44 protein-coding genes, 2 tRNA genes and 1 pseudogene (1 of these 47 running past the window's edge) are annotated in these 57,671 nt (G+C 50.5%); 21 read left to right on the forward strand and 26 right to left on the reverse strand.

Annotated elements, in window-relative coordinates; translation table 11 throughout:
• Positions 1 to 961 (forward strand): FGGY-family carbohydrate kinase (locus tag EA14781_RS02030; RefSeq protein WP_042335326.1); only part of this gene is annotated, 961 nt, incomplete at its 5' end.
• Positions 962 to 1,494: 533 nt separating this feature from the next.
• On the opposite strand, the gene queE is transcribed toward EA14781_RS02030, so the two are convergent.
• Positions 1,495 to 2,166 (reverse strand): 7-carboxy-7-deazaguanine synthase QueE, encoded by a 672-nt coding sequence (gene queE / locus EA14781_RS02035; RefSeq protein ID WP_001199973.1) that lies wholly within the window; start codon positions 2,164 to 2,166, stop codon positions 1,495 to 1,497.
• Between the two features lie 171 nt (positions 2,167 to 2,337).
• On the opposite strand from queE, the gene EA14781_RS02040 reads away from it, so the two are divergent.
• From EA14781_RS02040 to EA14781_RS02055, 4 genes and pseudogenes are all read left to right on the forward strand, one after another.
• On the forward strand, positions 2,338 to 2,934 hold the full coding sequence (locus EA14781_RS02040) for a LemA family protein (protein WP_000472594.1): 597 nt from the start codon (positions 2,338 to 2,340) through the stop codon (positions 2,932 to 2,934).
• Positions 2,935 to 2,947: 13 nt separating this feature from the next.
• Positions 2,948 to 3,598 (forward strand): annotated as a pseudogene (locus EA14781_RS02045) (TPM domain-containing protein); the annotation flags it as partial.
• Between the two features lie 245 nt (positions 3,599 to 3,843).
• A complete protein-coding gene (locus EA14781_RS02050; protein ID WP_001217971.1) occupies positions 3,844 to 4,980 on the forward strand; it encodes a TPM domain-containing protein in 1,137 nt (378 codons plus the stop codon).
• Positions 4,980 to 5,900: a TPM domain-containing protein gene (locus EA14781_RS02055; RefSeq protein WP_123058236.1), complete on the forward strand. Its 921-nt coding sequence runs from the start codon at positions 4,980 to 4,982 to the stop codon at positions 5,898 to 5,900. The genes EA14781_RS02050 and EA14781_RS02055 overlap by 1 nt, the downstream gene beginning before the upstream one ends.
• 59 nt (positions 5,901 to 5,959) lie before the next feature.
• Here the strand turns inward: EA14781_RS02055 and eno are convergent, their stop codons facing one another.
• The 5 genes from eno to rlmD all read right to left on the reverse strand — a co-directional run bounded on the left by eno (position 5,960) and on the right by rlmD (position 13,847).
• Complete coding sequence (gene eno / locus EA14781_RS02060; protein ID WP_000036723.1) at positions 5,960 to 7,258, reverse strand: phosphopyruvate hydratase; 1,299 nt, start codon at positions 7,256 to 7,258, stop codon at positions 5,960 to 5,962.
• A gap of 87 nt (positions 7,259 to 7,345) precedes the next feature.
• Entirely contained in the window at positions 7,346 to 8,983 is a 1,638-nt protein-coding gene (pyrG, locus tag EA14781_RS02065; RefSeq protein ID WP_000210886.1) for a glutamine hydrolyzing CTP synthase, read from the reverse strand.
• 227 nt (positions 8,984 to 9,210) lie between these two features.
• Complete coding sequence (gene mazG, locus EA14781_RS02070; protein ID WP_001071676.1) at positions 9,211 to 10,002, reverse strand: nucleoside triphosphate pyrophosphohydrolase; 792 nt, start codon at positions 10,000 to 10,002, stop codon at positions 9,211 to 9,213.
• Between the two features lie 261 nt (positions 10,003 to 10,263).
• Positions 10,264 to 12,498 (reverse strand): GTP diphosphokinase, encoded by a 2,235-nt coding sequence (gene relA, locus EA14781_RS02075; RefSeq protein WP_000226846.1) that lies wholly within the window; start codon positions 12,496 to 12,498, stop codon positions 10,264 to 10,266.
• A 47-nt stretch (positions 12,499 to 12,545) separates the two neighbouring features.
• Positions 12,546 to 13,847: a 23S rRNA (uracil(1939)-C(5))-methyltransferase RlmD gene (gene rlmD / locus EA14781_RS02080; RefSeq protein ID WP_000046870.1), complete on the reverse strand. Its 1,302-nt coding sequence runs from the start codon at positions 13,845 to 13,847 to the stop codon at positions 12,546 to 12,548.
• A gap of 56 nt (positions 13,848 to 13,903) precedes the next feature.
• On the opposite strand from rlmD, the gene barA reads away from it, so the two are divergent.
• The gene (gene barA / locus EA14781_RS02085) at positions 13,904 to 16,660 is read left to right on the forward strand and encodes a two-component sensor histidine kinase BarA (RefSeq protein ID WP_000186409.1); all 2,757 of its coding nucleotides are present in this window, start codon (positions 13,904 to 13,906) and stop codon (positions 16,658 to 16,660) included.
• A 99-nt stretch (positions 16,661 to 16,759) separates the two neighbouring features.
• Here the strand turns inward: barA and EA14781_RS02090 are convergent, their stop codons facing one another.
• The 4 genes from EA14781_RS02090 to syd form a co-directional block, all read right to left on the reverse strand.
• Positions 16,760 to 17,209: a flavodoxin gene (locus EA14781_RS02090; RefSeq protein ID WP_000807728.1), complete on the reverse strand. Its 450-nt coding sequence runs from the start codon at positions 17,207 to 17,209 to the stop codon at positions 16,760 to 16,762.
• A 17-nt stretch (positions 17,210 to 17,226) separates the two neighbouring features.
• Positions 17,227 to 18,009: a tRNA pseudouridine(65) synthase TruC gene (gene truC, locus EA14781_RS02095; protein ID WP_000889987.1), complete on the reverse strand. Its 783-nt coding sequence runs from the start codon at positions 18,007 to 18,009 to the stop codon at positions 17,227 to 17,229.
• Positions 18,009 to 18,338: a YqcC family protein gene (locus EA14781_RS02100; RefSeq protein ID WP_000206980.1), complete on the reverse strand. Its 330-nt coding sequence runs from the start codon at positions 18,336 to 18,338 to the stop codon at positions 18,009 to 18,011. The genes truC and EA14781_RS02100 overlap by 1 nt, the downstream gene beginning before the upstream one ends.
• Before the next feature lie 622 nt (positions 18,339 to 18,960).
• Positions 18,961 to 19,506: a SecY-interacting protein gene (gene syd, locus EA14781_RS02110; RefSeq protein ID WP_000343992.1), complete on the reverse strand. Its 546-nt coding sequence runs from the start codon at positions 19,504 to 19,506 to the stop codon at positions 18,961 to 18,963.
• Between the two features lie 67 nt (positions 19,507 to 19,573).
• Here syd and queF point away from each other — a divergent pair, with 67 nt between their 5' ends.
• The 5 genes from queF (at position 19,574) to xni (ending at position 26,207) form a co-directional block, all read left to right on the forward strand.
• Positions 19,574 to 20,422 (forward strand): NADPH-dependent 7-cyano-7-deazaguanine reductase QueF, encoded by an 849-nt coding sequence (gene queF / locus EA14781_RS02115; protein WP_000100576.1) that lies wholly within the window; start codon positions 19,574 to 19,576, stop codon positions 20,420 to 20,422.
• Between the two features lie 111 nt (positions 20,423 to 20,533).
• Positions 20,534 to 21,898 carry a nucleotide 5'-monophosphate nucleosidase PpnN gene (gene ppnN, locus EA14781_RS02120; protein ID WP_000628007.1) on the forward strand — a complete coding sequence of 455 codons (1,365 nt, stop codon included), beginning with the start codon at positions 20,534 to 20,536 and terminating at the stop codon, positions 21,896 to 21,898.
• A 554-nt stretch (positions 21,899 to 22,452) separates the two neighbouring features.
• Positions 22,453 to 23,742, forward strand: a complete 1,290-nt coding sequence (gene sdaC, locus EA14781_RS02125; RefSeq protein WP_000450469.1) for an HAAAP family serine/threonine permease SdaC — start codon at positions 22,453 to 22,455, stop codon at positions 23,740 to 23,742.
• 58 nt (positions 23,743 to 23,800) lie between these two features.
• Positions 23,801 to 25,168, forward strand: a complete 1,368-nt coding sequence (gene sdaB, locus EA14781_RS02130) for an L-serine ammonia-lyase II (RefSeq protein WP_000626415.1) — start codon at positions 23,801 to 23,803, stop codon at positions 25,166 to 25,168.
• A 283-nt stretch (positions 25,169 to 25,451) separates the two neighbouring features.
• On the forward strand, positions 25,452 to 26,207 hold the full coding sequence (gene xni / locus EA14781_RS02135; RefSeq protein WP_001352986.1) for a flap endonuclease Xni: 756 nt from the start codon (positions 25,452 to 25,454) through the stop codon (positions 26,205 to 26,207).
• A gap of 103 nt (positions 26,208 to 26,310) precedes the next feature.
• Here the strand turns inward: xni and fucO are convergent, their stop codons facing one another.
• Both fucO and fucA read right to left on the reverse strand, forming a co-directional pair.
• Positions 26,311 to 27,459, reverse strand: coding sequence for a lactaldehyde reductase (fucO, locus tag EA14781_RS02140; RefSeq protein ID WP_024164728.1), 1,149 nt, complete (start codon positions 27,457 to 27,459; stop codon positions 26,311 to 26,313).
• 27 nt (positions 27,460 to 27,486) lie between these two features.
• Positions 27,487 to 28,134 carry an L-fuculose-phosphate aldolase gene (gene fucA, locus EA14781_RS02145; RefSeq protein ID WP_000440785.1) on the reverse strand — a complete coding sequence of 216 codons (648 nt, stop codon included), beginning with the start codon at positions 28,132 to 28,134 and terminating at the stop codon, positions 27,487 to 27,489.
• Between the two features lie 544 nt (positions 28,135 to 28,678).
• Between fucA and fucP the strand changes: the two genes are divergently transcribed.
• From fucP to fucR, 5 genes are all read left to right on the forward strand, one after another.
• Positions 28,679 to 29,995: an L-fucose:H+ symporter permease gene (fucP, locus tag EA14781_RS02150; protein ID WP_000528615.1), complete on the forward strand. Its 1,317-nt coding sequence runs from the start codon at positions 28,679 to 28,681 to the stop codon at positions 29,993 to 29,995.
• A gap of 32 nt (positions 29,996 to 30,027) precedes the next feature.
• Positions 30,028 to 31,803, forward strand: coding sequence for an L-fucose isomerase (gene fucI / locus EA14781_RS02155; RefSeq protein ID WP_000724180.1), 1,776 nt, complete (start codon positions 30,028 to 30,030; stop codon positions 31,801 to 31,803).
• Between the two features lie 108 nt (positions 31,804 to 31,911).
• Positions 31,912 to 33,330: an L-fuculokinase gene (gene fucK, locus EA14781_RS02160; RefSeq protein WP_000808403.1), complete on the forward strand. Its 1,419-nt coding sequence runs from the start codon at positions 31,912 to 31,914 to the stop codon at positions 33,328 to 33,330.
• 1 nt (position 33,331) lies between these two features.
• Positions 33,332 to 33,754, forward strand: a complete 423-nt coding sequence (gene fucU / locus EA14781_RS02165; RefSeq protein ID WP_000920828.1) for an L-fucose mutarotase — start codon at positions 33,332 to 33,334, stop codon at positions 33,752 to 33,754.
• Between the two features lie 57 nt (positions 33,755 to 33,811).
• On the forward strand, positions 33,812 to 34,543 hold the full coding sequence (gene fucR, locus EA14781_RS02170) for an L-fucose operon activator (RefSeq protein ID WP_002461407.1): 732 nt from the start codon (positions 33,812 to 33,814) through the stop codon (positions 34,541 to 34,543).
• A gap of 43 nt (positions 34,544 to 34,586) precedes the next feature.
• Here fucR and rlmM read toward each other — a convergent pair whose 3' ends face one another.
• From rlmM to EA14781_RS02190, 4 genes are all read right to left on the reverse strand, one after another.
• Complete coding sequence (rlmM, locus tag EA14781_RS02175) at positions 34,587 to 35,687, reverse strand: 23S rRNA (cytidine(2498)-2'-O)-methyltransferase RlmM (RefSeq protein WP_001045505.1); 1,101 nt, start codon at positions 35,685 to 35,687, stop codon at positions 34,587 to 34,589.
• Positions 35,680 to 36,075, reverse strand: coding sequence for a DUF423 domain-containing protein (locus EA14781_RS02180; protein ID WP_000203906.1), 396 nt, complete (start codon positions 36,073 to 36,075; stop codon positions 35,680 to 35,682). The genes rlmM and EA14781_RS02180 overlap by 8 nt, the downstream gene beginning before the upstream one ends.
• 18 nt (positions 36,076 to 36,093) lie before the next feature.
• The gene (gene gcvA / locus EA14781_RS02185; protein WP_000044394.1) at positions 36,094 to 37,011 is read right to left on the reverse strand and encodes a glycine cleavage system transcriptional regulator GcvA; all 918 of its coding nucleotides are present in this window, start codon (positions 37,009 to 37,011) and stop codon (positions 36,094 to 36,096) included.
• A 351-nt stretch (positions 37,012 to 37,362) separates the two neighbouring features.
• A complete protein-coding gene (locus EA14781_RS02190) occupies positions 37,363 to 37,590 on the reverse strand; it encodes a YgdI/YgdR family lipoprotein (protein ID WP_000750400.1) in 228 nt (75 codons plus the stop codon).
• Between the two features lie 192 nt (positions 37,591 to 37,782).
• Between EA14781_RS02190 and csdA the strand changes: the two genes are divergently transcribed.
• Positions 37,783 to 38,988 (forward strand): cysteine desulfurase CsdA, encoded by a 1,206-nt coding sequence (gene csdA / locus EA14781_RS02195; RefSeq protein ID WP_002461403.1) that lies wholly within the window; start codon positions 37,783 to 37,785, stop codon positions 38,986 to 38,988.
• Positions 38,988 to 39,431 carry a cysteine desulfurase sulfur acceptor subunit CsdE gene (gene csdE / locus EA14781_RS02200; protein WP_000203716.1) on the forward strand — a complete coding sequence of 148 codons (444 nt, stop codon included), beginning with the start codon at positions 38,988 to 38,990 and terminating at the stop codon, positions 39,429 to 39,431. The genes csdA and csdE overlap by 1 nt, the downstream gene beginning before the upstream one ends.
• A 63-nt stretch (positions 39,432 to 39,494) precedes the next feature.
• Here the strand turns inward: csdE and tcdA are convergent, their stop codons facing one another.
• Together tcdA and mltA are read right to left on the reverse strand one after the other, a co-directional pair.
• A complete protein-coding gene (gene tcdA / locus EA14781_RS02205) occupies positions 39,495 to 40,301 on the reverse strand; it encodes a tRNA cyclic N6-threonylcarbamoyladenosine(37) synthase TcdA (protein WP_000117712.1) in 807 nt (268 codons plus the stop codon).
• A 224-nt stretch (positions 40,302 to 40,525) separates the two neighbouring features.
• Entirely contained in the window at positions 40,526 to 41,623 is a 1,098-nt protein-coding gene (mltA, locus tag EA14781_RS02210) for a murein transglycosylase A (RefSeq protein ID WP_000678634.1), read from the reverse strand.
• Between the two features lie 207 nt (positions 41,624 to 41,830).
• Here mltA and EA14781_RS02215 point away from each other — a divergent pair.
• A tRNA-Met gene (locus tag EA14781_RS02215) sits at positions 41,831 to 41,907 on the forward strand.
• A gap of 34 nt (positions 41,908 to 41,941) precedes the next feature.
• Positions 41,942 to 42,018: transfer RNA gene (locus EA14781_RS02220), tRNA-Met, on the forward strand.
• Positions 42,019 to 42,093: 75 nt separating this feature from the next.
• Here the strand turns inward: EA14781_RS02220 and amiC are convergent.
• A complete protein-coding gene (amiC, locus tag EA14781_RS02225) occupies positions 42,094 to 43,347 on the reverse strand; it encodes an N-acetylmuramoyl-L-alanine amidase AmiC (protein ID WP_002461400.1) in 1,254 nt (417 codons plus the stop codon).
• 231 nt (positions 43,348 to 43,578) lie between these two features.
• Between amiC and argA the strand changes: the two genes are divergently transcribed.
• Entirely contained in the window at positions 43,579 to 44,910 is a 1,332-nt protein-coding gene (gene argA, locus EA14781_RS02230) for an amino-acid N-acetyltransferase (RefSeq protein WP_000237961.1), read from the forward strand.
• 80 nt (positions 44,911 to 44,990) lie between these two features.
• Here the strand turns inward: argA and recD are convergent, their stop codons facing one another.
• From recD to EA14781_RS02265, 7 genes are all read right to left on the reverse strand, one after another.
• A complete protein-coding gene (recD, locus tag EA14781_RS02235; RefSeq protein WP_000775984.1) occupies positions 44,991 to 46,817 on the reverse strand; it encodes an exodeoxyribonuclease V subunit alpha in 1,827 nt (608 codons plus the stop codon).
• On the reverse strand, positions 46,817 to 50,359 hold the full coding sequence (recB, locus tag EA14781_RS02240; protein WP_002461395.1) for an exodeoxyribonuclease V subunit beta: 3,543 nt from the start codon (positions 50,357 to 50,359) through the stop codon (positions 46,817 to 46,819). Before recB ends, recD begins: the two co-directional genes overlap by 1 nt.
• The gene (gene ptrA, locus EA14781_RS02245; protein WP_001141170.1) at positions 50,352 to 53,240 is read right to left on the reverse strand and encodes a pitrilysin; all 2,889 of its coding nucleotides are present in this window, start codon (positions 53,238 to 53,240) and stop codon (positions 50,352 to 50,354) included. Before ptrA ends, recB begins: the two co-directional genes overlap by 8 nt.
• 174 nt (positions 53,241 to 53,414) lie before the next feature.
• Positions 53,415 to 56,783, reverse strand: coding sequence for an exodeoxyribonuclease V subunit gamma (gene recC, locus EA14781_RS02250; RefSeq protein ID WP_000946952.1), 3,369 nt, complete (start codon positions 56,781 to 56,783; stop codon positions 53,415 to 53,417).
• Between the two features lie 15 nt (positions 56,784 to 56,798).
• A complete protein-coding gene (locus tag EA14781_RS02255) occupies positions 56,799 to 57,119 on the reverse strand; it encodes a prepilin-type N-terminal cleavage/methylation domain-containing protein (protein ID WP_001276454.1) in 321 nt (106 codons plus the stop codon).
• Positions 57,104 to 57,514 carry a DUF2509 family protein gene (locus EA14781_RS02260; protein ID WP_001078544.1) on the reverse strand — a complete coding sequence of 137 codons (411 nt, stop codon included), beginning with the start codon at positions 57,512 to 57,514 and terminating at the stop codon, positions 57,104 to 57,106. Before EA14781_RS02260 ends, EA14781_RS02255 begins: the two co-directional genes overlap by 16 nt.
• Positions 57,511 to 57,671 carry the 3' portion of a prepilin peptidase-dependent protein gene (locus tag EA14781_RS02265; protein ID WP_001144291.1) on the reverse strand. 403 nt of this gene lie beyond the right edge of the window, so only the last 161 of its 564 coding nucleotides appear in the window; its start codon lies off the right edge, out of view; its stop codon occupies positions 57,511 to 57,513. Before EA14781_RS02265 ends, EA14781_RS02260 begins: the two co-directional genes overlap by 4 nt.

Here is a 57,671-nt window from a genome sequence, read left to right on the forward strand (position 1 = left end):
CCCTTTTTCGGGTTACCTGACGCATCGCTTAACGGGCGAATTTAAGGACAATATCGCCAACTATTTTGGTCAGTGGCCGGTGGATTATAAGACCTGGGCATGGAGTGAAGATGCTGCGGTAATGGAGAAGTTTAATATTCCCCGCCAGATGCTTTTTGATGTGCAAATGCCGGGTACCGTTCTTGGGCATATCACACCACAAGCCGCGCTGGCGACACATTTCCCGGCTGGGCTGCCGGTTGTTTGTACCACCAGCGATAAACCCGTAGAGGCACTGGGAGCTGGGTTACTGGATGATGAAACGGCAGTAATTTCTCTTGGCACCTACATCGCGTTGATGATGAACGGTAAAGCACTGGATCTTTCGCCGGAAGATTTGCTCAACAAAAAAGCCTCTTGCGTGCCGCCCGGCTGTAATGGGCTGATGACGGTGCTGGACTGGCTGACCAATCCGTGGGAACCGTATAAACGCGGGATTATGATCGGTTTTGATTCCAGCATGGATTACGCTTGGATTTATCGTTCGATTCTGGAAAGCGTGGCGCTGACGCTGAAGAATAATTACGACAATATGTGTAATGAAATGAATCACTTTGCGAAGCATGTAATCATTACTGGCGGCGGTTCGAACAGCGATCTGTTTATGCAGATTTTTGCCGATGTGTTCAACCTTCCGGCACGACGTAACGCCATTAACGGCTGTGCAAGCCTGGGAGCGGCGATCAATACGACGGTAGGACTGGGGTTATACCCAGATTACGCAACGGCTGTCGACAAAATGGTTCGCGTGAAAGATGTCTTTATGCCTGTTGAGAGCAATGCCAAACGCTACGACGCAATGAATAAGGGCATTTTCAAAGACCTAACCAAACACACCGATGTGATTCTGAAAAAATCGTATGAAGTGATGCATGGTGAGTTAGGGAATGCAGATTCAATCCAGAGCTGGTCGAATGCCTAAATGAGGAAAACCGGGCGGGAAACTGCCCGGCCTGAACATACCTAAATGGTTATCCCCGCTGACGCGGAGAACCCAATGATGCCAGCAGCGGCGGAAAATCTGACAGCGGTTTATCCCCGCTAACGCGGGGCCCCCCCCGCCCGGCTCACTCTCTCCGGTCAATATCCGGTTTATCCCCGCTAACGCGGGGAACCCTCTAAACATAACCTATTATTAATTAATGATTTTTTAAGCCAGTCACAATCTACCAACTTTACAGGATCACACAAACAACACATCCATTATGTTAAAGAGCACTTAATCCATTGAGTGAAAAGTTAAATATTTAAAGTGATTCTATACAAACTAAAATCCACCAAACTCTACCGCAATAATTTTCACTCCAACGAAAAATTAACGCCACAGAATTTGTAGAGAATGGCAATGATTAGTCCAGGATAGGCAAAATGGAGGAATTTCAGAGGCGACAAAGAATATAAATGAGTGGAAGTTTTTACAGGTTCCACCCATTTATAACGCTTATAAATGTTTAATCAGGCAATATTTAAATATTTATGTGTTTGCATCGACAAACGCCAGTTACGCGCAATGCAGGTTTCAATGCACAAACGTGTGGCATCATCCTTTTGGCTAATCGGCTGCAGTGCAATGACTCGTGGTTTATCATCGGTCAGCGTTGCCAATAGCTCATCCAGCGCTTCGATGTCACGAACACGCCCAACAGGATGTTTAATTTCGTTAGCGCGCTCCAGTGCCTGCGATAAGACTTCATAGCCGCCGCGCATGTTCAGTTTTGGCGAAACAGTAACCCAGGTATTCGGTGTGCAACGTACTTCGTGAGTGCCGCTGGTTTCTATCTGACAGCTAAAACCGTTTTTTTCAAGCAAATCCGTCAGAGGCAGTAAATCATGAATGCAGGGTTCACCACCGGTAATCACCACGTGACGTGCGGTGTATCCCTGACGACCAATGACTGCCAGCAAATCTTCACTGCTCGCCGCCCCCCACTTATCACTCTCTTTCGTTTTCGCCAGAATACTGAAAAGAGAAACTTCCCGATCCTCAAGCTTTTCCCACGTGTGTTTGGTATCACACCAGGCACAGCCGACCGGGCATCCCTGTAAACGAATAAAAATGGCGGGGACGCCGGTAAAGTAACCCTCACCTTGCAGGGTCTGGAACATCTCGTTAATCGGGTACTGCATAGCATTCTCTGTAAAGTGGATAATTGTTAATTATTGCAGATCCTGCCAAAACAATCATGTCTTATTAACATTCTGTTACATGCAGCTTTAAGGTAAAAAGCGGCTCAGATCATAAAGAATAAAATGAAGCGGCGTATTATGTCTTGAGGAATTAAAAAAAGGGATTTATATATGTTCAAAATATTCATTATATTTATTTTCAATTTATCAGGTTGCGGTTATAACGATATTCAGACCTATGATGAGCAAGTCAATGCATCCTGGTCAGAAGTATTAAATCAATATCAGCGTCGCGCCGATCTTATTCCCAATCTTGTCGCCAGTATTAAAGGTTATTCCAGCCATGAAAAAGAAGTACTGGAAGCCGTAACATTGGCGCGTAGTCAGGCTAACCGCGCCAGTAATGACTTACAACTGGCCCCAGGGGATGAGCAAAAACTACAAGCCTGGCAACAAGCTCAGGCGCAGGTATCCCGTACTCTCGGTCAGTTAACGATTATTAGTGAGCGTTATCCTGAATTAAAGGCCCAGGAACTCTATCAGAATTTAATGGTACAACTCGAAGGAAGTGAAAATCGAATAGCTGTCGCACGAGGAAGATATATTAAAGCCATTGAGCAATATAATGTCACGATCCGCAAATTTCCCGCTGTATTAACTGCAAAAGTAATGGATTATACACCAAAGAAAAATTATTTACCGGATGATGTCGCCGCTGTTAGCAAAGCGCCGACAATTGATTTTAGCCAGAGTGCTAATGCTCATTAAATGAGGAAGCCCTATGCGTATTTTTATTTTTCTTCTGGCTTTCTTCTGTTCATCTGCGTTTGCCACGCAAACTCCAGTACCTGAATTACCCAGGTATGTGAATGACTTAACCGACACATTGACGAACAGTGAAGTAAATGCCCTGGCGCAGGAAAAGCAGCCGCAGGTGGTTGTGTTAGTGGTTGAAACGACGGGCGACGAAACTATAGAGCAGTATGCAACGCGGGTATTCGATAGCTGGAAACCGGGTGATAAAAACCGCGATGATGGCGTTCTGCTGTTAGTTGCCTGGCAGGATCATTCTGTGCGTATTGAAATCGGCTACGGACTGGAAGGCGTTATTACAGATGCACAGTCCGGGCAAATTATTCGTAAAAGCATCATTCCAGCATTTAAAAACGGCGACCTGGCTGGCGGCTTGCAAAAGGGAATAAGCGATATTGAAAGTCGTCTGGCGGGGAATAATTTAGCAACGATAACACCGGCCGATCACCCTTTGCCCTTTAGCGGTTGGTGGGCTTTATTAGTCTGGGCGATAGTACTGACGTTTATTGCTGCCAGAGGATATGTCAAAACGCTGGGACTGATTTGCTTCGTAGCTATTGTTCTGGCCTTTGTTTTACCTGTAGCAGGCTTCAGCGGAAGTTGGGGAGTGCTCATAACATTGCTCTGCTTTGCTACGCCATTCCTGGCTGTCGCTATCGCTTTTACCCCCTTCGGCAAAAAGGTTCGGGATTCGATGCGTAATGCCAACCAGCCATCACGCGAGGGAAGAAGCCGTTCATCCTCCTGGCATTCGTCGTCATCATCTTCCTCGTCATCCTCCTTTGACAATGATCATTTCAGTGGCGGCGGCGGTTCATCAGGTGGCGGCGGCGCATCAGGGCGCTGGTAACAAAAGGAATTGAAATGCGTATTTTTCTCTTACTTCTGATGCTATGCGGTTTTCCCGTATCCGCTGAACAAACATCTTCTGTAACCGACTTAACCGGGATGTTAACGACAGAAGAACAAACCGTCTTAACTCAACAATTACAGACACTTGAGCAACAAAATCACGTCCAGGTTGCTGTTTTGGTAACGCCAACCACTGAAGGTAAAAGCATTAAACTGGCGGCCTCCCAGGCGTACGGGTTATATCACTGGAAACCTACCGAAGGGCAAAGATATGGAGAAGGTATCTTAGTCATGGTTATGTGGCCGAAGCGACAGGTAGCATTAAAGATGGGCCCTGGCCTTGAAGAGATACTGCCACCGGAGCAAGCCGCGCAAATTATTCGCTACCGAATGCAATCGGAGTTTGAAAAAAACAATCTCTTCGCCGGGTTAACGCGTGGAATTGAAGGCATTGTCCTGTTTACGCATACCAAAGCCAGTCTCAGCCCACTGGATGCTCTGGCAAATCATCTGTTTGCTAATCCGCAACGCTCGCTGCCGTGTCTTGCCTGGACATTGCTGATGATCGTTGCCATCGTTGTCCTCTGGCGATTTACCCGCCGTCCAGGGCCTGGCATATGGATGATATCGATGATTACTCCCATGGTCTGGTTTTTCTTCTTTCAGGACGATGTCATCATTCGGCGGGTATCGATCGTTTGTTTCAGTTTATTTTTCGCCGCAATCTGCTGGCAGCGTCTCACGGTAATTTTTCATATGTGTCGCGCATTTCCTATGACGCAGGCACCCAAAAATAAAAACACTAAAATGAAGCCCCCCCAGCAGATTCCTGAATCAGGACGAAATTCATTGCTTGTCGTGCTGCTGATAATTGTTGCGGGATGGAGTCTGGTATTCGCCAGTAATAAAGATATTGCATTAATATCAACAATTATTGGGCTAATTGATTATTTTATCGGCCCAATCACCGTTGCTGGCATCGTTCTGCTGATCATTATGTCCATATTTACCGGCAATCTTAAACTGGAATCAGGACATAAAAGCAACAGGAAAATGGGGAGTCGTAATGCTCATTCTCGCTCTTCGTCGGGAAATTCTTTCCGCGGCGGTGGCGGTTCTTCAGGAGGCGGCGGCGCGTCCGGCCGTTAGTGATCGTTATGCGTTTAATCCTTTTTCTCCTCACTTTGTGGTGCTTTCCGGTGGTTGCCCAGCAAATGGCTGTACCGGAGTTGCGCCAACAGGTGACCGATATTACCGGTACATTAAACACGTCTGAACAGCAATCACTGACACAACAGCTGCAGGATATTACACATAAAACACAGGCACAGGTCGCCGTATTAATAGTGCCGTCCACCGGTGACGATACCATTGAACAATATGCAACACGCGTTTTTGATAGCTGGAAACTGGGAGATAAGCAGCGAAACGATGGTATTTTACTTCTGGTTGCCAGGGAAGATCATACTGTTCGTATAGAAGTGGGCTATGGGCTGGAAGGGGTGGTTACTGACCTGCGAGCAGCGAAGATTATCAATGATATATTGATCCCTGCCTTCAAAAGCGATAACCTTATGGGTGGATTAACACTGGCAAGCGAAAATATTGGCGCACTTCTGTTGAATGGTGAATTGCCAGAAGATAGAGGAAATTATTACCGTATTAATCCCCCTATTCCATTATCGCTTGCTGTAATTCTTTTGCTGGCAGTACTTTCATACTTTATTGTTTTTACCGATCCATCGAATCTACTATGGATAGCACTCACTGGCGCAATTTACGGGATGGTATTCCTCTATGTTGCCGAACCTGGACCATGGACCTCTTTAATCGTTGCTTGCGGTATGTTAACGCCTTTCGCGATCATAGCGTTGCTTAACTTTTGGCTCATCGTTAATAAAAAACTACGCGCCAAATACAAGAAACTCGGTAAAGAAAGAGCTTCAAGAAAAAGTTCTTCTTCATCCTCTTCCGGTGGAGGCTCAAGTGGTGGTGGGTTTAGCGGCGGAGGTGGATTTAGCGGCGGTGGCGGTTCTTCAGGAGGCGGCGGCGCGTCCGGTCGCTGGTAACTCAGCCATAAAAAATGCCAGCCCGAAGGCTGGCATTTTTAAATCAGATAAAGTCAGACTTATGCCTGGCCTTTGATCTCTTTACGACCGTTGTACGGTGCTTTTTCGCCCAGAGCTTCTTCGATACGAATCAGCTGGTTGTATTTAGCAACACGGTCAGAACGGCTCATAGAACCAGTTTTGATCTGGCCTGCAGCGGTACCAACAGCCAGGTCAGCAATGGTAGCGTCTTCAGTTTCGCCAGAACGGTGAGAGATAACTGCAGTGTAACCAGCATCTTTAGCCATCTTGATTGCAGCCAGAGTTTCGGTCAGAGAGCCGATCTGGTTGAATTTAATCAGGATAGAGTTAGCGATGCCTTTTTCGATACCTTCTTTCAGGATCTTGGTGTTGGTTACGAACAGGTCATCACCAACCAGCTGGATTTTGTCGCCCAGTACTTTGGTCTGGTATGCGAAACCGTCCCAGTCAGACTCGTCCAGACCGTCTTCGATAGAAACGATCGGGTACTGTTTGGTCAGTTCTTCCAGGAAGTGAGTGAATTCTTCAGAGGTGAACGCTTTGTTGCCTTCGCCAGCCAGAACGTATTTACCGTCTTTGTAGAATTCAGAAGCTGCGCAGTCCATCGCCAGAGTGATGTCTTTGCCCAGTTCATAGCCAGCCGCTTTAACAGCTTCAGCGATAACAGCCAGAGCTTCAGCGTTGGAACCCAGGTTCGGCGCATAGCCACCTTCGTCACCAACAGCAGTGTTCATGCCTTTCGCTTTCAGAACTTTTGCCAGGTGATGGAAAACTTCAGAACCCATACGGATGGCTTCTTTCACAGTTTTCGCGCCAACCGGCTGAATCATGAATTCCTGGATATCAACGTTGTTGTCAGCGTGCTCACCACCGTTGATGATGTTCATCATCGGAACCGGCATGGAGTATTTGCCCGGAGTGCCGTTCAGTTCAGCGATGTGCTCGTACAGTGGCATACCTTTAGCCGCTGCAGCAGCTTTGGCGTTAGCCAGAGATACAGCCAGGATTGCGTTTGCGCCGAATTTAGATTTGTTTTCGGTGCCGTCCAGGTCGATCATGATCTTGTCAATGCCAGCCTGATCTTTGGCATCTTTGCCAATCAGCGCCTGAGCGATCGGACCATTAACCGCAGCAACAGCTTTGGTTACGCCTTTGCCCAGGAAACGGGATTTGTCACCATCGCGCAGTTCCAGTGCTTCACGGGAGCCAGTAGAAGCGCCTGATGGAGCAGCTGCCATACCGACGAAACCACCCTCCAGGTGTACTTCGGCTTCAACAGTCGGGTTACCACGGGAGTCGATGATTTCACGACCGATGATTTTTACGATTTTGGACATTAGGTTTTCCTCAAGTCACTAGTTAAACTGAAACTCCAGACAAACAACGCGTACCCTGGGTACGCGTTGCCGTTCTAACTTTTTTACTTACTTCGCCTGACGCTTCTGGAACTCGCTGGCGGCTTTTACAAAGCCAGCAAACAGCGGGTGGCCATCACGTGGAGTAGAAGTAAACTCCGGATGGAACTGACAAGCCACAAACCACGGATGGTTCGGAACTTCGATGATCTCGACCAACTGATCATCCCCGGAACGGCCCGCAACGCGCAGACCTGCATCTTCAATCTGTTTCAACAGCATGTTGTTGACTTCGTAGCGGTGACGATGACGCTCAACAATCGTCGGCGCGTTGTACAGCCGACGAACCAGGCTATCGTCAGCCAACTGGCACTGCTGTGCGCCAAGACGCATGGTGCCGCCGAGATCGCTCTTCTCGCTACGAACTTCAACGTTGCCGTTTTCATCACGCCACTCGGTAATCAGCGCCACAACCGGGTACTTACAGTCTGGCACAAATTCCGTAGAGTTGGCGTTCTCCATATTGGCAACATGGCGAGCGTAATCAATCAACGCCACCTGCATACCCAGGCAAATGCCCAGATAAGGAATATTGTTCTCACGCGCATAACGCGCGGTAGTAATCATGCCTTCTACGCCACGATAGCCGAAACCGCCAGGTACGAGGATCGCGTCCAGACCTTTAAGAATTTCAACACCGCGTGTTTCAACATCTTGTGAATCGATCAGTTTGATGTTGACGCTGACACGATTTTTCAGCCCGCCGTGTTTCAGTGCTTCAATCACGGATTTATAAGCATCCGGCAGTTCAATGTACTTGCCGACCATACCGATGGTGACTTCACTCACCGGATTCGCTTCTTCGAAGATAACCTGTTCCCATTCGGACAGATTCGCTTCCGGGCAGTTCAAGCTGAATCGTTTACAAATATAATCGTCCAGCCCCTGAGATTTCAACAGGCCCGGAATTTTATAGATGGAATCGACGTCTTTCAGAGAAATAACCGCTTTTTCTGGAACATTACAGAACAATGCAATCTTCGCACGTTCGTTCGCCGGAACGGCGCGATCTGAACGACAAATCAGGATGTCAGGCTGGATACCGATGGAAAGCAGCTCTTTTACTGAGTGCTGAGTCGGTTTGGTTTTGACTTCACCAGACGCTGCCATGTATGGCACCAGTGTCAGGTGCATAAACAGCGTGTGCTCGCGGCCAATTTCAACAGCCATCTGGCGAATCGCTTCGAGGAATGGCAGGGATTCAATATCACCTACAGTACCGCCGATTTCTACCAGTACGACATCATGACCTTCGCCGCCTTCCAGCACGCGTTCTTTGATTGCATTGGTGATGTGCGGAATAACCTGTACGGTTGCGCCGAGGTAGTCGCCGCGGCGTTCTTTACGCAGAACGTCAGAGTAAATACGACCCGTGGTGAAGTTGTTGCGGCGGCTCATTTTGGTGCGAATGAAACGCTCGTAGTGCCCCAGGTCCAGATCGGTTTCAGCGCCGTCTTCAGTAACGAACACTTCCCCGTGCTGGATTGGGCTCATAGTACCTGGATCGACGTTGATGTACGGATCCAGCTTCATGATGGTCACATTGAGGCCACGGGCTTCAAGAATGGCTGCGAGGGAGGCTGCGGCAATGCCTTTACCCAGAGAGGATACGACCCCGCCGGTCACAAAAATATAGTTCGTTGTCATGCTGAACCTGAGAAGTTAGGTTGAAAAGACGATGGAATAACCAGGACGGGAAAGCAGTATACCCGAACATGACCTGTGCCACAAACTTTCATTATCCCTCCTCTTCGCCAGCGCACGATTGAAATCAGGAGTGAGAAAATAGCCCCTTTGGGGTAAATGTTTTTGACGCAAATCAAGCGCTTGTCATTTAAAAAATGACACAAAAGGCGCTTGACCGCGTAAATCCCTTAGAGATCAATTTCCTGCCGTTTTACCTGTTGCCAGACTTCTTCCATTGTTTCGAGATCAACACCTGTCATTTCCAGTCCACGCGCGGCAACAATACGCTCCACTTCGCGAAAACGGCGCTCGAATTTCTCATTGGCTTTTTGCAATGCGATTTCCGCTTTTGTCCCTAAATGGCGGGCCAGATTGACCGTCGCAAACAGCAGGTCACCCATTTCCTCCTCCAGTTTAGCCTGGTCTACAACAGCCTGCCGGGCCTCGTACATTACCTCGTCAATCTCTTCGTAGACTTTATCGACCACCGGGCCTAACGTCGTCCAGTCGAAGCCAACGTTGGCGCAACGTTTCTGGATTTTTTGCGCCCGCATTAAAGCAGGGAGACTGCGGGGAATATCATCCAGCGCCGAATGCTGCGCTTTCTGCGCGCGCTCTTCGGTTTTGATTTGCTCCCAACGGGTGAGAACTTCGCGGCTGCTCCCGGCAGAACCGTCAGCAAAAACATGCGGATGGCGACGTTCTAATTTATCGCTAATTGCAGCGCAAATATCATTAAAGTCAAAGCGACCTTCTTCCTGGGCCATTTGTGCATAAAACACGACCTGAAACAGCAGATCGCCGAGTTCACCGCGCAGATCGTCAAAATCTTCACGGGCGATGGCATCCAGCACTTCGTAGGTTTCTTCAAGGGTGTAAGGCGCAATAGAAGAAAATGTCTGCTCTTTATCCCACGGGCAACCACTTTCCGGGTCACGAAGACGCTGCATAATAGTGAGCAAACGGTCAATTTGATTCATTGGTATGTCCTGAAAATTGCGGGTCTGTCAGGTGAAAGCCTGTGACCAGAACAGAAGTGAGTTGTAATTCCTTTTAAACAGATTATTGACAAAGTGCGCTTTGTTCATGCTGGATGCGGCGTGAACGCCTTATCCGGCCTACAAAATCTCGCAAATTCAAAATATTGCGAGAAACATGTAGGCCTGATAAGCGCAGCGCATCAGGCAATTTTGCGTTTGCCATCTGTCTCAATCTACTTGTAGACACGAACAAATTTAAAACTAGCTCCCGTGCAACCGACGCGCGTCGATAACATCTGGCACCTGGTTGAGTTTACCCAGCACGCGGCCCAGCACTTGCAGATTGTAAATCTCAATAGTCATGTCGATGGTCGCCAGTTGCTGCTTAGTGTCGCTACGGCTGGCAACGCCAAGCACGTTCACCTTCTCGTTAGCGAGGATAGTGGTGATATCACGCAATAACCCACTGCGATCATTGGCCATTACACGGACCACCAGCGAATACCCGGCTGAGTAGCTCTCTCCCCATACCGCGTCAACAATACGTTCCGGCGCGTGTGAACGCAGTTCTGCCAGTTGCTCACAGTCTGCACGATGCACTGAAATACCGCGTCCCTGGGTAATGAAACCAACAATCTCATCACCTGGAATCGGCTGGCAGCAACGCGCGATATGGTGCATCAGGTTGCCGACGCCTTCTACTACCACGCGACCGTTATCTTTACTGCGATTTTGCGGCGTATAGTTTTTTTGCTGCAACTGTTTCAGCGCGGCAGCATCCTGTTCTTCGGCGCTCGGCTTATTAAATTGCGATTGCAGGAAGTTCACCATCTGATTGAGACGGATATCTCCGCCGCCAATCGCCGCCAGCAACTCGTCGACATCATTGAAGTTGTAGCGAGGCAGCAGATGTTTTTCCGCTTCTTTCAGGCTGATCCCCAGATGTTCCAGTTCGTCGTCCAGGATTTGCCGCCCGGCCAGAATGTTTTTGTCGCGATCCTGTTTACGGAACCATGCGTGAATTTTCGAGCGTCCACGGCTGGTTGTAACATATCCCAGGGTTGGATTTAACCAGTCGCGACTAGGGTTTGGCTGTTTCTGAGTGATAATTTCAATCTGGTCCCCCATCTGCAACTGATAGGTAAACGGCACAATACGTCCGCCAATTTTGGCCCCTATACAGCGGTGTCCAACGTCGCTGTGGATGTGGTAAGCAAAGTCCAGCGGCGTTGATCCCACAGGCAAATCAACGACATCACCTTTCGGCGTAAAGACGTACACCCGGTCATCAAAGACCTGACTGCGCACTTCGTCGAGCATTTCGCCGGAATCCGCCATCTCTTCCTGCCACGCTATCAGTTTTCGCAGCCAGGCAATACGGTCTTCATGTCCCGAACGAGCCCCGCCAGAAGCCGTGCCTTCTTTGTATTTCCAGTGCGCAGCAACGCCCAGTTCGGCATCTTCATGCATCTGTTTGGTGCGGATCTGGATCTCGACCGTCTTCCCGCCCGGCCCCAATACAACGGTATGAATCGACTGATAACCGTTAGGTTTTGGGTTTGCGACATAATCGTCAAACTCATCAGGCAGATGACGATAGTGAGTGTGCACTATCCCCAATGCAGCGTAGCAATCCTGTAGACGTTCCGCGACGATACGTACCGCACGCACATCAAATAACTCATCAAAGGCGAGATTCTTTTTCTGCATTTTGCGCCAGATGCTGTAGATGTGTTTCGGGCGGCCATATACCTCAGCTTTAACACCTTCGGCTTTCATCTCTGCGCGCAGATGACCGACAAACTCTTCAATGTAGTGTTCGCGATCGAGACGGCGCTCATGCAGCAGTTTGGCGATGCGCTTGTATTCCGTCGGGTGGAGATAACGGAAGCAGTAATCTTCCAGTTCCCATTTCAGTTGTCCGATCCCAAGACGGTTCGCCAGCGGCGCGTAGATATTGGTGCACTCTTTTGCCGCCAGCACGCGTTCGTCTTCCGGCGCGTCTTTCACTTCGCGCAGATGAGCAATTCGCTCCGCCAGTTTGATGACCACGCAACGGAAGTCATCGACCATCGCCAGCAACATCCGGCGAACGTTATCAACCTGTTCGGAGGAAACGGAATCGGTGTGCGTGGCTTTCAACTGGCGGATTGCCGCCATATCCCGCACGCCGTGAATAAGGTTGACCACCGACTTACCGACGCTTTCACGCAGTACATCTTCACTGACTACATTGGCATCAGCCAGAGGGAAGAGCAGCGCCGCTCGTAGCGTGTCAATATCCATACTTAATGTCGAGAGTATCTCTACCATCTCGACACCACGCCACAACAGCAGACTGGCATCTGGATGCCCCTGCGTCTGCTGCAGACAATACGCCCAGGTTTCGGCTAAGCACTCACACGATTTCTGGCTGGCAATACCCAGACTTGCGATCCATTTTTGCGGATCAAATTCACCAGCCTTATTGATATGTGCACTTCTTACCGCAACCATCGTCCTCTCCTTTAGGGACCAGACCTGCCGAAATCGGCAAGTCGCAACTATTTAACGCGCGAGAAAAGCACCATCGATTCCAGATGCCCCGTGTGCGGGAACATATCCAGCATCGCCAGTCGCGCAATGGTATATCCTGCTTTTAATAACGCTTCGCTATCCCGAGCCAGCGTTGCAGGGTTACAGGATACATAAACAATACGAATGGGTTCCAGTTTTATAATTTGTTGCATAACACCTGCGGCACCTGCACGCGCCGGGTCCAGTAACACTTTGTCAAAACCGTTTTTCGCCCATGGCTGCTTTGTGACATCATCTTCAAGATTTTCGTGATAAAACGTCACATTATGTAAGCCATTAAGACGCGCGTTCTCCTGACCTTTTTCCACCAGCGCAGGCACACCTTCCACGCCGACGACGCTTGCCGCACGAGTAGCGACAGGAAGAGTAAAATTCCCCATGCCGCAGAACAGATCCAGCACACGATCGTCTGGCTGTACATCCAGCCATTCCAGCGCCTGCGCCACCATTTTTTGGTTCACGCCTGCGTTGACCTGAATAAAATCACGCGGGCTAAAGGTTAAGCGCAACCCATTTGCATCATACCAGGGCATCTCCCCAGATACGGTTTCGAGTATCTCACTATCAGGGGCGAGATACAGATCCAGGCCTTCAGAATGCGAAAAGCGTTCCAGTTTTTCGCGATCAGCCGAATTGAGCGGTGCAGTATGGCGTAAAATCATCAGCGTGCCGCTGGTTGCCTGCACCAGCTCAACATGCCCAAGATGACGTATTGCTTGCAAACTCATCAGACATGCCCTGACTTTGGGCAGCAATGCTTCAAGTTGGGGCACTAAAATAGGGCATTGTTTGATATCAACAATGTCACTGGTGCCGGATTTACGAAATCCCATCAGAAGTTGCTGCGTTTTCGGCAGATAATTCAGACTTAAACGCGCACGGCGTCGGTAGCCCCAGGGGGTATCCGCGATAACATCAGAAACGTCGTGTTTCATTAATCGGGCAAGCGCCGCGCTTTTGCTACGTTGCTGTAACTCAACGCTGGCGTGTTGTTGCTGGCAGCCGCCGCATACGCCAAAATGAGGACAGCGCGGCGTTTCACGCTCTGGGCTGTCGCTTAACCGGCGCACGACTTTAGCGCGAGCATACTGTTTTTTATCTTCTGTAACAGTAACTTCCGCGTTTTCTTGCGGTAATAATCCAGGGATAAATAACGTTTTTCCGTTATGCCGCGCCACACCCTGACCAAAAGAGTCGAGGTCATTGACTGAAACGGTTATGATCTGACGCGTCGTCACGCGCCGTTTTGCAGAGTAGAATTGCGCCATTGGCGAGACTTTCTCAATTTAACAGTGTGACCTTAATTGTCCCATAACGGAACTCCATGACCAACTACAGCCTGCGCGCACGCATGATGATTCTGATCCTGGCGCCGACCGTCCTTATTGGGTTATTGCTTAGTATCTTTTTCGTCGTGCATCGCTATAACGACTTGCAGCGTCAACTGGAAGATGCCGGCGCCAGTATTATTGAACCGCTGGCGGTTTCTACCGAATATGGCATGAGTCTGCAAAATCGCGAATCTATCGGGCAATTGATAAGCGTTCTGCATCGTCGCCATTCCGATATTGTGCGCGCTATTTCGGTTTATGACGAAAATAACCACCTGTTTGTCACTTCCAATTTTCAACTTGACCCTTCGGTAATGCAGCTCGACAGCAATGTACCGTTCCCACGCCAGCTCACCGTCACACGCGACGGCGATATTATGATCCTGCGCACGCCAATTATTTCTGAGAGTTATTCTCCCGACGAATCCCCCAGCAGCGATGCTAAAAATAGTCAGAATATGTTGGGATATATTGCCCTTGAACTGGATCTGAAATCGGTACGGCTACAGCAATATAAAGAGATCTTCATTTCCAGCGTGATGATGCTGTTTTGTATTGGTATTGCGCTTATTTTTGGCTGGCGCTTAATGCGTGATGTAACCGGCCCGATTCGCAACATGGTGAATACCGTCGACCGCATTCGCCGTGGGCAACTCGATAGCCGCGTAGAAGGTTTTATGCTCGGCGAACTGGATATGCTGAAAAACGGCATTAATTCAATGGCAATGTCGCTGGCGGCTTATCACGAAGAGATGCAGCACAATATCGACCAGGCGACATCCGATCTGCGTGAAACGCTGGAGCAGATGGAAATTCAGAACGTTGAGTTAGATCTAGCGAAAAAACGCGCCCAGGAAGCGGCGCGAATTAAGTCAGAGTTCCTGGCAAATATGTCGCATGAGTTACGTACGCCGTTGAATGGTGTTATCGGCTTTACCCGCCTGACCCTAAAAACAGAACTGACGCCGACACAGCGAGATCACCTGAATACCATTGAACGTTCGGCAAATAACTTACTGGCAATCATTAACGATGTCCTCGACTTCTCAAAACTGGAAGCTGGCAAACTGATTCTGGAAAGCATTCCATTCCCACTGCGTAGCACGCTGGATGAAGTGGTGACACTGCTGGCCCACTCATCGCACGATAAGGGGCTGGAACTGACGCTCAATATTAAGAGCGACGTGCCCGATAACGTGATTGGCGACCCACTGCGTTTACAGCAAATCATCACAAACCTGGTGGGGAATGCGATTAAATTCACCGAGAATGGCAACATCGATATTCTGGTGGAAAAACGTGCGTTGAGTAATACCAAAGTGCAGATTGAAGTGCAGATCCGCGATACCGGTATCGGCATTCCCGAACGCGATCAATCACGCTTGTTCCAGGCCTTCAGACAGGCAGATGCCAGTATTTCACGTCGTCATGGCGGCACCGGATTGGGACTGGTCATTACACAAAAACTGGTTAATGAAATGGGCGGCGATATCTCGTTCCATAGCCAGCCGAATCGTGGCTCCACATTCTGGTTCCACATTAATCTCGATCTGAACCCGAATATTATTATCGAAGGGCCATCCACACAGTGCCTTGCAGGCAAACGTCTGGCTTATGTTGAACCGAATTCCGCTGCCGCGCAGTGTACTCTCGACATTTTAAGCGAAACGCCGCTGGAGGTGATTTATAGCCCAAGCTTCTCTGCACTTCCGCCAGAACACTACGACATGATGTTGCTAGGAATCGCCGTGACATTCCGCGAACCGCTAACGATGCAACATGCCCGGTTGCTAAAAGCCGTATCCATGGCTGATTATCTGATGCTGGCGCTTCCCTGCCATGCTCAGGTCAATGCCGAAAAGCTCAAGCAAGATGGTATTGGCGCCTGCTTGCTGAAACCATTAACACCTACACGTCTGTTGCCTGCGCTGACCGAATTTTGTCATCAAAAACAAAACACACTTTTGCCTGTCAACGATGAACGTAAGCTGGCAATGACGGTCATGGCCGTTGATGATAACCCCGCAAACCTGAAGCTTATCGGCGCATTGCTGGAAGATATGGTGCAGCATGTTGAGCTTTGCGATAGCGGACATCAGGCAGTTGAACGGGCGAAACAGATGCCCTTCGATTTGATCTTAATGGATATTCAGATGCCGGACATGGACGGTATTCGGGCGTGCGAACTTATTCATCAGCTTCCGCATCAACAGCAAACGCCGGTTATTGCAGTAACCGCACATGCGATGGCCGGGCAAAAAGAAAAGCTACTTGGCGCGGGGATGAGTGATTATCTGGCAAAACCAATTGAAGAAGAGCGATTGCATAATTTACTGTTGCGTTACAAACCTGGCAGCGGTATTTCCTCACGCGTCGTGACGCCAGATGTGAACGAGATTGTGGTGAACCAGAATACGACTCTCGACTGGCAACTGGCGCTACGCCAGGCTGCCGGCAAAACCGATCTGGCGCGCGATATGCTGCAAATGTTACTCAATTTCCTGCCAGAAGTTCGTAACAAGGTAGAAGAGCAGCTAGTTGGAGAAAACCCGGAAGGTCTGGTTGATTTGATCCACAAACTGCACGGCAGTTGCGGTTATAGCGGCGTACCGCGTATGAAGAATCTCTGCCAACTCATCGAACAACAACTACGTAGCGGTACCAAAGAAGAAGATCTGGAACCTGAATTGCTGGAACTGCTGGACGAGATGGATAACGTGGCGCGTGAAGCCAGCAAAATTCTTGGGTAACAAGCAAATTACCGATTCATTTGGCGCATCAGGCAAGATGAATATCGTAACGTGGTTGCTGTGTGGCTAATGCCCTCTGATTATCAGAGGGCATATATGTTATTTCAATAAACTGGCCCATTGTTCAACCCAGGGATTAGAAACCGTTTCCGGCTCCGGGGTCTCACTGGCATCAACCAACAGTATTTCTCCCACCCGCTGCGCACTCTGTTCCTGAAGCAACGCATCGAACTGCTTGCCGCCGTTGCAGAAATTCACATAGCTGCTGTCGCCAAGCGCAATCACGCCATAACGCAGATTCGGCTGGAACCCCAGGCTATCCTTTATTCCCTGAAAGAGCGGCACAATGCTGTCGGGAAGATCGCCCTGGCCGGTCGTGGAGGTTACCACCAGTACATACTTGTCCTGATATGGCAACCAGTCGTTTAATTCAGGATCTTCAAATACAGTCGCTTTGTGCCCTTGTCTGGACAAAATCGCTTCCGCTTCTTCGGCAACTAGCAATGCGTTGCCGTACATGGTGCCCACAAAAATACCAATTTCCGCCATACCGTTTTCTCCCTGGATTAGGAACTTATGTCACCATCCTGACCCGATGACTCGCTGAACTCAACCCTTTCATTTTCAGGAAGCAGACCGCGCCAGCCAAATTGTGATAGCGCCTGCATCCAGGTATTGTCCAGACCCGCGTGGATTGTGAGCGGCTCCCCCGTAAAAGGATGCGTTAATGACAACTTGCTGGCATGCAGCATTAACCGTTGAAGGCCAAAGTGTTCAGCCGCACTGCGATTCTGGCGTAAATCGCCATGCTTGCTGTCACCGATAATGGGATGACGCAAATGAGCGAGATGTCGACGTAGCTGGTGCTTGCGTCCTGTTTTTGGTTCCAGCTCCACCAGGCCGTAGCGGGTCGTCGGGTAACGCCCGGTCGCCACCGGCATTTCTACCGTTGCCAGACCACGATAATGCGTCACCGCTGGCTGTGGACCTTTATCTTCACGGGCGAATTTATCAGCGATTTTATCCAGCTCTTCCACCAGTGGGTAATCCAGTTCCGCCTCTTCCATCAACCAACCGCGCACAATCGCGTGGTAACATTTCTGAATTTGGTGCTGTTCAAACTGTTGCGCCAGCAACCGCCCGGCCTCGCTGGACAATCCCATCAGTAACACGCCGGAAGTCGGTCGGTCCAGGCGATGTGCGGTAAAAACATGCTGACCAATCTGGTCACGCACGGTTTGCATCACGACCACTTTCTCGTCACGATCCAGCCAACTACGATGAACCAACCAGCCGGACGGTTTATTCACCGCAACCAGCCATTCATCCTGGTAGAGTATTTCCAGCATCAGTGAGTATCATCCGCAAAAAGAGCATCCAGCTTTTCCAGTTCTGCCAGAATTAACGCGCGTTGGGGGTGATCCGTCGCCAGCGCCATTTCATAATACGGCGCCACGGCAAATGCCGCCGGTAAAGGCTGGTGGTTATCTAATAAATCGTGCATCCGCGGAATCAGTACCCATTGCAACCACTCCAGTGGCTCCATCGTATCCATAAAGAATGGCTGGGTACTCGCAAATTGATGCGGCTGGGGTTCATCGCTCTGCCAGTGCTGATGTTCACGTAATAGCGCTTCAAGCGCCTGCAACTGGAGACGAACGCGGTCATGAGTGGTCATAAAGCAACCTCAAGAAGAAAAAACTGCCGCGAAGGATAGCAGGAATAAAAAAAGGGAGCACTGTATTCACAGTGCTCCCGGTTCGTTTCGCAGCATTCCAGCTACTTTTGTTGCTCCCTGCTCATCCTTGACAACTTTTCCTCTGGCCTTGCGGCCAATCGTTCTTCCTGAACTATTGCTTCCTGCACACACCACCCCGGCGTGATTACTTCATCCTGAAGCGTCCCTGGCCTTCCTGACCCGCCAAATCATCCTGACTGGCTCTCATTCTCCATCCTGGAGGTGTCCTTTAACGCATCCAGCGTTATCCTCTTCGCTTCATCCAGAAGCCTTTCCCTGAAACACCATCCTGGCGTGTCCTTCAGAAGTGTCATCATCCTGATGTTCACTTCGCTGTCTGACTCCCTGTCGACGAAGATAGAATCGTCTTTTTAGCCGAGTCTTACAAGGCGCTTACAGACAATATGTTAAGGAAAGCTTCATATAAAAATTAAAAAAATAGCATAATAAATTGATTTGAAATAAAAATATCAATTCTTATCTTTTTAAGTATTTACTTATTTCCTGGCGATCTCCTACAGGGTCTGTAAGAGATCTCTCACAACCAGACGGGGTATTTGGATTACAGAAGAGGCTTAAGTTGGTTAAGGAATTCCGCAAGATTTGAGGCCAGAGGCGTCCGTTTCCGCGTTCCCAACGTCTCTTTGCACACATCGCCCGTGAGATTGCACACGGAGATCACCTCCAGTTCTTCTTCCAGCGTGGCAATAAAGAGTGTCGGTGACAGCTTAAGGCGTTTCTGAGTGACCAGATGTCCAATCAGATTCTCCTGCACCCGGCGGAAATCGTCCTCGCTCCAGGTTTGCAGCAATGTCAGAGGGATATCACCAAACTGCGCATGCATATCCCCGGCAAACTGGGTCGTATAAAAGGAATGAATTGTAGGCTGTATCACAATATCAAAAGCTCGTTCAACCGCGTTCACATTTTGCTCTCCGGTAAACGGCTGGGGTTGCCAGTATACGGCATCGTTGGTGGTTGAAATAATGCATGGCGAGGGAACGCCATAAAGCTCCTCGCTCAACGGCCAACTGTTGTGCTGTTCATGCCAGGCATCGCAGTAACGTGCGGTAAAATCTTTCAAGGCTTGTGCGGTCAATTCGTCCACTAATTTCTCTCTTCACTTAAACCGGATACACTTGCCGTTTAGTTTATCTGGTTTATGACGGTGAAACATGTCTTCTTATACAAACCATCAGGCACTTGCGGGCCTGACTCTCGGAAAATCAACCGATTACCGGGATACTTATGACGCCAGCCTGCTGCAAGGCGTTCCACGCAGTTTGAATCGCGATCCGCTAGGCTTGAAAGCGGATAATCTGCCATTTCACGGTGCGGATATCTGGACGCTATATGAACTTTCCTGGCTGAACGCGAAAGGTTTGCCGCAGGTCGCCGTCGGTCATGTCGAACTTGATTACACCAGCGTGAATCTCATTGAATCGAAAAGCTTCAAACTGTATCTCAATAGCTTTAACCAGACGCGCTTTAACAACTGGGATGAGGTGCGCCAGACGCTGGAACGTGATTTAAGCGCCTGTGCCCAGGGTGCGGTCAGTGTAGCGTTGTATCGCCTTGATGAACTGGAAGGCCAGCCAATAGGCCATTTTAATGGCATCTGCATTGATGACCAGGATATCGCCATTGATAACTATGAGTTCACCACCGACTACCTGAAAGATGCCGCCAGCGGCGAGAACGTGGTGGAAGAGACGCTGGTTAGCCACTTGCTGAAATCCAACTGCCTGATAACTCACCAGCCAGACTGGGGCTCAATTCAAATTCAGTACCGAGGTCGCAAGATTGACAGGGAAAAGTTGCTGCGTTATCTGGTCTCTTTCCGTCATCACAACGAGTTCCATGAGCAATGCGTAGAGCGTATTTTTAATGACCTGTTACGCTTCTGTCAGCCAGAAAAATTAAGCGTTTACGCTCGTTATACTCGCCGCGGTGGGCTGGACATTAATCCCTGGCGCAGCAATACCGACTTTGTCCCATCGGTGACCCGGCTGGTACGACAATAAATTTTTTCTCAATTTTGCGTACTGGGTTCACGCATAAGGTTGTGAAAGATCATCAGGCAGGGCTATTGTAATCAAAGGGAATGACGATATTCGTCCCATAAGGAGTTTTTCTTGATTACACATATTAGCCCGCTTGGCTCCATGGATATGTTGTCGCAGCTGGAAGTGGATATGCTTAAACGCACCGCCAGCAGCGACCTCTATCAACTGTTTCGCAACTGTTCGCTTGCCGTTCTGAACTCCGGTAGCCTGACCGATAACAGCAAAGAATTGCTGTCTCGTTTTGAGAATTTTGACATTAACGTCCTGCGCCGTGAACGCGGCGTTAAGCTGGAACTGATCAATCCACCGGAAGAGGCTTTCGTCGATGGGCGTATTATCCGCGCCTTGCAGGCTAACTTGTTTGCGGTCCTGCGCGACATTCTCTTCGTTTACGGGCAAATTCATAACACCGTTCGTTTTCCAAACCTGAACCTCGACAACTCCGTCCATATTACCAACCTGGTCTTTTCTATATTGCGCAACGCCCGCGCGCTGCATGTTGGCGAAGCGCCGAATATGGTGGTGTGCTGGGGCGGTCACTCAATTAACGAAAACGAGTATCTGTACGCTCGTCGCGTCGGTAATCAGCTCGGTCTGCGCGAGCTAAATATCTGCACTGGCTGTGGTCCGGGAGCGATGGAAGCGCCGATGAAAGGCGCGGCGGTCGGTCACGCTCAGCAACGTTACAAAGACAGCCGTTTTATTGGCATGACGGAGCCATCGATCATCGCCGCTGAACCACCTAACCCGCTGGTTAACGAACTGATCATCATGCCGGATATTGAAAAACGCCTGGAAGCGTTCGTGCGTATCGCCCACGGCATCATTATCTTCCCTGGCGGTGTGGGTACGGCTGAAGAGTTGCTGTATTTATTAGGGATTTTGATGAATCCGGCGAACAAAAATCAGGTATTGCCATTAATCCTCACCGGACCGAAAGAGAGCGCCGATTACTTCCGCGTACTGGACGAGTTTGTTGTGCATACGCTGGGAGAAAACGCACGTCGCCATTATCGCATCATCATTGATGGCGCGGCTGAAGTGGCCCGGCAGATGAAAAAGGCGATGCCGTTGGTGAAAGAAAATCGCCGCGATACCGGAGATGCTTATAGCTTTAACTGGTCAATGCGCATTACACCGGATCTGCAAATGCCGTTTGAACCGACCCATGAAAACATGGCCAATCTGAAGCTGTACCCGGATCAGCCTGTTGAAGTACTGGCGGCGGATCTGCGTCGCGCGTTCTCCGGTATTGTGGCGGGTAACGTTAAAGAAGTCGGCATTCGCGCCATTGAAGAGTTCGGGCCTTACAAAATCAACGGCGATAAAGAAATTATGCGTCGTATGGATGACCTGCTACAGGGCTTTGTCGCCCAGCATCGTATGAAGTTGCCTGGCTCTGCCTACATTCCTTGCTACGAAATCTGCGCTTAATCCCCTTCTCCCGGTAACATTTGTTGCCGGGTCTTCTCTTTTTGGTCAAAAATCAGGTCGTTTATTTCATTTGTTATCTGAATGCTTCAGCGTGTCATGAGCTGATTAATATCCATATAATCAATATGTCATACAATTTACACCGCAACGCAAACGTTTACCTTTCTTAAAAGAACGCATTTTATCGCTTTAAAAAAGAATTTCTCGTAATTATTAACTAAAAGTATTGTTTTTTTCAGTTCAACCTACATATATTGCGCGCCCCGGAAGAGGTCAGATGTCGTTTATTGGGTAAATATTGCCCTTAAATTCTCTTTTACTTTTGATTTACAGAGTAAAGAGCCGAGATTATCTATCTTATAAGTAGATTATTGTATTTGAGATCAAGATCACTGATAGATACATAAGTTGTGTGTATCTTTCCGCCCTCAAATTATTACGGCGGAAAATGATAAAGCCATCGCCGGTAGACAGATTTCATTTTTACGGCCAGACACCTTCCCGGGCTGAGCTGGCTAAAAGCTGAATTTTTTGCATTCCTCCAGGAGAAATAGATGGAAACGACTCAAACCAGCACGATTGCGTCGAAAGACTCTCGCAGTGCCTGGCGCAAGACAGATACCATGTGGATGCTGGGCCTGTACGGCACGGCTATCGGCGCGGGTGTGCTGTTCCTGCCGATCAACGCCGGTGTCGGCGGTATGATCCCACTAATCATTATGGCTATCCTCGCGTTCCCGATGACGTTTTTCGCTCACCGCGGCCTGACTCGCTTCGTGCTGTCCGGTAAAAATCCGGGTGAAGACATCACCGAGGTAGTGGAAGAACACTTTGGTATTGGCGCAGGTAAACTGATTACCCTGCTCTATTTCTTCGCTATCTACCCAATCCTGCTGGTATACAGCGTGGCAATCACCAACACGGTAGAAAGCTTCATGTCCCACCAGTTGGGTATGACACCGCCACCGCGTGCGATTCTGTCCCTGATTCTGATCGTCGGTATGATGACCATCGTTCGCTTCGGTGAGCAGATGATCGTTAAAGCGATGAGCATCCTGGTATTCCCGTTCGTTGCAGTTCTGATGCTGCTGGCTCTGTACCTGATCCCGCAGTGGAATGGCGCGGCGCTGGAAACGTTGTCTCTGGATACCGCGACTTCTACTGGTAACGGTCTGTGGATGACCCTGTGGCTGGCGATTCCAGTAATGGTGTTCTCGTTCAACCACTCTCCGATCATCTCTTCTTTCGCCGTTGCGAAGCGTGAAGAGTACGGCGATATGGCAGAACAGAAATGCTCTAAGATCCTGGCATTCGCCCACATCATGATGGTGCTGACGGTAATGTTCTTCGTCTTCAGCTGCGTACTGAGCCTGTCTCCGGCAGACCTGGCAGCCGCAAAAGAGCAGAACATCTCAATTCTGTCTTACCTGGCGAACCACTTTAACGCGCCGATTATCGCGTGGATGGCACCGATTATCGCAATGATCGCAATCACCAAGTCCTTCCTCGGTCACTACCTGGGCGCACGTGAAGGCTTCAACGGTATGGTGATCAAATCACTGCGTAGTAAAGGTAAGTCTATCGAAATCAACAAGCTGAACCGTATCACTGCGCTGTTCATGCTGGTAACGACCTGGATTGTTGCCACCCTGAACCCGAGCATCTTGGGTATGATTGAAACCCTGGGCGGCCCAATCATCGCGATGATCCTGTTCCTGATGCCGATGTACGCAATCCAGAAAGTACCGGCAATGCGCAAGTACAGCGGTCACATCAGTAACGTATTCGTTGTTGTGATGGGTCTGATTGCTATCTCCGCAATCTTCTACTCTCTGTTCAGCTAAATTCCTTTCGCGCCGCTTTCGGGCGGCGCTTCCTCCGTTTTAACGCGATGTATTTCCTATGATTAGCGTATTCGATATTTTCAAAATCGGCATTGGCCCTTCCAGTTCTCATACCGTTGGACCAATGAAAGCGGGTAAACAATTTACCGACGATCTGATTGCCCGCAATCTGCTGAAAGACGTCACCCGCGTAGTGGTAGATGTCTATGGTTCGCTCTCTCTGACCGGTAAAGGCCACCACACGGATATCGCCATTATTATGGGTCTGGCAGGTAACCTACCGGATACTGTGGATATCGATTCCATCCCTGGCTTTATTCAGGATGTGAATACCCATGGTCGCCTGATGCTGGCAAACGGTCAGCACGAAGTAGAATTTCCGGTTGATCAGTGCATGAACTTCCATGCCGATAATCTTTCTCTGCATGAAAACGGCATGCGCATTACCGCTCTGTCGGGCGATAAAGTGGTTTACAGCCAGACTTACTACTCCATCGGCGGTGGCTTTATCGTTGATGAAGAACATTTTGGTCTGCAGGACAGCGCACCGGTTGAAGTCCCGTATCCGTACAAAACCGCTGCCGATCTGCAAAAACATTGTCAGGAAACCGGGCTGTCACTCTCTGGCCTGATGATGAAAAACGAACTGGCGCTGCACAGCAAAGAAGAGCTGGAACAACACCTGGCGAAAGTCTGGGAAGTGATGCGCGGCGGTATTGAGCGCGGTATTTCCACCGAAGGCGTGCTGCCGGGCAAACTGCGCGTTCCACGCCGTGCCGCGGCACTGCGCCGGATGCTGGTCAGCCAGGATAAAACCACCACTGACCCAATGGCGGTAGTTGACTGGATCAACATGTTCGCACTGGCAGTAAATGAAGAAAACGCGGCAGGTGGTCGTGTGGTGACTGCACCGACTAACGGCGCGTGCGGGATTATCCCGGCAGTGCTGGCGTACTACGACAAGTTTATCCGCGAAGTTAATGCCAACTCACTGGCTCGTTATTTGCTGGTTGCCAGCGCGATTGGTTCTCTTTATAAGATGAATGCTTCGATTTCTGGCGCCGAAGTGGGTTGCCAGGGAGAAGTTGGTGTAGCGTGCTCTATGGCGGCGGCAGGTCTGGCTGAACTGTTAGGCGCAAGCCCGGCGCAGGTATGCATCGCAGCAGAAATCGCGATGGAACATAACCTCGGTCTGACTTGCGACCCGGTTGCCGGGCAGGTGCAGGTGCCGTGCATCGAGCGTAACGCCATTGCAGCAGTGAAAGCGGTCAACGCCGCGCGTATGGCGCTGCGCCGTACCAGCGAGCCGCGCGTCTGCCTGGATAAAGTTATCGAAACCATGTACGAAACAGGTAAAGACATGAACGCCAAGTACCGCGAAACCTCTCGCGGCGGCCTGGCAATGAAGATTGTTGCCTGCGATTAATCGCTCTCCAGAGGCCTCGTTTTACGAGGCCTCACATTGTTGAGAATGTGCCTGTTGTTTATGTCAGATGCAGCGTAAACGCCTTATTCGACCTACAAAATAGCGAAAATTCAATAGATTGCGATTCTTTTGTAGGCATGATAAGTGTAGCGCATCTGGCAATTTGGCGTTGTCATCAATACCAGACCTCGTTTTGCGAGCTCTCTTCCCGATTTTTCATCCCGCCGTAGCCTGTTCCGGTATCGAATGTTACCCTTATCGCCTGATCTTTAAGGGGGTTATCGTGGCTGTTCATTTGCTTATTGTCGATGCATTGAATCTTATTCGTCGCATTCATGCCGTTCAGGGGTCGCCCTGTGTCGAAACCTGCCAGCACGCGCTCGATCAGCTCATTATGCACAGCCAGCCAACCCACGCGGTCGCCGTTTTTGATGATGAAAACCGCAGTAGCGGCTGGCGTCATCAGCGTTTACCAGATTACAAAGCGGGTCGACCGCCAATGCCGGAAGAGTTGCACAACGAAATGCCTGCATTACGCGCAGCCTTTGAGCAACGCGGCGTCCCGTGCTGGTCAGCCAGCGGCAACGAAGCCGATGACTTAGCCGCCACACTGGCAGTCAAAGTGACTCAGGCGGGACATCAGGCGACCATTGTTTCGACAGATAAAGGCTACTGTCAGTTACTTTCACCAACTCTACGCATTCGCGATTACTTTCAGAAACGCTGGCTGGACGCACCGTTTATTGATAAAGAATTTGGCGTTCAACCTCAGCAATTGCCCGATTATTGGGGGCTGGCGGGGATCAGTAGTTCAAAAGTACCGGGCGTTGCGGGGATCGGGCCCAAAAGCGCCACGCAGCTGCTGGTCGAGTTTCAGAGTCTGGAAGGGATATATGAGAATCTGGACGCAGTTGCCGAAAAGTGGCGCAAAAAATTAGAAATGCATAAAGAGATGGCGTTTCTGTGCCGCGATATTGCCCGCTTACAAACCGATTTGCATATCGACGGCAATTTACAGCAATTGCGGTTGGTACGGTAAAGAGATACAGGGTGCTACTGATTAACACCCCATTGAATTTAATGCACTTGTAGGCCGGATAAGACGCGCCAGCGCCGCATCCGGCATTATCACTGCAGCGCAATTACCAGGCGGTATGGTAAAGCTCGACAATATCCTCCAGCGTCGCTTCGCGCGGATTGCCTCCGGTACAAACATCGTCCAGGGCCGCCTGTGCCAGCGCCGGAATGTCTTCTTTACGTACACCAACGTCACGCAAATGCGGCGGGATACCGACATCACGGTTGAGCGCAAACACCGCGTCAACAGCGGCATTACGCGCTTCCTCCAGACTCATATCTTCCACTTTCACGCCCATTACGCGCGCAATATCGCGATACTTCTCGCCGGTAAAGTCGGCGTTATAGCGCATAACATGCGGTAACAGAATGGCGTTCGCAACGCCGTGCGGAGTGTTATAAAACGCGCCCAATGGATGCGCCATACCATGCACCAGCCCTAACCCAACGTTGGAGAAGCCCATCCCCGCGACATACTGCCCGAGCGCCATCTCTTCTCCGGCATCCTTATCACCGGCAACCGAACCACGCAGTGCACCAGCTATAATTTCAATGGCTTTAATGTGCAACGCATCGGTCAGCGCCCACGCGCCGCGGGTAATATACCCCTCAATAGCGTGAGTCAGCGCATCGACACCCGTCGCGGCTTTCAGGGCTGGCGGCATGCCATCCATCATGTCAGCATCAATAAACGCCACTTGTGGGATATCATGCGGATCAACGCAAACAAACTTGCGCCGTTTTTCTTCGTCGGTGATCACATAGTTTATGGTCACTTCCGCCGCAGTACCTGCTGTGGTGGGGATTGCCAGAATTGGCACACTGGATCTATTAGTTGGCGAAAGCCCTTCCAGACTGCGCACATCGGCAAATTCAGGGTTGTTGCTGATGATGCCAATCGCTTTACAGGTATCCTGCGGCGAGCCACCGCCGATAGCAATCAAGTAATCCGCGCCACTGTTCTGGAATACCCCCAGCCCTTCTTTAACTACAGTAATTGTTGGGTTGGGCACGACACCGTCGTAAATTGCCCATGCCAGCCCTGCTGCATCCATCTTATCGGTCACTTTCGCCACCACGCCGCATTGCACCAGCGTTTTATCGGTGACGATCAGCGCCTTCTGATAACCACGGCGTTTCACCTCATCGGTTAAGGCCCCTACTGCCCCCCGACCAAACCATGCCGTTTCGTTCAGAATCATTCTGTTAGCCATCATCCTTCTCCTTGTTGCTTTACGAAATTACTCTTCAATCCGTAATCCATAGGTTTTGAATTTCTCCAGCACTACAGCAATCTCTTCATCGCTCAGCACAGGCACCGGGTCCGTAATCGCCAGAGTTGTCAGATAAAGCTGCGCCAACACTTCAACTTCATGCGCCAGCCATAACGCTTTTTCCAGATTCGCCTCACAAGCGATAAGCCCATGATGTTGTAACAAAGTTGCCTTACGATTTTTGAGAGCCAGCGCAACATGTTCAGAAAGTTCGCGTGTTCCAAAGGTTGCATAAGGAGCACAAGGAATGGAGTTACCGCCAGCCGCCGCAATCATGTAGTGAATAGCGGGGATCGGTCGGTTAAGAATGGAAACTGCCGTGCAATGAACGGCATGGTTATGGACAACGGCATTAGCATCCGGTCTGCTTTGATAGGCCGCCATATGGAAACGCCATTCGCTGGAAGGGAGTTTTCCTTCCTCATGTTTACCGTTGCCATCAATAAAGACAATCTGCGACTCCGTCAATTTTTCATACGGGATGCCTGTAGGCGTAATCAGCATCCCATCCTGATAACGTACACTGACGTTACCCGCGGTCCCCTGATTCAGCCCCAGGCGGGTCATTTCCAGACAAGTGTCAATAATCTGACGAGCAAGTTTATTTCGTTCCATTAGCTACCTCTCTGATTCAAAACAGGACAATAATGTTGTTCCTTTCACACTATTGAATGAGCCGTTTAATTGCTCACCATATTCTTCCTGCAGAATCAGAAAGAAATTTACAAGGTTATTTTTTGTGAGCTACTTCAACTAATCACGGGAAATAACAGCAAGAACACTGTTTATAAAACTGATAAAAATGACCGCTCTTAAAAATATTTATCAAAACGGTCATTTTTATTTCCCACTACTGTTGGAATGCCCGTTTTCGGCGCAAACAATTAATACGGTCATCCGCTTTGTGTTTTTGATGATTTATTTTCTGAAACGGGCATGATTTTTTGATTATTAAAGTGATGGTAATCACATAAAGCCACCTTCCGACTAATAAGTGTGACCACCGTCATATTACAGAGCGTTTTTTATTTGAAAATGAATCCATGAGTTCATTTCTGACAGGCAAATACTCACTGACATGAAGCCCGAACTCGCAGGTTTTGCAATTTTGAAAACATAACCGATTACGTGCTTAAGCTTCTGAACCTAAGAGGATGCTATGGGAAACACATCAATACAAACGCAGAGTTATCGTGCGGTAGATAAAGATACAGGGCAAAGCAGATGTTACATTATTCCATTCGCGCTGCTGTGTTCACTGTTTTTTCTTTGGGCGGTAGCCAATAACCTCAACGACATTTTATTACCCCAATTCCAACAAGCTTTTACGCTAACAAATTTCCAGGCTGGCCTGATCCAATCAGCCTTCTATTTTGGTTATTTCATTATTCCAATTCCTGCCGGGATACTGATGAAGAAACTCAGTTATAAGGCTGGAATTATTACCGGATTATTTTTATATGCCTTTGGCGCTGCATTATTCTGGCCCGCGGCAGAAATAATGAACTACACCTTATTTTTAGTTGGCTTGTTTATTATTGCAGCCGGACTAGGTTGTCTGGAAACTGCCGCAAACCCTTTTGTTACGGTATTAGGGCCAGAAAACAGCAGTCATTTTCGTTTAAATCTTGCGCAAACATTTAACTCTTTTGGCGCAATTATCGCAGTTGTCTTTGGGCAAAGTCTTATTTTGTCTAACGTGCCACATCAATCGCAAGACGTTCTCGATAAAATGTCGCCAGAGCAATTGAGTGCGTATAAACACAGCCTGGTATTATCGGTACAGACACCTTATATGATCATCGTGGCTATCGTTTTACTGGTCGCCCTGCTGATCATGCTGACGAAATTCCCGGCATTGCAGAGTGATAATCACAGTGATGCTAAACAAGGATCATTCTCAGCATCACTTTCTCGTCTGATGCATATTCGCCACTGGCGCTGGGCGGTATTAGCGCAATTCTGCTATGTCGGTGCGCAAACGGCCTGCTGGAGCTATTTGATTCGCTACGCTGTAGAAGAAATTCCAGGTATGACCGCGGGCTTTGCCGCTAACTATTTAACCGGAACCATGGTGTGCTTCTTTATTGGTCGTTTCACCGGCACCTGGCTCATCAGTCGCTTCGCACCACATAAAGTCCTGGCAGCCTATGCATTAATCGCTATGGCATTGTGCCTGGTTTCAGCCTTCGCTGGCGGTCACGTTGGCTTAATCTCCCTGACATTATGCAGCGCCTTTATGTCGATTCAGTACCCAACCATCTTCTCGCTGGGCATTAAGAATCTCGGCCAGGACACCAAATACGGCTCGTCCTTCATCGTTATGACCATTATTGGCGGCGGTATTGTCACTCCGGTCATGGGCTTTGTCAGTGATGCAGCAGGCAACATCCCCACAGCCGAACTGATACCCGCACTCTGCTTTGCAGTCATCTTTGTCTTTGCCCGTTTCCGTTCTCAAACGGCAACTAACTGAACATATTTTCCGAATAAAGTGAGGAATCTGTAATGAAAAAAATCAGCTTACCGAAAATTGGTATCCGCCCGGTTATTGATGGTCGTCGCATGGGCGTTCGTGAGTCGCTTGAAGAACAAACAATGAATATGGCGAAAGCCACAGCCGCACTGCTGACCGAGAAACTGCGCCATGCCTGCGGAGCTGTCGTCGAGTGTGTCATTTCCGATACCTGTATCGCGGGTATGGCTGAAGCCGCCGCCTGCGAAGAAAAATTCAGCAGCCAGAATGTAGGTCTTACCATTACGGTAACGCCTTGCTGGTGCTATGGCAGTGAAACCATCGACATGGACCCAACCCGCCCGAAAGCCATTTGGGGCTTTAACGGCACTGAACGCCCCGGCGCTGTTTACCTCGCCGCAGCTCTGGCAGCTCACAGTCAGAAAGGCATCCCGGCATTCTCCATTTACGGTCATGACGTTCAGGATGCCGATGACACATCGATCCCTGCCGACGTTGAAGAAAAACTGCTGCGCTTTGCCCGCGCCGGTTTGGCAGTCGCCAGCATGAAAGGTAAAAGCTATCTGTCGCTGGGCGGCGTTTCGATGGGCATCGCCGGTTCCATCGTTGACCACAACTTCTTTGAATCCTGGCTGGGGATGAAAGTCCAGGCGGTGGATATGACCGAACTGCGTCGCCGTATCGATCAGAAGATTTACGACGAAGCCGAACTGGAAATGGCTCTGGCCTGGGCTGATAAAAACTTCCGCTATGGCGAAGATGAAAATAACAAACAGTATCAACGCAATGCTGAGCAAAGCCGCGCAGTTCTGCGTGAAAGTTTGCTGATGGCGATGTGTATCCGCGACATGATGCAAGGCAACAGTAAACTGGCTGATATCGGTCGTGTGGAAGAATCTCTTGGCTACAACGCCATTGCTGCGGGCTTCCAGGGGCAACGTCACTGGACCGATCAATATCCCAATGGCGACACCGCCGAAGCAATTCTCAATAGTTCATTTGACTGGAATGGCGTGCGCAAACCGTTTGTTGTGGCGACCGAAAACGACAGTCTTAACGGCGTAGCAATGCTGATGGGCCACCAACTTACCGGCACCGCTCAGGTATTTGCCGATGTGCGTACCTACTGGTCACCAGAAGCAATTGAGCGTGTAACAGGGTATAAACTGGACGGGCTGGCTGAACACGGCATTATCCATCTGATCAACTCCGGCTCTGCCGCTCTGGATGGTTCCTGCAAACAACGCGACAGCGAAGGTAAACCGACCATGAAGCCGCACTGGGAAATCTCTCAGCAAGAGGCTGACGCTTGCCTCGCCGCTACCGAATGGTGTCCGGCGATCCACGAATATTTCCGTGGCGGCGGCTACTCTTCCCGCTTCCTTACCGAAGGCGGCGTTCCGTTCACCATGACCCGTGTCAACATCATCAAAGGACTGGGACCGGTACTGCAAATCGCAGAAGGCTGGAGCGTTGAGTTACCGAAGGATGTGCATGACATCCTCAACAAACGCACTAACTCAACCTGGCCAACGACCTGGTTTGCACCGCGCCTCACCGGCAAAGGGCCGTTTACGGATGTGTACTCGGTAATGGCAAACTGGGGCGCTAACCACGGGGTTCTGACCATCGGCCATGTCGGCGCAGACTTTATCACCCTCGCCTCAATGTTGCGTATCCCGGTATGTATGCACAACGTTGAAGAGACAAAAGTGTATCGTCCTTCGGCCTGGGCGGCGCACGGTATGGATATTGAAGGCCAGGATTACCGCGCTTGCCAGAACTACGGCCCGCTGTACAAGCGTTAATACATTACTCCCTGATGTGATGCCCGGTCGCTCCGGCTACCGGGCCTGAACAAGCAAGAGTGGTTAGCCGGATAAGCCATATTATCCGGCTATATTGCAGGAGCGATTATGAAACAAGAAGTTATCCTGGTACTCGACTGTGGAGCGACCAATGTCAGGGCCATCGCGGTTAATCGGCAGGGAAAAATTGTTGCCCGCGCCTCAACGCCTAATGCCAGCGATATCGCGATGGAAAACAGTACCTGGCACCAGTGGTCTTTAGACGCCATTTTGCAACGCTTTGCTGATTGTTGTCGGCAAATCAACGGTGAACTGGCTGAGTGCCACATCCGCGGTATTGCCGTAACGACCTTTGGCGTGGATGGTGCTCTGGTAGATAAGCAAGGAAATCTGCTCTATCCGATCATTAGCTGGAAATGTCCGCGAACGGCGGCGGTAATGGAAAATATTGGACGATTGATCTCTGCACAGAAATTGCAGGCTATTTCTGGGATCGGAGCCTTTAGTTTCAATACGTTATATAAGTTGGTGTGGTTGAAAGAAAATCATCCACAACTGTTGGAACACGCGCACGCCTGGCTCTTTATTTCGTCACTGATTAACCACCGTTTAACTGGCGAATTGACTACGGATGTCACCATGGCCGGAACCAGCCAGATGCTGGATATTCAGCAACGCGATTTCAGCCCGCAAATCTTACAAGCCACCGGTATCCCTCGCCGTCTCTTCCCTCGTCTGGTGGAGGCTGGTGAACAGATTGGCACGCTACAGAACAGCGCCGCAGCAATGCTTGGCTTACCCGTTGGTATTCCGGTGATTTCCGCGGGTCACGATACCCAGTTCGCCCTTTTTGGCGCTGGCGCCGAACAAAATGAACCCGTGCTCTCTTCTGGTACATGGGAAATTTTAATGGTCCGCAGCGCGCAGGTTGATACTTCGCTGCTAAGTCAGTACGCCGGATCCACCTGCGAACTGGATAGCCAGGCAGGGTTATATAACCCAGGTATGCAATGGCTGGCATCCGGCGTGCTGGAATGGGTGAGAAAACTGTTCTGGACGGTTGAAACTCCGTGGCAAATGCTGATTGAAGAAGCACGTCGGATCCCACCTGGCGCGGACGGAGTAAAAATGCAGTGTGATTTGTTGTCATGTCAAAACGCAGGCTGGCAAGGCGTGACGCTCAATACCACGCGGGGGCATTTCTATCGCGCGGCGCTGGAAGGGTTAACCACGCAGTTACAACGCAATCTACAGATGCTGGAAAAAATCGGCCATTTTAAAGCCTCTGAATTACTGTTAGTCGGTGGCGGAAGTCGCAACACATTGTGGAATCAGATTAAAGCCAATGTGCTTGATATTCCTGTAAAAGTTCTCGACGACGCCGAAACGACCGTCGCAGGAGCGGCGCTATTTGGCTGGTATGGCGTAGGGGAATTTAACAGCCCGGAAGAAGCCCGCGCGCAGATTCATTATCAGTACCGTTATTTCTACCCGCAAACTGAACCCGAATTTATAGAGGAGGCGTGAAATGCTGAAAACAATTTCGCCGTTAATTTCTCCCGAACTGTTGAAAGTACTGGCAGAAATGGGGCATGGAGATGAAATTATTTTTTCTGATGCTCACTTTCCTGCCCATGCAATGGGACCGCAGGTGATCCGCGCTGATGGTCTGTTGGTCAGCGACTTACTCCAGGCGATTATCCCGTTATTTGAACTGGATAGCTATGCGCCGCCGCTGGTGATGATGGCGGCGGTAGAAGGTGACACACTCGATCCTGAAGTCGAACAACGCTATCGCAATGCACTTTCATTCCAGGCCCCCTGCCCTGAAATTACCCGCATTGACCGTTTTGCGTTTTATGAGCGGGCGCAAAAAGCCTTTGCGATCGTAATCACAGGAGAACGTGCGAAGTACGGGAATATTCTTTTAAAAAAAGGGGTAACGCCGTAATCTCATATCGGTACGCCCGCATGACGCGGGCGGTTATCGAATGATGGGGTGAAAAATATGAAAGCGGCACGCCAGCAAGCGATAGTCGACCTGCTGCTGAACCATACCAGTTTGACCACGGAAACGCTCTCTGAGCAGCTAAAGGTCAGTAAAGAAACCATTCGTCGCGATCTCAATGAATTACAGGCGCGAGGCAAAGTTCTGCGCAATCATGGGCGCGCCAAATATATCCACCGTCAAAATCAAGACAGTGGCGATCCCTTTCATATCCGACTGAAAAGTCATTATGCGCATAAAGCAGATATCGCCCGCGAGGCACTCGCGTGGATTGAAGAAGGGATGGTGATCGCCTTAGACGCCAGTTCAACGTGCTGGTATCTGGCACGCCAGTTGCCTGACATCGACATTCAGGTCTTCACCAATAGCCATCCAATTTGCCATGAACTCGGTAAGCGCGAACGCATTCAACTGATCAGTTCCGGCGGCACACTTGAGCGCAAATATGGTTGCTACGTCAATCCTTCGCTGATTTCCCAGCTTAAATCACTGGAAATCGATCTGTTCATTTTTTCTTGCGAAGGGATCGACAGCAGCGGCGCATTGTGGGACTCCAACGCGATTAATGCCGACTACAAATCCATGTTATTAAAACGCGCCGCGCAATCGTTGTTATTGATTGATAAAAGTAAATTTAATCGTTCAGGAGAAGCCCGCATCGGGCATCTGGATGAAGTCACGCACATTATTTCTGATGAGCGCCAGGTCGCAACTTCTTTGGTAACAGCCTGACGGAAATGGTCGCTGGCCGGAGTCAACGCCCCGGCCTTGCCAGTTACCGCTCGTCGCGACGACCACCTACCGCAGCCCAGATACGGCGGACGTGCACCGTCACTTCTTCGCGATCGTGATATAACTGTCGCGCCTGAATCTGAGCATTTATGTCATGCTCATCAAGCTGTGCCTGAATATACGCCAGATTATGCGACACTTCTTCGTAGCGTTTTTTCATCGGCAGTTTGAGGTTGAAGATGGTTTCACGGCACCAGCCATTAACCAACCACTGAGCCATCAGCGCCGCAACTTTTGCTGGTTTTTCCACCATGTCGCACACCATCCACGAGATATTGTTGCGTGTCGGACGGAATTTGAAACCATCTTCCCGCAACCAGGTCACCTGCCCGGTATCCATCAGACTTTGCGCCATCGGGCCGTTGTCGACGGAATAAACCCACATGTTGCGCTTCACCAGTTGGTAGGTCCAGCCGCCCGGGCAAGCGCCCAAATCCACCGCCCACATCCCGTTCGCCAGGCGTTCATCCCACTCATCCGCAGGAATAAACACATGAAACGCCTCTTCCAGTTTGAGCGTGGAACGGCTTGGCGCATCTGCCGGGAACTTCAGGCGCGGTATGCCCATATAGAATGGCGAGTTATTGTTGCTGTAAGAATAACCGGTGTAGCAGCAGCCAGGTGCAATAAAGAAGACGTGCACCACCGGACGTTTTGGCGTTTCATAGTTCGCCAGTACGCCAGCATCGCGCAAGGCAGCACGTAGCGGTACGGTGAATTTACGGCAGAATTTCAGCAACTCTTTACTTTCGTTGGTATCCGCAACTTCAACACGCAGTTCGCCGCCTTTCTCCACCACGCCCTGCAACATGCTGACAATGGGGGTAATACGATCTTCTGGCGGCAAGTGCTGGAGCAACTCACCAACCACAAACCACTGACGGGCGAAAATTAATGAGCTGAACGGCAGATCGCGGATTAACTTATCGCCATCATCTGGCTGATAACATTCATAAATCACATAACCTGCATTCTCTTTTACGCGAGCAAAACCGAATATTTCCCGCTGACCGGCTTTATCGGTAATTTCTGCGGCGCACTCTTTTTCAAAGCCCGGACGGCACAACAATACAACCTTATTCATGACTTACGCCCTTGCGCTTTAAACGGATAGCTCCGACTAACATTAACGCCCAGCCCACGAGGAAGCTTACGCCGCCAACCGGGGTGACAAACGCCCACAAACGCAGATGAGACAGCGCCAGGCAATAAAGGCTGCCGCTGAACAGCACCGTGCCTAACGCCAGAAATACGCTACTCCAGTAAAACCAGATACTGATGCGGCGCTGCATCGCCACCGCCAGACCTAAAATCGCCAGCGTATGGAACGCCTGGTATTCAAGGCCGGTCTGGATCCAACCCATTTCAACGGCACCCATAGTTTTACTTAATACGTGCGCGCCAAAAGCGCCCAGAGCGACAAAAATGAAACCACTAATGGCGGCGAAAATCAGCATAAAACGGCTGGTCATGGTCGTACCCTACGTAAATTATTGTTCATAACGAAAGCGGAATTTTTCTTGTTCAGCAGCAGCTTTCGCCAGAATCCATTGGCGAAAGGCGGCTATTTTACCCAGTTCTGCCTGGCTGTCATGACAAACCAGATAAAAAGCATTTTTGCTGACCAGTACATCATTAAACGGGCAGACAAGGCGTCCGGCCTCGATTTCGGACTGCGCCATCACGTTATTCGCCAGCGCGACTCCCTGCCCGTGTATAGCTGCCTGCAACACCATTGCGCTGTGACTGAAAATCGGCCCCTGTTGGACATTAATATGATTTAGTCCCAGTTGCCGGGTATATGTCTGCCAGTCACGCCGGGAGGCATCGTGCAACAAAGTATGTTTAGCCAGGTCTTCGGGTGTCTTCAAGGGTTTATCACCGGTTAACAGCAAAGGCGAACATACAGGCAACAGGTATTCAGCATAAAGTTTTTCTACCCGTAGTCCTGGCCAGTTACCGCGACCATAAAATATAGCCACATCAACATCATCCGCCAGTTTATCTTCCTGGCGATCGACCGCCTGAATTCGGACATCGATTCCCGGATAAGCTGAATTAAAGCTGGAAAGCCGAGGGACAAGCCAGTGGATGGCGAAACTGGGTAGTAAACTGACCGTCAATGCCCCCTTAGCGCTACGGGCCTGGAGTTTACGTGTCGCTTCAGTTAATTGCGAAAAAATTTCTTTGATGTCGAGGAAATAACTCTGCCCTTCTTCGGTTAACAGAAGTGAACGATTACGGCGGCGGAATAGCTTTAGACCCAAAAAATCTTCAAGTGACTTGATTTGATGGCTTACTGCGGCCTGTGTCACAAAAAGCTCTTCTGCTGCGCGCGTGAAACTTAAATGGCGTGCGGCAGCATCAAAAACTCGTAAGGCATTTAGCGGTGGTAATCGTTTTGACATGGCTTTTAAACTTTGATGTTAAAGAAATTTAACAATTAGATCACATTGTGTAACCTATTAGTTTTTTTTATCTGAGCCATTATAATTTGTCCGTTGAGCTTCTACCAGCAAATACCTATAGTGGCGGCACTTCCTGAGCCGGAACGAAAAGTTTTATCGGAATGCGTGTTCTGATTAACTTTTGGCTTACGGTTGTGATGTTGTGTTGTTGTGTTTGCAATTGGTCTGCGATTCAGACCATGGTAGCAAAGCTACCTTTTTTCACTTCCTGTACATTTACCCTGTCTGTCCATAGTGATTAATGTAGCACCGCCTAATTGCGGTGCTTTTTTTTTACCTTGCGCTCGCCAATTATTGAGCCAGTTCAACCATCTCTTTCACATCAGTGCGATTAATCTGCTGTTTGTTGCCATTAGCGTCTTTATAGGAAATCATCCCGGTTTCATCATCCGTCATCGGCTTGCTATCGGCGACAATGGTACGCCCATCGTTGGTGTGCATAACATAGTTTGAACCGGAACAGGCGCTAAGGGCAAAAGTCAGCATACAGGCGAAAAGCGTAGCGGCAGTCTTTTTCATCTTCTTCTCCTTAAAGCGATTATTAACTCGCAATAAAAATCGATTAACAGGCTAAAATTTACGCCTGACACTATTCAGCATACGTCACTGATGTAGAGCCATCTGGATATCCAGATAAATCCGAGGGTTAGGACTCACCTTGTATCAAAGTGAATTTTGCGCCACGATCGGTTTATCAAACCGAGGAGTACCATGAACGTTTTTAATCCCGCGCAGTTCCGTGCGCAGTTTCCCGCATTACAGGATGCGGGCGTCTATCTCGACAGCGCCGCGACTGCGCTCAAGCCAGAAGCTGTCGTTGAAGCAACCCGGCAGTTTTACAGTCTGAGCGGCGGAAACGTGCATCGCAGCCAGTTTGCCGAAGCTCAACGCCTGACCGCGCGTTATGAAGCTGCACGGGAAAAAGTGGCGAAATGGCTCAATGCACCGGATGACAAAACTATCGTCTGGACGCGTGGCACCACTGAATCCATCAATATGGTAGCGCAATGCTATGCCCGTCCGCGTCTGCAACCGGGCGATGAGATTATTGTCAGTGTGGCAGAGCACCACGCCAACCTCGTTCCATGGCTGATGGTCGCGCAACAAACCGGGGCCAAAGTGGTGAAGTTACCGCTAAATGCGCAACGGTTACCGGATGTCGATTTATTACCGGAGCTAATGACTCCCCGTAGTCGGATTCTGGCGCTGGGGCAAATGTCGAATGTCACCGGAGGTTGCCCGGATCTGGCGCGCGCGATTACTTTTGCTCACGCAGCCGAAATGGTGGTCATGGTTGATGGCGCCCAGGGCGCGGTGCATTTCCCTGCGGATGTTCAGCAACTGGGTATCGATTTCTACGCTTTCTCGGGTCACAAGCTTTACGGCCCAACGGGTATCGGTGTGCTATATGGCAAACCAGAGCTACTGGAAGCGATGTCACCCTGGCTGGGCGGCGGCAAAATGATTCATGAAGTCAGCTTTGACGGCTTCTCCACACAATCAGTCCCATGGAAACTGGAAGCCGGAACGCCAAATGTCGCTGGTGTCATTGGATTAAGCGCAGCGCTGGAATGGTTGACAGATTACGATATTAGCCAGGCCGAAAGCTGGAGTCGCAGTCTGGCTACGCTGGCAGAAGAAGCGCTGGCAAAACGCCCGGGCTTTCGTTCTTTCCGCTGTCAGGATTCCAGCTTGTTGGCCTTTGATTTCGCGGATGTTCACCACAGCGATATGGTGACCCTGCTGGCAGAGTACGGCATTGCTCTGCGCGCCGGGCAACACTGCGCCCAGCCACTGCTGGCAGAATTAGGCGTAACCGGTACACTGCGCGCCTCTTTTGCGCCATATAATACAAAGAGTGATGTAGATGCGCTGGTGAATGCCGTTGACCGCGCACTGGAATTATTGGTGGATTAATGACTAGCCCGCAATTCGCCGAACATCCGTTTGGCACAACAGTTACCGCACAGTCGTTACGCGATACTTTCGCGCCGTTGACGCAGTGGGAAGAGAAATATCGTCAACTGATTATGTTGGGGAAACAGCTTCCTGCTTTATCAGATGAGTTGAAAGCGCAAGCCAAAGAGATTGCCGGATGCGAGAACCGCGTCTGGCTGGGCTATACCGTTGCTGAAAACGGTAAAATGCACTTCTTTGGCGATAGCGAAGGACGCATAGTGCGCGGTCTTCTGGCCGTGTTATTGACCGCCGTTGAGGGGAGAACCGCCGCCGAATTACAGACACAGTCACCGCTAGCATTATTTGATGAACTAGGGTTACGTTCACAACTTAGCGCCTCACGCAGTCAGGGGTTAAATGCGTTAAGCGAGGCAATTATCGCGGCGACGAAGCAGGCTTGATACCGGATGCGGCGCTGATTCTGGTCGGATAAGACGCATCAGGCGTCGCATCCGACATAATGTTTACACCTGACGCGCCGCCTTCGCCATCATCTTCTTCAGCGCATGAGAAACCGCAACAAAGCCAAAAGTGGCGGTTACCATCGTCGCCGCGCCAAACCCTGAAGCACAATCCATCCGCTTTGGTCCTTCTGCCGTAGCTTTCATCGCGCAGACTGTACCGTCTGACTGCGGGTATACCAGTGCTTCGGTAGAGAACACGCAGTCCACGCCGAGCTTCCCTTTACTGTTTTTTACCACGCCAAAATCGCTTTTCAGGCGCTCGCGCAACTTCGCCGCCAGCGGGTCCTGAATCGTTTTCGCCAGATCGGTAACCTGAATCTGCGTCGGATCAATCTGCCCACCCGCGCCTCCGGTCGTGACCAGCGGGATTTTATTACGCCGACAATATGCGATCAGTGCTGCCTTGGGTCGCACACTATCAATGGCATCAATCACGTACGAATAACCGGCACTCATATATTGCGCAACGTTATCCGGCGTCACGAAATCATCCACCACCATTACCCGACACTCCGGGTTAATCTGGCGAATACGTTCCGCCATCACTTCCGCTTTTGCCAACCCGACGTTATCGCGCAGGGCATGAATTTGCCGATTGGTATTGGTGACGCAGACATCATCCATATCAATCAGCGTAATAGCGCCAATCCCCGTTCGCGCCAGCGCTTCCGCCGCCCAGGAACCGACGCCGCCAATGCCGACGACGCAAATATGCGCATCAGCAAACAGTTGCAACGCTTTTTCACCATACAGACGCGCAGTACCGCCAAAACGCTGGCGCCAGGCATCACTTATCACAACAGACATAGCACCTCAGAATTAAAAAGGGTGAGGTTATCCCTCACCCTAAACGCATAAATGCCTGATGCGCTACGCTTATCAGGCCTACATATCTCCTGCATACATTGAACTTGCATGATTTGTAGGCCGGATAAGGCGTTCACGCCGCATCCGGCATGAACAACGCGCACTTAGAGCGAGATTATTTCTCACTCTGTCTTATCCTTAAAAACGGCGTATAGAATAGCATATCAGCCGCTAAAGACGTTACCTGCACCTGGAGCCGTTTTTAGCACCCAAACGCGCCCATAGTGGTTATACCAACCTGCGCGGTGTCCGGCTTCCGGGCCAATTCCTTGATAGATATCGAAGTGTTGACCTTTGATTGCGCCACCGACATCCAACGCCACCATCAGACGCAGTTCGTACTGACCATTAAATTTGCCGTTATTATCCAACAACGGGACTTCTGCCAGCAAGGTGGTACCGGGCGGGATAATAGAGCGATCAGCGGCAACAGAAGCGCGACCCACCAACGGTACCGCACTTGCCCCTTTCACCGGCGCAAAAGATTGCGGTTTAAAGAAGACGAAAGATGGATTCTGTTCAAGCAGTTCACGAACTTCAGCTTCACTGTGCGTCTCGCCCCAGTGACGAATCGCCTGCATCGACATATCTTCTTTTTTCACTTCGCCACGGTCGATCAGCACCTTACCGATACTACGATAAGCATGACCGTTCTTTCCGGCATAGCTAAAGAAGTTAAGCGGGCTGCCATCGCCAAAATCGATATAACCACTCCCCTGCACATCCATAATGAAGTTATCCATTAAGGAGTTACTGTAAGCGAGAATATATTTATCGATCAGCGCTCCAGCGTAGATCTCAGCACGGGACGGCAGACGACCGCGTTTTGGCGGCATACGATAAATGGGATACTGAAACTCACCCTGGCGGGTATGACGCGCCTGAATTACCGGCGTGTAGTAGCCCGTAAACTGCACGTTGCCGTAGTTATCGGCCCCTTCCATCTGCCAGGCGTCAATCCCAAACTGGCGCAGATTGCGGGTATCACCGCCCGCCCGCAGCCATTCCTGTACAGCATTATAAACACTGCTCTGATTGCCATACAGACGCGGCGACGCATTGCGGATATGGTTAATTTGCTCAGCAAAATCACCAGCGTTAATCGGTGCGCCAACGGCATCTGGCTGGTTCACCAGAGAGAAAGGCTGGGTAAATTTCCCGTCTTTATATTGCTGTCCACGATCGGTTGGTTTGGAGGAGCAAGCGGCAAGCATCGTCACAACCGCGCCCATAAGAAGGTACTTTACCCAACGTCCTTTCATTGTTCTCTTCTTCAGGTTAAAAAATAAGGCGCAACGAAGATAACAAACCGTCGCGTTTAATGAAATGCGCAGCCGCTCCCTGATGCAAGTTTTGTACAAAAAACAATCTCAAGTGCCTTGTTTTTACTCAAAATCATCGAAAATCCGTGATCCGGGTAAAAAAAAGTTGCATAAAAACGCGAGCGGAGTATAGTGCGCATCCACGGACGCGGGGTGGAGCAGCCTGGTAGCTCGTCGGGCTCATAACCCGAAGGTCGTCGGTTCAAATCCGGCCCCCGCAACCAATTAAAATTTGATGAAGTAAAAGCAGTACGGTGACGCGGGGTGGAGCAGCCTGGTAGCTCGTCGGGCTCATAACCCGAAGGTCGTCGGTTCAAATCCGGCCCCCGCAACCAATTATCAAACACCCTGAAGGGTGTTTTTTTGTTTCCTGCCTATCATAAAAAAAGCGCCATTCAGCGCCTTTTTATTTACCCCCTTCTCGCCAGCGTTGCCCCATCGGCAAAATAGGCTTTAATCCCCGCAAGGATAGATTCCGCAACCTGTTGCTGGAAGGTCGCCGTTTTCAGTTTGCGCTCTTCCTCAACGTTACTGATAAACGCCGTTTCGACCAGAATAGAAGGAATATCAGGCGCCTTCAAAACGGCAAACCCCGCCTGCTCAACCTGGTTCTTATGCAGCTTGTTGATTTTGCCCAGCTTATTCAATACAGCCTTACCAAACTTCAGGCTGTCGGCAATGGTCAGCGACTGCACCATATCGAACATGGTGTGGTCAACATAGCGGTCGCCGCTCTTGCTCACACCACCAATCAAGTCCGAGGCGTTCTGAGTTTGCGCCAGATATTTTGCCGCGGTACTGGTTGCACCCTTGGTCGAAAGCGCAAATACCGAGGAGCCGCTCGGCTGGCGACTGGTAAAGGCATCTGCGTGAATAGAGACGAACAGATCTGCACGCTGTTTCTGTGCTTTTGCTACGCGTACTTGCAACGGAATGAAGATGTCTTCATTACGCGTCATGTACACCTTCATGTTGCCCTCTTTTTCGATCAAAGCGCGCAGGCGGCGAGCAATCTGCAACACCACATCTTTTTCACGCGTTTTGTATTTTCCCACTGCACCGGAGTCTTCGCCACCGTGACCGGGATCAAGCATGATGACAATCGGGCGATCGCGCCCTGCCTTGCCAGGCTGTGGGCCGCTCTGCGCTGGCGGTACCTGTTTTTCGAGATCGCCTTTGTTGTAATCCTCCAGCAACGCCAGCAGCGGATCCTGCATATCCTGAGCATTGACCGGATAGAGATCCATCACCAGACGCTCTTTAAATCCTGCAACCGGCGCGAGGGCAAACATCTGCGGTTTTACATTTTGCTTTAGTTCAAAAACCATCCGCACCGTTTGCGGATCAAATTGCCCGACGCGCGCTGACTTGATGAAAGGGTCATCCGCGCGTATTTGCGCAGCCATCCCCTTAAGCACCGAGTTCAGGTTTACATCTTCAATATCTACCACCACGCGCTCAGGATTACTCAACGCGAACTGCTTATATTTCAATTGACGGTTTGATTCTACTGTCACGCGGGTATAGCTGGATGCAGGCCAGACGCGCACAGCCACGACCTGGCTAACCGCAGCCAGACTGACCTGACTGACGCTCAATAGCCACATGGCACCCGCGCCTTGCAGTAAACGACGACGGCTGATTGCAGTGTTGGATCCTGACATGCTTCTCCCGAGCAAAAGAAATCTAAGCTGTGTAACAAGTAAACGACTAATTTGACCGGAAACTTTAGCGAAAGACGCATAATCTGTCATCTACTAAACAGTAAACATTCTTTTTATATTCACGGTATTACTGATAAAAAAGTTGCTCGCGCATAAAATTTGCACTTGCACACAGTAAAAAATCAGAATAAAAATACATTAATTTCGAATAATAATGCAAAGAGGTGTGCCGTGGTGAAGGAACGTAAAACCGAGCTGGTCGAGGGATTCCGTCATTCGGTTCCCTATATCAATACTCACCGGGGAAAAACGTTTGTCATCATGCTTGGCGGAGAGGCCATCGAGCATGAGAATTTTTCCAGTATTGTCAATGATATTGGGCTGCTGCACAGTCTCGGCATCCGTCTGGTGGTGGTCTATGGCGCGCGTCCGCAAATCGATGCAAATCTGGCAGCACATCACCACGAGCCGCTATATCACAAAAACATACGCGTGACCGACGCCAAAACACTGGAGCTGGTGAAGCAAGCCGCAGGCACGTTGCAACTGGACATTACCGCTCGCCTGTCGATGAGTCTCAACAACACACCGTTGCAGGGAGCGCACATCAACGTCGTTAGTGGTAACTTTATTATTGCCCAGCCGCTGGGCGTAGATGACGGCGTAGACTACTGCCATAGCGGACGAATTCGGCGGATTGATGAAGAAGCTATCCATCGCCAACTGGACAACGGCGCGATTGTACTACTGGGTCCGGTGGCAGTTTCGGTCACTGGTGAGAGCTTTAATCTGACCTCAGAAGAGATTGCCACTCAACTTGCCATCAAACTGAAAGCCGAGAAGATGATTGGTTTTTGCTCTTCGCAGGGCGTCACCAATGACGACGGCGATATTGTCTCCGAGCTTTTCCCCAACGAGGCTCAGGCACGGGTAGAAGCCCTGGAAGAGCAAGGCGATTACAACTCCGGTACGGTGCGTTTTTTGCGTGGCGCGGTGAAAGCCTGTCGCAGCGGCGTGCGTCGCTGTCATTTAATCAGTTATCAGGAAGATGGTGCGCTGTTGCAGGAACTGTTCTCTCGTGACGGCATTGGTACGCAGATTGTGATGGAAAGCGCGGAGCAAATCCGTCGCGCCACCATTAATGATATCGGCGGTATTCTGGAGTTAATTCGCCCGCTGGAGCAACAGGGTATTCTGGTACGCCGCTCCCGTGAGCAACTGGAGATGGAGATCGATAAATTCACCATTATTCAGCGTGATAACATGACCATTGCCTGTGCCGCCCTCTACCCATTCCCGGAAGAGAAGATTGGTGAAATGGCTTGTGTCGCAGTCCACCCGGATTACCGCAGTTCATCAAGGGGCGAGGTTTTACTGGAACGCATTGCAGCCCAGGCGAAGCAGAGCGGCTTAAGTAAATTGTTTGTGCTGACAACGCGCAGTATCCACTGGTTCCAGGAGCGCGGATTTACCCCGGTAGATACTGATTTACTGCCGGAGAGTAAAAAGCAGATGTACAACTACCAGCGCAAATCCAAAGTGTTGATGGCGGATTTGGGATAAGCTATGAAAATCGCCGGATGCGATATGCGCAATACTCCAGGTATGATAAAACGCACATGCGTCGCATCAGGCATTCACATTTATCCCTGCGAACTAAACAGCGCTGCCAGCCCACTACGCCGCTCGGTGCGTGTGGCAATCGCCGCACTTAATATGCGCTCATCGGCATACAGCGACAAACGTTGGCGCGCACGGGTCACAGCAGTGTAAACCAGCTCTCGTGTCACCACAGGGGTACGCTGGCTCGGTAAAACCAACGCAACATGGTCGAACTCCGACCCTTGCGATTTATGTACAGTCATCGCCCACGTGGTTTCGTGCTCTGGCAGGCGACTCGGTTGCACTGACTTAATGTTACCGTCCGGCATCGCAAACCAGACCCGCGTCCCCTGCCCGCGATCCAGCGCAATACCGATATCACCGTTAAACAACCCAAGTGCGCTGTCATTACGAGCAATCATCACCGGCCTGCCTTCGTACCAGCGTGAGTGAGGATGCCTGTGAATTTTGCGCTTCTGTTGCATAAACTGTTCAATTCGCTCATTCAGCCCGGCAACACCAAATGGCCCTTCCCGCAGGGCGCACAAAAGCTGGTACTCATTGAACGCCTGAATAATTAAATCCGGCTCGGCACGCGCTTGCAGTAGCTCCAGGTAGTGACCATAACCCGCAAGGGCTTCCTCAAGCATCGCAATATAATCTTCGCCGCTCTGTAAAAGGCGTTTTTCGATATCAGTAAAATCCTGCTGAAAAACCGTTTTCACTGCTGCTTTATCGCCACGGTTAATCGCCGCCGCTAACTGGCCAATGCCAGAATCACTGCCGAAACGGTAGCTTTTTTGCAGCAAGCAGAGGCTGTCGCGCAAGGACGCCGCTTCTGTACCTGTTCCCGCAGGAACGTGACTTCCCGTCAGGCGGCTTAACTGAGCCGCGCGCGCTGTGGTAAACCCAGCGTTGGCATAAGCGCAGATATCACCCAGCACCGCCCCAGCCTCAACCGAAGCGAGTTGATCACGATCGCCAAGAAAGATCACCCGCGCATGATCGGGCAAGGCATCGATCAGTCGCGACATCATCGGGAGATCGATCATTGACGCTTCATCCACCACCAGCACATCAAGATGCAGTGGATTACCGGCATGGTGGCGTAAACGCTGGCAGCCCGGCTGCGCGCCCAGGAGGCGGTGCAAGGTGCTGGCGTCTTCCGGTATGCGTTTCTTTTGTTCATCGGTCAACGGTAACTGGCGCAAAGCCTTGCCGAGGGATTCTGTTAAGCGTGCGGCAGCTTTCCCCGTCGGCGCAGCCAGGCGAATGCGACAACGTTCGCCACCTGCCATCTGAATTAACGCCGCCAGCAACCTCGCTACTGTGGTGGTTTTACCAGTACCTGGACCACCGGAGATCACCGAGATCCGCCGCGTCAGCGCTACTGCTGCCGCCACTTTTTGCCAGTTAATTTCATCGCTTGCAGGAAAAAGCTTATCAAGCGTTTTCGCCAGCAACGATTCATCCACCTCAATGGCATGATTTACTTCGTTGAAAAAGCGCGCCACCGTGCGCTCATTACACCACATACGGTTCAGATAAAGACGATCGCCACAAAGCACCATAGGCGTCGGTTCATCTCCCCGGCTAACCGCTTGCGAAGCAAGCAAACACTCTTTCCAGTTTTGTAACTCACCGATTTCGCTGACGCAGGTTGCCAGTAGCGGATTTGACGCCTCGTTATTCTCCAGTCGTGAAAGCGGTAGGCAGACGTGCCCTTCCCCAGCATCATGACTTAACAACGCTGCCGCAAGAGTGACGGCAGGATGTTCATCACCCGCTACGGTCAAAGCAAACTGCACATCCAACGGGCGTAGCTGTTTGTGCTCCACAGCTTCAAGTAATTGCTTTTGCAATTTCATCACGCCTCCTCCAGGGTCATACCGGCAAACATCTCATCCATCAGGGCAATCAACCCGGCATCAGGTCGGGTCGTGTAAATTCCTTGTTGCGGATGTTCTTTATCAACACCGCGCAGGAACAGATAGATAACGCCGCCAAAATGGCGCTCATAGTCGTAATCAGCAATGCGATGGCGTAGATAACGGTGCAGCGCCAGGGTATAAAGCTGATATTGCAAATCATAGCGGTGTGCCTGCATCGCCGCTGCCATAGCCTGCCGGGTATATGCGGAACTGTCTTCACCCAACCAGTTGGATTTATAGTCGAGCAGGTAATAACGCCCTTCATGACGGAACACCAGGTCGATAAAACCTTTCAACATGCCGCACACCTGCATGAACTCCAGCGGCGGGCAGCCTGCAGAAAGCGGGTCAAACTGGCGAATTAACGCATCAAGCCGGCTGGCGATAAGCGGTTCACTAATCAGCAGATAAAACTCCATCTCCACCTGTTTATCACGGGCGGAAAGCTGACTTAAGCTAACGCCGCTTTCATTGAGCGGTGCCTGAAGAATAGCGGTAATCCACTCGGTCAACACCGGTTCCCACTGCGGTTCAAAGCCGCCGAGTTCCAGTTTTTCCCGCACCCAATTCGGCTCAACTGGCTGGGTAAAATCCAAATTCTCAAACAAGCTGTGCAAAAATGTTCCCGGTGACGCACCACGCGGGAACTGATGCGGTGTTAACGTCGGTTCTTCAACGACGCTGGCAATGCCTGCAGCATCGACATCCAGCCGCGGCATCAGTTCCTGAGCAATACCGTGACCGCGCTGCTGTAAACCGGAATAGCTGGTAACACGCCAGTTATCACCGGGTAGTCGTTGCAGCGTCTTCACATTCAACTCTGCGGTAGAAACAGTATTAACTCGCCAGGGTTGGTTATCACCGATTTGTGCCGTCTGCCAGGCAATATCCTCATCGCATAACGCTTCAATACAGGCGCGAAGGCCTGCCGCATCTAATGGTTCCCCTTTTTGCAGCAAGCGCCCGAGCGCGCTTTGGTGGACATCAGTTGGCCCTTTTCTATCGCCACGACGACGCACCAGCGGTGCAACGCCGAGGCTACAATGCCAAACCGAACGCGTCAGCGCCACGTAAAGCAAACGCAAATCTTCCGCCAGACGCTCGGCTTCAGCCAGATCGACGCTTTCTGGCGCTTCGTTAAGATCCAGAACAGCCTCAAATGAGTGGCGATCGTGATAGAACGCCTGATCCTGAATGCGGAAATTGGTGATAAATGGTAGCCAGACCAGAGGATATTCCAGTCCTTTTGATTTATGAATCGTGACAATCTGCACCAGATGTTTGTCACTTTCGAGGCGCATTTGCTGGCTGGAGGCGTTACTGTCGGGCTCGAGGATATGCTGCGATAACCAGCGTACCAGCGCATGTTCACTTTCAAGCTGTGTTCCCGCTTCCTGGAGCAGCTCGCTAATATGCAAGATATCAGTAAGACGCCGCTCGCCGCCTGCTGTTGCCAACAGATTTTCTGCAATGTTGCGCGCCGACATCAGCGTCCGCAGCATGGGCATAACGCCGCGTTTGCGCCAGATTTGCCGATAACCATCGAACTCTTCGACGACCGCATCCCACGCATGTTCGTCATTATTTAGCGTTTCGATATCCAGCGCGTTTAGCCCCATCATTGACGTTGCCAGCGCACTGCGCAGAGTGTTCTCTCGTTCAGGCGTCATCACCGCCTGCAACAGCCAAAGCATCTCCTGCGCTTCCAGAGTTTCAAACACACTATCGCGGTTAGAAAGGTAAACGGAAGGGATGTCCAGCAGCGTTAAGGCATCGCGCACCTGGGCGGCCTCCTGACGGCTGCGCACCAACACACTGATGTCCGAAGCGCGTACCGGACGCGCGGCGTCACCGTTCATCAGCAACGCTTCTCCGCGCTGCCCGGCCTGTAACCAGTCGCGGATTTGCGCGGCACATACCTGCGCCATGGTGCTTTGATAATCGTCAACACCGCAGTTTTCACCTTCCATCAACCACATTTTCATTGCTGGTTGCGTTTCGCCTTTAAAAACAAAATGTAGCGCCTGATTTTTCCCGGCAGATTTCACGGGAATAAACGGTATTTCGCGAAACATAAAAGCGTCATCAGTCTGGCTGAAAAGCTTGTTAACGCTATTCACCATCCCCGGAGCGGAACGCCAGTTAGTATCTAAGGTATAGTGCGCGTGAACTTCACTACGCGCCTTCATGTAGGTGAAAATATCCGCACCACGGAACGCGTAAATAGCCTGTTTCGGATCACCAATCAACAACAACGCCGTTTCCGGCTGATGGTGCCAGATACGGCGAAAAATCCGGTACTGTTGAGGGTCGGTGTCCTGAAATTCGTCGATCATCGCCACCGGGAAACGAGCACGGATCGCGCTGGCCAGCGCCTCACCGCTTTCGCTACGCAACGCGGAATCCAGCCGACTTAACATGTCGTCAAAACCCAGTTCACCACGCCGACGTTTTTCACTCGCTACTGTTTCGCGGATCTCCGCCAGCGCACGAGTGATCACCAAATCACGGATCGATAGCGGCTCGGCAAGCAATTGATCGACCGCCTCAAACAACGGATGACGCGGCGTCTCGCCCCCCGCTTTCGTGCGATCTTCTAAGAAACGCTGAGAGAATTTTTCCAGTGGCTCTGGCAACTGATAACTGTTTGTCTCTTCTTCTGCCCAGGCACTGATCTTGTCTATCCATTTAGCCTGATTGCTACGGTTAAACTTGCGGCGATCAATACCGGAAGATTCAATCAGCGCATCCAGTTCACCTACTGCATCACGCCACTGCTGTTTTACAGCATCGATACGCGCCACAATTTGCGCGTGACGAGAAGCCAGCGTTTCATCGTCCGGCGGCGGCGCTTTGATAACCGGCGCTTCCCCTTGCAGATAACGGTTAATGTCTCGCAGCAAGGCCTGTGGCCCTTTCCAGGTTTCAAAGACCACCTGGGCAATTTCACGCGGCAACGGATAGCAGTGACGACGCCAGAAATCCGCGCAGCCCTGGTAACGTAACAGCGATTCATCTTCTATCAGTTGCTGCTCAAACAACATGCCGGACTCAAAGGCATTCAGGTTGAGCATACGCTGGCAAAAACCGTGAATGGTAAAGACCGCCGCTTCATCCATCTGCCGTTCGGCTAACAGCAGCCATTGTGCGGCCTGCGCTTTGTCGTCAATCTCTTCCAGAAGGCGCGCGTACAGCGGGTTGTCGGTCGTTTCTCGCAGACAGGCGATGCGCAACTCGTGGATATTGCTACGGATACGGCCGCGCAATTCTGCGGTGGCAGCCTCGGTAAAGGTCACCACCAGCAGTTCTTCAACGGTCAGCGGGCGGGGAAAGGCGGCAGAACCGCCTAGTCCAAGTAACAGGCGCAAATAGAGCGCCGCAATCGTAAAGGTTTTGCCTGTGCCGGCAGAGGCTTCAATCAGGCGCTCGCCCTGTAAGGGCAAGCGCAAAGGATCTAGTGTCTCGGCGACATCACTCATTCTTTTCACTCATCAGGGGCATTGTTTGCTGCAACGCGCTGACGTTCTCCCACACTTTCCAGCCTTCAGGATGCACATATTCGGCTTTCCCGTTCTGGCTGCCGGAAATCTGCGACAGAATAGCCATGCCTTGCGGCTCGACCACCGCCTGATGGAAGAAATCAGCAAGCTTTTGCGGCGTCAGCAGTTTTATCTGGGCCACGATTTTATCACGCGAATCGAAGTGCATATTGCCGCGATCGAAATCTTTACTTAATTTCGAGGCTTCTTCGCCTAACGTTTGGGGCGCCTGCAACATCTGAGTGATAACCGCCTGCTGAATTTGCGCAAATTCTTCTGGCTTCATCGCCCGCAGTTTTGCCTCTGCTGTCGGGAAAAAGGCCTTGTAACGCTCCCACAGGTATGAAGGTTGCTTATTGTTGCTTTGCAGCAGGAAGGCCATCCCCCATTGACGCCCCACGCTCATCGGGAAAGCGAATACGGCATAACCTAATTGCTCTTCGGTACGCAACTGGTTGTAAAACCACGGTTGTATTATCTGCCCCAACAGAGAACTGTAGGCTGAGCTGGTGTATTCATCATAACCCGTTGGCACGAAAACCGCCGCCAGCGCGGAGTCGGTACTGTTACCGGCTTTCTCAAAGATGACCGATTGCTTTTTATCGACCAGCACATCTTTGTTACGACACCACTCAGTACCATCAGCGCCCAACTGTTTTTGTACATCACGCGCCAGGGTCATTGCCTGAGTTTCGGTCATATTGCCAATAACCATAAACTCGGGCTTTGCCCCCGTTTTTAAGGCGTCGCGATAGGCCAGCACCTCTTTCAGAGTAATGGAAGGCAAAATTTTACGCCGTTCATCGCGCGAGAAGTACGGTACCTGCGAGAGCATTTGCGCAGGCATAATGGCCTGCTCGAACGCTTTACCCTTTTCTGCAGAATCCATCATCTGGTTATACCAGGATTTCGCCTGCTCAAGCTGCTCTTGTGTAGCGGTATAGCTAAAGTAGCCCTCCAGCAACGCCTGGAAAAGCTGCGGCAGGCGCTGGGTGTAACCATTAGCATTGACCATTAAGCCATTGTTAGCATTGGTGGAAAAACTTATGCCTCCCACCGACGCCTGATTGCTTAACTGGTCGAGCGCCAGCCCGGCGAGATAATCATTAAGTGCAAACATCACCTGATTACGGGCGCTGTCCATCGCTTTCGGATTACGTAAAATCAGACTGACATCCGCTTTTGGCTCGCTGGAAAAATAGCGACTTGGCGCATATACCACGCGCAAATTCGACTCATCGATAATCAGCTCTGGATGGTCATATTTCTTTTCTGGCTTAATCAGCGAGAAATCGTCCGGTATATAGGGGTTAAGTTCCGGTAAAGAGAGTGCAATGCTGGCGGCTTTTTTCTGCCAGTCAGCAAAAGTTTGCTCGCTGATTTTATCGACCTGATACGGCGCATCGACAAAATAAGCCGTTTTATTGTGTGGCTCTTTCGGGCTGATATACCAGATACGTGCGTTCTGCGGCGTCATCATCGCCAGACGTTCTTTCACTGCTTTAGCATCGTACCGATCGGCAATATTAACCGCATCCAGCGTATGCTCAACCGGCACGCGAATCATGGTGTCCGCCAGCCATTCGACATAATCCATATCGCGGGTAATCGACGGATAGCGGAAATCAATGTCCAGTACATTCGCCAGTTCATCGAAATACTGTTTATCAATGCCTTTTTCACGTAACAAATTGAGATAACTAAAAATAGCCGCTACAACCTGATCGCGATTCGCCAGGCCTTTGTCAGTCAAAGAGGCGGAAATCGCTAACACGCCGCTGTTACCATTAACGATAGGATCGGAGCTGGCGCTAATTCCCTCAACTAATCCCTGCTTTTGCAGCCAGTCAGACAGCGTTCCGGGACTGCGGTTACCAATCAGATAGGTAATCAACTCATCGGTTTTGCTGCGAAACTTCGCTGAATTGTTATCGATGCGAAACTCAACGCGCAGCACTTTACGCGGCAGCGCAGGAACATAATGGATGATGATTCCCTTTTGCGCATCAGTCACTACTGGTACGGTAATTTCTGGTTTTTTGCTGTCTTTATTAGGGACGCGACCAAAAGTTTCCGCCGCCATTTTCGCCAGTTCCGGCAACGGTTTGTTGCTGTAAATAACAGCCTTCATCAGATTGGCTGAGTAGTATTTCTCATGAAAATTTTTCAGCGCCTGTTGCACCGGATTACCCGGTTTATCGCTTAAAGTTTCCAGGTTACCACCAGAAAATTTTGCCCCCGGGTGCGCCGGGTTAATGGTTTCTGCGCTGACCTGCGCCATACGCATCCCGTCACGCGTGCGCGCCATCGTTAATTCAGCGTTTACCGCATTACGCTCGCGTTCAGCATATTTCTTGTCGAGCAAGGGTTCTGCAATGGCATCTGCCAGACGATCTACTGCGCCAGGCAGTGCATCATTTTCGACTTCCAGATAGAAAGCGGTGCGATACGGCGTCGTGCTGGCATTGTGGCTGCCGCCGTGCATTTTGAGGTATTCGGCCAGGCTGTCAGCTTGCGGGTACTTTTTCGATCCCATCAAACTCATATGCTCAAGATAATGCGCCAGCCCCTGATAAGCCTCTGGATCCTCCAGCGACCCAACAGGCACGACCAATGCCGAAAGAGATTTTACTGCCTGCGGATCGGAAACCAGCAATACCACCATACCATTATCCAGACGCACGGCCTGATACTGACGGTTGTCTTTATCACTTTTACGGATGGTTTCCTGAATCGGCTGCCATCCCGTTTCCGCCTGACTTAAGGGTGCCCAAAGGGCAACAAATAACAGTAATGCTTTGAACCAGATGCTGCTGGGCATTCACGGACCTCATTATCAACTTTATTTTTCAACCAGATACAATTCGTTAATGTAAATTTCCGATTGAATATAATCTTGTGCTGAACGAATCAGCCTATATCTATTTAACCATCAGTCCGTGACTGGTGCGCATCATAAAGTAAGCGAGTAATCTGCGCAATTTTTATACAGCACTTATGACAGATTAAAACGAAACAGCGGTAGCAGGTAACGCTGCGATTGTTCTACTATGGCGTCCATTGTCTCCGGCGTTAATTGCCGCCAGAGCCTCTGATACCAGATGTCATCGCCTTCGCCACGCACCATCATGTTGCCTTCATAAACCTGAAGGAATTTTGAACGGGCTTTTTGTAACGTGGAGTCGTCATCCAACACCGCATCACTTTCGGCGTCATAACAGTTTTTTAGCCATGCGCCGCCGCTTTCGGGTAATACCAACAACGGCGCAGACATTCCTTCACGATATCCCTCAACCAGTTGCGAGAGGTAATGTAAGGCCTGTTCTGCTTCCAGCGGCGGAAAGCGCCACTCCCCGTCTTTGCGCAGGAAAAGGCGACTCTCACCTTTGCCACCGCTGGCACAATAGACAAGGTGTTCCAGCCAAAGTTGCATTCCCTGCGCCACACTTAATAAAGAGGGACGCCAGCGCAACAGGCCATCCGCTTGAACCTGCGGCAACCAACCTGTTATCTGCACGCCGTAGCAGTCGAGATCAATTTCCATACTTTGTCCCGGCTGTCGACAGGCAATGACTCTGTCAGCAAGCTGCTGCATCTCCTGGCATTGCGTTTCCCAGAAAATTTCCCCAAATGCGCCATATGGCAAATCCCCTGCTGCCCGGAAGCGGCGGAACAAGCGCTCTGCATCGTCCTGCTCGACCAGCGCATTTAATAGCTGCTGGTTGATTTGATAACGGCTAAGCCCTTCCAGAATAAATGGCTCGGTGTCAGGGATTTCGCTCTCTTCAGTGCGGAAGTTCACCTGCAAACGCATCTGGAAAAATGCCCGCACTGGATGCGCCCAGAATCGTTGTAACGTCTCCAGCGGTACGGTTTCTGGCAAAGTAAACGGCAGCGGCTGGACAAATTCAGAATGCGCCTTGCCTGCCTGACTGGCAGCCGGTAGCCATTCACGTGCATAGCTTTGTCGTTCGCCAGGCTGGTAGTTTTGCGGATCAAACGGCATCCGGGTATGGAGGCAAGTAAGATGCTCTTTTACCCGAGCCTCGCTTTCATCACAGTTAAGCTCTTCATCGCCCGGTAGATAGTGACTTTGCCCAATATAATCAATTAGTTCCTGCACCAGCACCGACGGGAAACGTTCACTGTTATCCTGAATGGAACGCCCGATATAGCTGATATAAAGTTTTTGCTGCGCAGAAATTAACGCTTCCAGAAACAGATAGCGGTCGTCATCGCGACGACTACGATCGCCACGCTTCGGCTTCTGACTCATGAGATCAAAGCCCAGCGGCGCCAGTTGACGAGGATAAACGCCGTCGTTCATTCCCAGCAGACAGACCACTTTGAACGGAATTGATCGCATTGGCATTAGCGTACAAATGTTGACCGGACCAGCAAGGAAACGTTGACTGATACGTTCCTGATCCAGGCGTTGCGCCAGCTCATCGCGAAGCAGAGATAACGGCACCGCGTCACCATACTGCGCTCCCAGACCTTCAGCGATGATCGCTTGCCATTGTTGTTCTATAAGCGTCATCGCCGCTTCAGTTTCCGCATCCGGCAGGAAGAAGGCATTGAGCATGTCGCGACAAACCGGCAACCACTCTTCCAGCGGACGCTCCTGTGCCAGACCGCGACGCCAGATGCTGAGCTGCATCAGCAGTGAAGCCAGATGCCCCACCAGCTCCGCAATCAGGCCGCTCGATTCATCATAAGGGAGAACTGATTGCCACTCGCCCTGGGCGCTCTCCATCGCGTAGCCCAACAACATGCGCGTCAGGCCAAATCGCCAGGTGTGTTGCCCGGTAGCAGGCAACTCCAGCTCCCGAACGTTGTCATCGTCAATACCCCAGCGAATACCGGATTCATTAACCCACTGGCGCAAATAACGCAGTCCTTCTTCGTTAATATCAAATCGTGCGGCCAGTACCGGAACGTCCAGCAGCGCCAGCACATCCTCTGAGACAAAGCGACTATCGGGTAACGATAATAAACTGATAAACGCTTCCAGTACCGGATGCGACTGCCGTGCCCGACGGTCAGAAATAGCATAAGGTAAATAACGCTCTGCCGGTGCACTGCCAAACACCGCCTGAATAAACGGGCTGTAGCTGTCGATATCAGCCACCATCACAATGATGTCACGCGGAGTGAGTGTCGGATCTTCTTCCAGCATCGCCAGCAGACGATCATGTAACACTTCAACTTCGCGCTGCGGGCTGTGGCAGACATGGAAGGTAATGCTGTTATCTTGTGGATCCAGTAAACGTTTGTTATCGCTGCGGGAAAACTCTTCCAGATTCACGCCAGCAACGGCACGGTTTTCCAGTTCCAGAATGTCGGACTGGATGTTATGCAGTAGATTGTCTGGCGTCACATCGACAAAGGCGTCCAGTTCCTGGCTGCTTTCCAGATCGGAAAGTAGATAGATATAGTCGCGTCCCAGCTTACCCCATGAGGCCAGCAGCGGGTTGCCAATATCCTGTTCACCATCGCTATTAAATAACTGCCCGGCATTTTCGCTATCGCGGAATAACGGCAATTCACGATCTTCAAAACTGTGTCGGCGCTGGCGGGTCAGTAATTTCGCCAGATAAGCAGGATCTTTAATATCGCCCCAGTAATAACGACAAGGGTTGGTAAACAGAAGGTAGATTTCAATATGTTTACCCAGCGCCTGTAGCGCCTGGAGATAAACCGGCGGTAGTGCAGAAATGCCGCATATAAAGACGCGTGAAGGTAGCCCTGACGGACAAGTGGTTGCAGACTCCAGCGTTTCGATAAAGCGCTGGTAGAGATTGGCGCGGTGCCAGTGCGGTTGCCCCAGTTCATTAGTATATTCCACCAGCGCCTTCCACAACGGCGCTTGCCAGGCCTGCGCTTCCCCAAGCCCTTCGACCAAACGCCCAGCTTCCCATTGAGTTAGCCAGTCCGGGCGATAAATCAGATACTGGTCAAACAGGTCTGCAGCTTTGGAAGAAAGCTGAAATAATTTCCGCTTGTCATTATCGTCAGTCAGGTAATGACGCAACAGTGTAAAATCTTCATGCTCCAGCAGTTGCGGTAGCAGAGACATCAATTTCCAGCTCATGCTCTGCTTATTAAAGGCGCTCTCTTTCGGGATATCCGGTAAAACACGAACGAACATATCCCAGATAAAGCTTGCAGGCAGCGGAAAATCAATGTTCGCCGCAATACCGAACTTTTGCGCCAGAGTCATCTGTAGCCACTGTGCCATACCGGTACTTTGCACCAGAATCATTTCAGGTTCGAAGGGATCGCCCAGCCGTTCACGTTCGACGATAAACTCCATCAACGCTTCCAGCACATCCAGACGATTGGAATGGTAGACCCTTAACATAGCGGCTCCTGACTACTAACGATTTGGGCAATGCAGACGGGTCATTTCGCCTTCTCTGCCCCCTGGTGAAAACAGCGTAACGCTGATGCTGACACATCCCGCCTGCGATGTCTGCATTCGGTTGACTTGCCAGTTTGCAGGTGGCGAAATCGCACGCAGTTGAGTCTGCTGCCAGGCATATCGCCAGAGTTGTTGGTACTGATTTCTGCTGGCAATGCTGGTGCTTAATGTGCGCTGGTAGCCAGATAACGCCGTGACAATCACCACCATGAGTACCATCGCCAAAATGACTTCTGGCAAACTAAAACCGTGCTGATGCTTCAGGGAAGCTGACATAACGCCCCCTCTTTCAGCGGACAAAAATCACTCCAGCCATGCGGCGAAAAAACAGTTTGTCCATTAATGACATTCCCCGTTCGCCACAATGAAACACCGTCATAACTGGCCATCAGCAAAATTTCATTATCCACCAGTAAACGCAAGCAAACCTGAGCATTGATTGCGGCATACTGCAAACACTGAACCGTTGGTTGTGCTGCTTGCCAGACGTGTATTTTCCCCCACTCCAACGCCGACTGCACAATTGCCTGACGACGCAATGACTGGCTTTCCATCGTCACACGAGAGGCAAAACTGCGATCTTGCTGGCTCATTCCTTGTAGCAGCAAACTACCTAATATCAGCAACATCAGAACCAGTGCCAATGATGAAACACCGCGTTCGCGGTTCACAGGTTGAACCCCGTTATGCTGTAGCTGGCATCCACCACGATTTGCGGATTGGTCTTGCTGGCGCCGCGCATATTGACGGTCAGCACAGGTGGGAAACCACTGTTCTCCTGACGCACGACCTGAAAAGCGTTGATGATGACAGCATCCGGGTTAGTAA

The sequence above is a fragment of the Escherichia albertii NBRC 107761 = DSM 17582 genome, from assembly GCF_000759775.1.
Classification (GTDB): domain Bacteria; phylum Pseudomonadota; class Gammaproteobacteria; order Enterobacterales; family Enterobacteriaceae; genus Escherichia; species Escherichia albertii.

Excerpts from the sequence above, each read along its gene's own strand:
- csdE (WP_000203716.1), top strand. The coding sequence starts at position 38,988 with ATGACTAGCCCGCAATTCGCCGAACATCCGTTTGGCACAACAGTTACC.
- fucO (WP_024164728.1), bottom strand. The coding sequence starts at position 27,459 with ATGGCTAACAGAATGATTCTGAACGAAACGGCATGGTTTGGTCGGGGG.
- sdaC (WP_000450469.1), top strand. The coding sequence starts at position 22,453 with ATGGAAACGACTCAAACCAGCACGATTGCGTCGAAAGACTCTCGCAGT.
- fucU (WP_000920828.1), top strand. The coding sequence starts at position 33,332 with ATGCTGAAAACAATTTCGCCGTTAATTTCTCCCGAACTGTTGAAAGTA.
- EA14781_RS02100 (WP_000206980.1), bottom strand. The coding sequence starts at position 18,338 with ATGACCACTCATGACCGCGTTCGTCTCCAGTTGCAGGCGCTTGAAGCG.
- queE (WP_001199973.1), bottom strand. The coding sequence starts at position 2,166 with ATGCAGTACCCGATTAACGAGATGTTCCAGACCCTGCAAGGTGAGGGT.
- fucP (WP_000528615.1), top strand. The coding sequence starts at position 28,679 with ATGGGAAACACATCAATACAAACGCAGAGTTATCGTGCGGTAGATAAA.
- recD (WP_000775984.1), bottom strand. The coding sequence starts at position 46,817 with ATGAAATTGCAAAAGCAATTACTTGAAGCTGTGGAGCACAAACAGCTA.
- recB (WP_002461395.1), bottom strand. The coding sequence starts at position 50,359 with ATGAGTGATGTCGCCGAGACACTAGATCCTTTGCGCTTGCCCTTACAG.
- fucK (WP_000808403.1), top strand. The coding sequence starts at position 31,912 with ATGAAACAAGAAGTTATCCTGGTACTCGACTGTGGAGCGACCAATGTC.
- fucR (WP_002461407.1), top strand. The coding sequence starts at position 33,812 with ATGAAAGCGGCACGCCAGCAAGCGATAGTCGACCTGCTGCTGAACCAT.
- tcdA (WP_000117712.1), bottom strand. The coding sequence starts at position 40,301 with ATGTCTGTTGTGATAAGTGATGCCTGGCGCCAGCGTTTTGGCGGTACT.
- EA14781_RS02190 (WP_000750400.1), bottom strand. The coding sequence starts at position 37,590 with ATGAAAAAGACTGCCGCTACGCTTTTCGCCTGTATGCTGACTTTTGCC.
- EA14781_RS02050 (WP_001217971.1), top strand. The coding sequence starts at position 3,844 with ATGCGTATTTTTCTCTTACTTCTGATGCTATGCGGTTTTCCCGTATCC.
- queF (WP_000100576.1), top strand. The coding sequence starts at position 19,574 with ATGTCTTCTTATACAAACCATCAGGCACTTGCGGGCCTGACTCTCGGA.
- mltA (WP_000678634.1), bottom strand. The coding sequence starts at position 41,623 with ATGAAAGGACGTTGGGTAAAGTACCTTCTTATGGGCGCGGTTGTGACG.
- rlmD (WP_000046870.1), bottom strand. The coding sequence starts at position 13,847 with ATGGCGCAATTCTACTCTGCAAAACGGCGCGTGACGACGCGTCAGATC.
- ptrA (WP_001141170.1), bottom strand. The coding sequence starts at position 53,240 with ATGCCCAGCAGCATCTGGTTCAAAGCATTACTGTTATTTGTTGCCCTT.
- fucI (WP_000724180.1), top strand. The coding sequence starts at position 30,028 with ATGAAAAAAATCAGCTTACCGAAAATTGGTATCCGCCCGGTTATTGAT.
- barA (WP_000186409.1), top strand. The coding sequence starts at position 13,904 with ATGACCAACTACAGCCTGCGCGCACGCATGATGATTCTGATCCTGGCG.
- recC (WP_000946952.1), bottom strand. The coding sequence starts at position 56,783 with ATGTTAAGGGTCTACCATTCCAATCGTCTGGATGTGCTGGAAGCGTTG.
- truC (WP_000889987.1), bottom strand. The coding sequence starts at position 18,009 with ATGCTGGAAATACTCTACCAGGATGAATGGCTGGTTGCGGTGAATAAA.
- amiC (WP_002461400.1), bottom strand. The coding sequence starts at position 43,347 with ATGTCAGGATCCAACACTGCAATCAGCCGTCGTCGTTTACTGCAAGGC.
- pyrG (WP_000210886.1), bottom strand. The coding sequence starts at position 8,983 with ATGACAACGAACTATATTTTTGTGACCGGCGGGGTCGTATCCTCTCTG.
- mazG (WP_001071676.1), bottom strand. The coding sequence starts at position 10,002 with ATGAATCAAATTGACCGTTTGCTCACTATTATGCAGCGTCTTCGTGAC.
- fucA (WP_000440785.1), bottom strand. The coding sequence starts at position 28,134 with ATGGAACGAAATAAACTTGCTCGTCAGATTATTGACACTTGTCTGGAA.
- EA14781_RS02255 (WP_001276454.1), bottom strand. The coding sequence starts at position 57,119 with ATGTCAGCTTCCCTGAAGCATCAGCACGGTTTTAGTTTGCCAGAAGTC.
- csdA (WP_002461403.1), top strand. The coding sequence starts at position 37,783 with ATGAACGTTTTTAATCCCGCGCAGTTCCGTGCGCAGTTTCCCGCATTA.
- EA14781_RS02090 (WP_000807728.1), bottom strand. The coding sequence starts at position 17,209 with ATGGCGGAAATTGGTATTTTTGTGGGCACCATGTACGGCAACGCATTG.
- eno (WP_000036723.1), bottom strand. The coding sequence starts at position 7,258 with ATGTCCAAAATCGTAAAAATCATCGGTCGTGAAATCATCGACTCCCGT.
- relA (WP_000226846.1), bottom strand. The coding sequence starts at position 12,498 with ATGGTTGCGGTAAGAAGTGCACATATCAATAAGGCTGGTGAATTTGAT.
- EA14781_RS02040 (WP_000472594.1), top strand. The coding sequence starts at position 2,338 with ATGTTCAAAATATTCATTATATTTATTTTCAATTTATCAGGTTGCGGT.
- EA14781_RS02180 (WP_000203906.1), bottom strand. The coding sequence starts at position 36,075 with ATGACCAGCCGTTTTATGCTGATTTTCGCCGCCATTAGTGGTTTCATT.
- gcvA (WP_000044394.1), bottom strand. The coding sequence starts at position 37,011 with ATGTCAAAACGATTACCACCGCTAAATGCCTTACGAGTTTTTGATGCT.
- rlmM (WP_001045505.1), bottom strand. The coding sequence starts at position 35,687 with ATGAATAAGGTTGTATTGTTGTGCCGTCCGGGCTTTGAAAAAGAGTGC.
- sdaB (WP_000626415.1), top strand. The coding sequence starts at position 23,801 with ATGATTAGCGTATTCGATATTTTCAAAATCGGCATTGGCCCTTCCAGT.